Here is a 55,417-nt window from a genome sequence, read left to right as displayed (position 1 = left end):
GGGCGGGCCGGGCAGCGTGTCGAGCCGCTCCCGCCAGTAGTGCGCGGCGCGGTCGTCGCGCCGCCGTTCCAGGGCGGCCGCGCAGCCGGCCGGGTGCAGGTCCAGCGGCGGCAGCGGCGCGTCGGGGTCCTTGTAGAGGGTGTGCAGCTCCGACTCGATGATCCACCAGCTGGCTGCGTCGCAGATGAGCACATCGACGCCGATGAACAGCCTGATCACGTCACCGGGCAACCGAGCCGCCTGGATCTGCGCGAGCGGCCAGCGATCGGGCGGGCCGGGCTTGGTGGACAGCCGTTCCCGCAGCACGGCCAGCCGCTCCGTCCTGCGTTCCTCGCTCATGGAGGTCAGGTCGTGAACCCTGATTCGGTACCGGGGCAGGTCGTCCAGCACGCGCAGCCGTCCCTCGGACGTGGCCACGGCGCGCAGCATGGGATGGCGGGTCACGACCTGGTTCCACGCGTCCTCGTAGCGGTCGAGGTCCAGACCGTGGCAGTCGTATTCGAGGAAGAAGTGGCAGGGCAGGTCTCCCCAGCGGTACCCGCCGTCCCGTCCGATCCAGTAGGCGTGCTGCACGCGTGTCATGGCGAAGGTGCCGTCGTGATCGACGGCGTCCTCGTCGCGGGTGATCTCCAGGGTGGGGTACGGCTGCGAGCGTGCCGACTCGATCAGCTTGGCGATGCCCGCCACGGTGGGCGCGGCCAGCAAGTCCCGCATGCCGGGCTGGACCCCGAACCGTTCGCGCAGCGCGGCCAGCATCCGCACGCCCAGCAGGGAGTGGCCGCCGAGCGCGAAGAAGTCGGCGTCGGGATCGGTCACGGGCATGCCGAACAGCTCCGACCACACCTCGGCCACTACTCGCTCGGCCGGGCTCAGCCGGGCGACGTCGCCGGTGGTCACGGCCTGCCGAGGCCGTCCGGCCGCGGCGACGCGCACGTTGAGATCGGTCGCGGCGACCGCCACGATCGGGGGCACCGTGCCCGCTGCGCAGGCGGCCAGCAGCCGGTCCAGCGCCTCGGTGCCGGTGGCCGCGTCGAGCGCGTCGGCGAGGACGACGGTGGCCTCGCCGCCGTCGTCGGCCACCCGCCAGCCGTCCCAGACCGCGCTGACCCATTGGGTGGGGCCAGGCGCCGCGAGGCCGAGTGCGGCCATCGCGGCGTTGGCCGCCGCGTACGGGCCCATGCCGACGCCGCCGACGAGCGTGGTCACCGAGGACATGAGGAGCACCGTCCGGGGCCGGCGTTCCACCGGCAGCGCGGCGATCGCGTCGCTGAGCGCGGTCGCTCCCCCGGCCTTGGCCCGTACGTGCTCGGCGGCCTGCCCGGGATCGAGCGACCGCAGCGGGTCCAGTCGCGCGTCCGCGACCACGCCGGCCGCGTGCACGATGAGCTCGATCGGCTCTCCGGCGGAGAGCTCCTCGATCAGGGCCGAGGTGGCGACGGGATCGGCGGCGTCGCAGACCCGCACCTCCACAGCGGCCTCGTCGAGCCCGGTCCCGCGCCGGGCGGCCGTACGGGAGGTGACGACCACGCGATGTCCACGTGCGGCCAGGTGCCTGGCGAACAGTTGCCCCACTGCCCCCAGTCCACCCGTGATCAGTACGGTGCCGGGTGCCGCGGCGGTCGTTCCGGGATTCGCGGAGACCGCCGGCGTCCAGGGCGCCAGGCGGCGGCGCCACCGGGTCGCGCCGCGCACGGCGGTTTCCGCTCCGGTCTCCTCCCCGCCCGCCAGCGCGCCGAGCTCGCGGAGCACGGCACGCGTCTCGGTTTGGAGGCCCGCCGGCGTGCCCAGGTCGAGCGTCGCCCACCGCAACCCGGGCTGTTCCTGGCCCAGGACGCGGGGAAGCACGCGGACGGCCGCCTGGGCCGGGTCGGGCGGCGGGTCGCCGCCGACCTGCTCACCGTGCCGGGTCACCAGCAGCACGCAAGGCTGATCAGCCTGCGCGGCGGCCACGGCCGCGGCCCTGCCGAACGCGAGCACAGCGGCCGAGACGGCGTCACCGCCGGCCACCGCCTCCTCCGATGCCACGATGACCAGTCCGGTCGCAGGATCGCCCGAGGCGGTGGCCCCACTCAGCTCGGCACGGAGCGCGTCCGCCAGTGCGCCGGTCCCGATCACCGCCCAGCGCCCGTCCGGGATCGCGACGGGCTCGGCAGGCACGACCTGGCTCCAGACCGGAACCTGCAGCGGCTCGTCCGCGGCGACCTCCAGCGACGTGCCCGCCGCCGGTGGGTCGATCCACAGGCGGCGGCGCTGGAAGGCGTAGCCGGGCGCGTGCACCCGCCGCCGCCCGGGGGCGGACAGCGCGGCCACGTCCACGGAATGGCCGTGGGCCCACAGGGTGCCGGCCGCCTGCCGCAGGGTCACGGACTCGGGCTCGCCGGGCAGCAGCGTCGCCAGGACCGACCGCAGATGGGGCAGCGCGTTCCTGCGAGTCAAGGAGGACAGGGCGGCTCCTGGGCCGATCTCCACCACCAGGGTGTCCCCCTCAGGACCGACCGCCGCCCGCAGCGCCTGTGCGAACCGCACCGGCTCGCGCAGCTGCCGCGTCCAGTGACCGGCCTGTGCCAGCTCGGCGCCGATCGGTCCGCCGGTGACCGTGCTGAACACGGGCACAACCGGGGCCCCGCCGGTCAGATCGGCCAGCGCGGCAGCCAGCCCGGGCAGCTCCGGCTCCATCATCCGTGAGTGCATCGCGGCGTCCACCCGTAGCCTCGTGCCGGTGATGTGACGTTCGCGAAGCTCGTCCGCCAGCCGGTCCACGGCTGCGGCGGATCCGGACACCACGCAGGCGGCCGGGCCGTTGACGGCGGCGACGTCGAGGCCGGGATGGCGGGACAACAGCTCGCGTACACCGTTCTCGCCGAGCGGAACGGCGAGCATCGCACCGCCGCCGGCGGCTCTGGCCGCGGCGGCACACCGGGCGGCGACCAGCTTGGCGGCCTCGGCAAGAGGCAGCGCCTCACTCACCGCCGCGGCCGTGCATTCGCCCAGGCTGTGCCCGACGACGGCGTCGGGCCGCACGCCCCACGAGGCCAGCAGCCGCGCGACCCCGTACGACACGGCGAAGATCGCCGGCAACCCGAAGCCGGCGTCGCGGACGCGCTCCTCGGCGATCCCCGGGTCCATGGCATCGCGGACGTCAGCGCCCAGCAGCGGGCGCAGCAGCTCCGCGCACTCGTCGACGGCCCGGGCGAAGACCGGCTCGTCGCGGTAGAGCCCGTCGCCCATCCCCGGATAGGCGCTCCCCGCGCCGGGGAAGGCGAAGACCACGCGCGGGCCGTCCGCCTTGACGGGGGTCGCGGCGGCCAGCCCCGCCGTGCCGATGCCCGCCACCCGATAGGCCAGCTCGGAACGTCCCACCGCCAGCGTGTAGGCCAGATCGGCCTCGTCGGGCTCGGCTCGGGACGTCACGGCCCGGGCGGTGGCGGCCGCGGCCTCGGCGGTGGCGCCGGAGACGGCCAGCAGCTGGGGCCGCGGGTCGGCGGCGACGGGTGCACGCTGCGGGGCCGGTCCGAGCACGGCGTGACAGTTGGTGCCGCCGATGCCGAACGAGCTGACCCCGGCAAGCGAAGGCGTGTCCCAGTCCCGCGTCTCGGCCATTACCTCGAACGGCGACCCCTCCAGACCGAGCAGCGGGTTGAGCGGATGGGCGTGCAGCGACGCGGGCAGCACCCGGTGGTGCACGGCCAGGACCGCCTTGATGAACGAGGCGATGCCGGCCGCCGAGTTCGCGTGACCGATGTTGCCCTTGACCGAGCCGAGCCCGCACCATGCGGGACCGGTGTCCCCGAACACCCGCCGCAGCGCCGCCACCTCGATGGGGTCGCCCAGCGCGGTGGCGGTGCCGTGCGCCTCGATGAGCCCGATCTCGCGCGGCGACGCACCGGCCACCGCGAGCGCCTCGGCCACCGCCCGGGCCTGGCCGCGCAGCGACGGCGCGGTGAACCCTGCCTTGTCGGCCCCGTCGTTGTTGACGGCCGAGCCGTGCAACACGGCGAGCACGGGATCGCCGTCGGCCAGAGCATCGGCCAGCCGGCGCAGCACCACCACACCGACGCCCTGCGTGTAGACGATGCCGGTGCCGTTGGCACTGAACGGGCTGATCGTCCCGTCCGCCGCGTACACACCGCCGGGGACGTGCACGTATCCCTGGCCCTGGGGCACGATCAGCGACACCCCGCCCGCAAGGGCGGTGTCGCATTCGCCGGACAGCAGCGACTGCGCGGCCAGATGCACCGCGACCAGCGAGGTCGAGCAGCTGCTCGCCACCGCGACCGCCGGCCCGGTGAGATTGAGCCGGTAAGCCGTCTGCAGCGGCAGGTAGTCGGCCTGGGTCGAGATCGCGGTCTGCAGGCTGCCGAGCGGGTCGCGCCCCGCGCCGGTCGGATCCCACCGGCCGGCGAGGTTGCTCGCCAGGTACGCGCTCTGCATAGCGCCGGCGAAGACGCCGACCGCACCGGCCCCGCGTCCGCCGCCGTGGCCGGCGTGCTCCAACGCGTGCCAGGCACATTCGAGGAAGAGACGCTGCTGGGGGTCGAGCACGGCCGCCTCGGCGTCGCTGAACCCGAACGGCTCGGGGTCGAAGTCCGCCTGGCCCTCGATGACCCCGCCGACCGGGACGAACCCCGAGTGCGCCCGTAGCCTCTTCGGCACGCCGCGAGCGGTCAGCTCGTCGTCGGTGAACCTGGTCAGCCCTTCGCGGCCGTCGCGCAGCAGCTCCCAGTACGCTTCGGCGTCCGGTGCCCCGGGAAAGCGGCAGGCCAGGCCGACGACGGCGACCGGCCCGGACTCGCCTTGATCGGGTGCGGGCGGGTTCGGCACGGCGCTCATCCGGCCAGCTCCGCGGCACGCGCCCGGGCGGCCCGGCGAGCGGCGGCCCGCCCGGACGCGGGTTCCGGCTCCGCTGCGCCGTCCAGGGGCGGTGCCGGCCTGGCGCCGGACGCCTCCCTTCGGGCGGTGATGAACGTGGCCAGCTCCCGGACCGTCGGCCGGGCGAACATGTCCACCACCGTCAGCCCTTCGTCCAGCTCGGCTCGCAGCGTGCGGTGGGCGAGCACCATGGTCAGGGACGACGCGCCGAGCCGGAAGAAGGGCGTGGTGACATCGACCGGCGTCTTGAGCAGCTCACTGAACACCCGGGCCACGGCCCGCTCCACCTGTGGATCCGCCCCCGCGGCAGGAGCGGCGAGCGGCGGCGGCTCCTGATGGGGCGAGGCAGCGGCCGTGACGGGGGGCACCCTGGTGGCGGCCGTGGCCGAGAGCGGCCCGGCGGCGGGCACAGCGGACTGCGGCAAGGCGGACTGCCCAGCGGCGGACGCGGCGGAGCGCGGCCCGGCGGCGGTGCCTGGCTGCGAGGAGGCGACGAGCCTGGGCAGCCCGTCGCCCTCGGCGCTGCCCTCCACGACGAGCTCCATCACGCCGTCGGGCGACACGGTGAGGCTGAGACGCAGCCCGCGCGTCACCGTCGCCGTGATCGCCCCCGCACGTGGTGCGTCCTCTTCGGCGGCGGCCGTCCGCACGGAGATCGTCTCGGCGGGCGGCGTCTCCAAGTGGCGGTCGGCCTGGGAGGCTTCGGCCGGAGCGTCCGACCGCTGGTAGGGGTTCGCGAGCGCCTTGTAGTCGATTTTGCCGTTGTCCGTGATCGGCAGCGCGTCCATGGTCAGGAAGCGGTTGGGCACCATGAATCCGGGCAGGTTCGCCCGCAAGGTTTCGATCAGCTCGTCGTCCGACGCCGGTGCGGCAGGATCGGCGGGGACCACGTAGCAGACCAGCCGGGGACGGTCGTCGGGCCCGGGGACCGCGCGGGCCACCGCCTGCCGCACGGACGGCAGCCGGTCAAGGGTGGCCTCGATCTCGCCGAGCTCGATCCGGTGGCCGCGGATCTTGACCTGCCGGTCCAGCCGGCCGAGGAACTCGATCGTCCCGTCGTACCGCCAGCGTCCGAGGTCGCCCGTGCGGTAGAGGCGGCGGCGCAGGATCGGGTGCGTGATGAAACGCTCGGCCGTCTGCCCCGGGTCCCCGACGTAGCCGCGGGCCAGACCTTCCCCGCCGATGTGCAGCTCGCCGGGCTCGCCGACCGGGGACGGCCGACCGTGTTCGTCGAGGATGTGGAAGGACTGACCGCGGAGCGCCCTGCCGTACGGGATGCTCGGCCAGGACGGGTCGACCTCGCCGACGGGGTGGCAGATCGACCAGATGGACGCCTCGGTGGCGCCGCCCAGGCTCACCACCTCGGCGTGCGGGGCCAGCGCCCGCAGCCGGTCGGGCAGGGTCACCGGGATCCAGTCGGCCGACAGGAACACCAGCCGCAGCGTGGACAGCGCCCCGCGCACCGCCTCCGGCTCCAGCTCGGCGTATTCCACCAGCATCTCCAGCAAGGCGGGAGCGGTGTTCCACACGGTGACGTGGTGGCGGGCCATCAGCTCCAGCCAGTGGCCGGGGTCGCGCTGGCGACCGGCATCGGGCAGCACGACGGCGCCGCCGGAGCCGAGGACCGAGAAGATGTCGTAGACCGACAGGTCGAAGCTGAACGCCGACAGGGCGAGCACCCGGTCGCCGGGGCCGAGGGGGAAGCGCTCGGCGAGGTCGTCGAGAGTGGTACGGGCCGCGCGGTGCTCGATGGCCACGCCCTTGGGCCGCCCGGTCGAGCCCGACGTGAAGATCACGTAGGCGAGGTCGTCGGGCGCGGGCCGCCGCGGCTCGGCCTCGTCAGGATGCTGAAGGACGCCGCTGTCGTCCAGCCGGTGCACGGTGACCTGCTCCGGCCATGCGGCGTCGTCGGCCTCCGCCGCCAGCAGCGCCATCCGGATCGACGCCTGCTCGCACAGTGCGGCCACCCGGCTGGCGGGCCAGGAGGGTTCGACCGGCACATATCCCGCCCCGCTGGCCAGCACCCCCAGCAGCGCGGTGACCTGCGCGAGGCCCTTGTCCGCCGCCACCGCCACCAGGTCGCCGGGCCCGGCCCCGAGCGCGGCCAGTGCGCGGCCGGTGCGGGCGGCCCGCTCGGCGAGCTCCCGCGCCGTCACCTCGCGAGTCAGGTCGAGCAGGGCGGGCCCGGACGGGCGCCGCTCGGCGGCGGCGCGCAGCGGGTCGTCCAGGAGCGGACCGGCCCCGTCGAACGCCCCGCCCGGAAGGTCCTCGTCGGCCAGGAACGACGGATCCCAGCCGAGCGCGGGATCCGTCCACAACTCGGGCTCGGTGGCCAGCCGCCGCAGCAGGCTGACGTGCGCGGCCAGCATCCCGTCGACGAACCCGGCCGGCAGCGCCCCGTCCACCGCGTCCCACGCGATGCGGAGCCTGCCGTCCTCGTCCCAGACGATGTGGTCCAGCATCACCTGCGGCGTCTGCGAAACGCCGAAGACCTCCGTGCCGAGCCAGGCGGCGGGCGGCTCGCCCGGCCCCGCCAGGCCGACTCCGCTGGTGAAGACCACGGTGTGCGTGGGCACGGGCAAGCCGGTGGCCGGGTCGGTCACGCGCGGGCGCTCGCCCGACTCGATCGCGGCACGCAGTGCCTCCATCCCGGAGACGGCCCGGTGATCGAGGTCGGTCCAGAACTGCCGGTTGACGGCGGCGGCGTAGCCGGCGAAGCCGTACCAGCGTCCGGGGTCGGTCGTGGGGATCTCCACGAGGACCGTGCTGGTGAAGTCGCCGACGACGCTGTCCAGACCTGGAGTGTCGTCGCCGAGGGCGAGGTCGTCGCGGTCGAAGAGGGTGGTGTTGAGGCAGAAGGGCTCGCGGGCGCCCCAGCGCTGCAGCACCAGTCCGAAGGCCGCCAGCAGCAGGCCTGTGGGGCTCAGCCCGTGTGCCGCGCCCTGCTTGCGCAGCTGCGCCCAGTCCTCGGCGGACAGCTCGGCGGCGTGCCGGGTGATGCGGTGGCCGCGGAAGTCCGCTGGGCCGCGCGTCCAAGGCAAAGCGGGACCGTCCGGCAGCGCCGGAGCCCGCCGGGCCCAATAGGCGGAGTCCAGCTCGCGCCGCTGCTGTGCGGCCGGGTCCTCCAGCCGGCGCCGTACGAGATCGGCGAAGCCGAGCGGCGGCGCGGGCAGTTCCAGGGTGGGGTGGGCCACGAACTGCCCCCACTCGCGCATCAGGCGCATCCAGCTCATGAGGTCCAGCGCGAGCACGTCCACGCCGGCGAACAGCCGGGTGCGCCCGTCCGGCAGCAACGCCGCACGCAGGTCGAACAGCGGCCACCGGTCGGAAGGAAGCACCTGGTGGGAGCATTCATGGCGGAGGGCGTCCAGCGCCTGTTCGACGCGTTCCGGTGTCTCGGCACGCAGGTCGACACGGGCGATGGCGTAGTCGGGCACCTGGTCGAGCACCCGCTGCCGGGCGTCGGCGTCCACGACCATGCGCAGCATCGGGTGCCGCCGGACCAGCCGGTTCCAGGCGCTCTCCAGCCGATCGAGGTCGGCCTCGGGTGCTTCCTGCGGCACGCGGTCGTACTCGAAGTAGTAGAAGGTAGCCACCCCACCCAGGGGGAAGGCCGGGTCCCGGCCGACCAGGTAGGCGGTCTGGATGGGAGTCAGCGGGAACGGCTCGCCCGCCTGCGCGGACTCGTCCGGCACGGTCCCGGCGGCGATCGTGCGCGCGGTCGCGTCCCCGAGGAAGGCCGTCAGCGGCAGGTCGAGTCCGGACTCCTCCAGCAGGCGCCGCCGCAGGCGCACGGCAGTGAAGGACTCCAGCCCCAAGGAGGTGAGCGGAGCGTCGGGGTCCAGGTCCGAGGGCCGCAGTTCCAGTACGTCGGCCAGGCAGGCGAGCACTTCTTCGACGGTGGCGGAACCCAAGGGAGAACCCCTTCCACGGAGACGGCACAATGGAAACGGTTTTCATTGCTACACAACTTTGCCGCTTTGTCCAGATCTTGAAAATGATTACCGTTGTTTCGTACGATCTCGCCCTATGTCGCCCCTGAACGACCGTGCGGACCGCACCGGCCACGCCGCGATCGCCGGATCCGACACCGGCGGCGCGGCGGAAGCCGTCCACGACCTGGACCGCCTGATCCTTCTGGGCATCGCGGCCGACCTGCACCGGCGCACCCGGCTGCGTGACGGCGCGGCGCACGAGCCCGGCGCGGTCGCGGACGACCTCGGCGCCGCCCGGCGGCACCGCTGGATCGCCGGACACTGGCTCGACGCCCTCCGCGAGGCCGGCCTGGCGAGCCGGGATGCCACCGGCCGCTACCAGGACCTGCATGGTCCCCGGCGCGCGGAGCTGGCCGCCGCTCGCACCCGCATGGAGGCCGCGCGGATGGCGCTCGGCTACCCCGCCGAACTGGCCGAGCTGATGCTGCGCTCGCTGCGGTTGCTGCCCGCCCTGCTCCGCGACGAGATCGGCGTGCAGGCGCTGCTCTACCCCGACGGCGAGCCCGCCACGGCCGAGGCCGTCTACCGCGACAACCTGATCAACCGCTACCTCAACGCCGCCGCGGCCGAGGTGCTCAGGGACCAGGCCGAGCGCGCCACCCGCCCGCTGCGGATCCTCGAGCTGGGCGCGGGCATCGGCGCCACCACCGCGGACCTGCTGCCCGTCCTGGCCGCCCGGCCCGTCGAGTTCTACCTCTTCACCGATCTGTCGCCGTTCTTCCTCGACACCGCGCGACGCCGCTTCGACTCCGGCTTCCTGCGGTACGCGCTGCTCGACATCGCCCGCGACCTGCCGCACCAGCCGAAGGAGCTGGACCTGGTCGTCGCGGCCACCATGGCGCACAACGCACCGCACGTCGGCCGCCTGCTCGACCAGGCCGCCGCGCTGCTCGCCCCCGGCGGGCGGGTGCTGCTCATCGAGACCGTCCGCGAACATCCCCAGTCGCTCACCTCCATGCCGTTCGCCCTGTCCACGGAGGACGGCCCTCCGTGCCGGCTCGACGGCCGCGCCAGCACCACGCGCACGTACCTGAGCCGCGAGGAATGGCTGTGCGCGCTCGAAGCCGCCGGGCTGCGCGTCGAGGTGGACCTCCCCCGCCACGAGGACCCGCTGGCCGCGCTGTCGCAGCGCCTGTTCGTCGCCACCCGCTGATCACCTGACGATGGGAGTGCCCATGAAGGAACTGGTCGAGATCTGGTCGGCGCTGCTCGGCCTGCCGCCCGACGAGATCCCGCACGATGTCGGCTTCCTGCGCCTGGGCGGCGACTCGGTGCTCGCGGTCCGCATGTCGGCGCTGGTCCGCAAACGGCTCGGCGTCACGCTCGCCCTGTCGGACGTGCGGGTCGAGACCACGCTGGGCGAGCTGGCCGAGCTCGTACGGCGGCGCGCGTCCGGCGAGCCCACGCCCCGCGCCCTGCCGATCACCGTCACGCCACGCCCCGACCCCCACGCCGAATTCCCCCTGCTCCCCCTCCAGCAGGGCTACTTCGTCGGGCAGCAGGACGGGTGGGAGCTGTCCTACGACTCCGCCCACTACTACCTCGACTACGCCCTGACCGGCGTCGACGGCGACGAAGCCGCCGACGCTCTGGCGGACGCGCTGGAACGGCTCGCCGTGCACCAGCCCACGCTGCGGGCCCGCGTGACCTCCGACGGCCGCCAGCACGTCCTGCCGATGGCCGCGCCGGGCGCGGTGCCCCAGGTCCGCGTGTACGACCTGCGCGAGGCCGGCGCCGAGGAGATCACGGCGGTCCTGCGGGACGTACGCCAGGAGATGAGCACCCGCGGCCCTGACCCCACCAGCGGTCCCGGCCTGGACCTTCGCCTCACCCTCCTGCCCGGCGGTGCGGGCCGGCTTCACCAGGGCCTGAGCCTGCTCGTCTTCGACGGGTGGTCCTCCAGCGTGCTCAGCCGCGACCTGCTCACCTTCGTCGCCGACTGGAACGCCGCCCTGCCACCCTTGGAGATCCACTTCGGCGACTACGTCACCTCGCTCGCGGACCTGCCCGCGACCGAGGCCTGGCAGGCCGACCGTGACTGGTGGTGGTCTCGGCTCGACGCGCTGCCGGGGCCGCCGGCGTTGCCGCTGGCCGCCGACCCGCAGGAGGTGCGGCCGGTCACCATGGGCAACCGGGAGCATCGCTGGAGCGCCGAGAGCTGGGCGGCGCTGCGGCAGCGGTGCACCGGCCGAGGCGTGACCCCGTCGACCGCCATGCTGACCGCCTTCGGCGTGGTGCTGGCGCGATGGGCCGGGCATCGCCGGATGTTGCTGAACTCGCTGCAGCTCAACCGGCTGCCGCTGCACCCGGACGTGCAGCGGGTCGTGGGCGCGTTCGCCGCGACCATGCTGCTCCCCCTCGACCTCGATCCGCGCGCCACGTTCGCCGAGCTCGCCACCGCTGCGCAGGCGGCATCCGGTGAGCACGCCGCGCACAACCTGATCACCGGTGTCGAGGTCGGGCGCGAGCTGGCCCGCCGCCGTGGAAGCTGGCGGCCGGTCGGGCCGGTGGTGTTCCAGAGCGTGCTCGGCGTGGACGCGGCCATGGGCGGCGGGCCACCGCAGGACGCCGGACCGCTCGGCCAGGTGGTCGCCTCCGACTACTTCCACCAGTTGCGCACCCCACAGGTCGCGCTCGAGGTCCGCTGCTTCGAGCTGGGGCCGGAGATGGTGGCGGTCTTCTCACTGGTGGACGAACTGTTCGAGACCGATCAGGTGGCCGCGGCGTTCGCCGAGTTCGTGGCCCTGGTCGACGGCCTCGCCGACGGCACCGGCTGGGATCGGGTGCCCGGTCTGCCCGAGACCGCCGATCCGGGCTCCGGCGATGGTGGCCTGCGGCTCGGGCTGCTGCCCGAGCCGGTCGTCCGCCACCGGGAAGGGCCGCCGGCCGACGATCTCGAGCAGGCGGTCGCCGACGTCTTCGAGGAACTCCTGGAGGTGCCCGTGCTCGACCGCGCCGCCGACTTCTTCGGCCTGGGCGGGGACTCCCTTCTTGCGGTACGGGCGGTCGTGCGGCTCGCCAAGGAGGTCGGCACGTCCGTGCCGGTGCGCGAGTTCCTGGCCGACTCGACGGTGGCCGGGGTGGCGCTCGCCGTCCGCTCCCGCCTCGGTGACCAGCGGTGATCGGGCTGCTGGGCGGCACCGGCGCGGTCGGCCGCACGGCCGCGCAGCGCATCGCGGCCTACGGCCTCGGTCCGCTCCGCGTGGGCGGCAGGAACCTGACCGGCGCCGCCGACCTCGCGGGCTCGCTCACCGCTCCCGCGCACGCGGTCCGGGTGGACTTGAACGACCCCGCCGAGTTGGCCGCCTTCTGCGACGGGTGCCGGATCGTGGTCAACTGCGCCGGACCCACGTACCAGATCCTGGACACCGTGGCCCGCGCCGCCTTCGCAGCCGGCGCCGACTATGTGGACATCGGCGGCGAACTGGCCGCCAAGGACGCGCTCACCAGCCGCGACGTGGCCACCGGCAGGACCGCGATGTTCTCCGCCGGCGTCATGCCCGGGCTTTCCGGCCTGCTGCCCCGGCTCCTGGCCAAGGGACGGCCGCTGCGCCGCCTCGACGTGTACGTCGGCGGCGCGGCCGTCTTCACTCCTCTGTCCGCGGTGGACGCGCTGCTGACCCGCGGGCCGAAGTTCGGGGTGCCGATGGCGGCCTGGCGGGACGGCCGGGTGGCACCCAACACGCTGTCGCCGTTGCACCAGGTGCGGTTGCCCGGCTTCCCTGTGCCGGTGCACGCGTGGCCGTACCTCACCACCGAGGCGCAGACCCTGGCCGCGGACACCGGCGCCGACGAGGTGCGCTCCTACAACGTGTTCGTCTCCAACCGCCTGCCCGAGGCCCTCGCAGCCGTCTGGGCCGATGCGGACGACACCCGCCCCGCCACCTTTGCGCCGCACGCGGAGACCGTGGTGCGTGCCTCCCAGCAGGACAACGCCGACTTCGGCGCCTTTTACGTCATGTTGTTCACCGCCCGCCCGCATCCAGGTGCGCCGCCCGGCCCGGCGAGGGTGCTGCTCAAGGCCGTGGACTCCTATGCGGTGAGCGGGGTGGTGATGGCGCTGGCGACCCGCGCGGTGCTGGCCGGCTCCGTGCCGCCCGGCGTGCACCTGGCGGCCGAGGCGCTCGACCCCGACGCCACCGTAGCCGCGCTGCGCGACGACCCGCTGGTGGACGAGCTCATCGTCGAATGACGACCTTCCGCTAGCGCGTTGCGTCCAGGACCGGTTTCACGTCAACGATCGGGGTGCCGTCGATGGCCTCGAGATCGGTTACCCGCACCCGAAGCCCGTCGATCGCGAGCACCCGAACTCGGTGCAGACCGATGGGATTGGGCCGGTCGGCGGAACGGGTACTGAAGACACCGGTCAGCGGGTTGCGCAGATCATCGCGCGGATGCACGGCCAGCACGGACCGGTCGGCGAGGTGCAGCCACGTGAGGACGAACACCTCATCGCCGACCGTAAGATCACGAATCCCATCGGCCATTGCGGGTTCGAACGCCAGCCAAGCCTCGGGACCGCCCTCCACCCCCTGCTTCGGAGCGCTCGCGCGATCCACCAACGGCGACTCGACGACTCCGATGGGACGAAGCTCGTACGTCATGACTCCTCGATACCGTGGGTCCACCCGATGTGCCAGCCGAGGACCGCGGCCTCACGCCCGGAACGTGCGACGGTAGGCGTCCGGCGGTACGCCGATCGTGCGGTGGAAGTGGCGGCGCAGTGTCGTCGCGGTGCCCATGCCCGCGGCCGAGGCGATGGTGTCGACGCTGTCGTCCGTGGTCTCCAGCAGCTCCTGCGCGCGGCGGATCCGCTGCGTCAGCAGCCACTGCAGCGGGGTGGTGCCGGTTGCCGAGCGGAAGTGGCGGGCCAGGTGGCGCGAGCTCATGTTCGCCTGGCGGGCCAGGTCCTCCACGGTGAGCGGCTGATCCAGCCGCCGCATCACCCAGGTGAGCAGCTCGGCCAGGGGATGGCCGTCCTGGGCGGGCACCGGTGTGGAGACGAACTGGGCCTGGCCGCCGGCCCGGTGGGGCGGCACGACCAGGCGGCGGGCGACCACGTTGGCGATCGCCGAGCCGTGGTCGCGGCGGACCAGATGCAGGCACAGGTCCATGGCCGCGGCCTTGCCCGCGGAGGTGAGCACGCGGCCGTTGTCGACGTAGAGCACGTCCGGGTCGACCTCCACCCGGGGGTAGCGCGCGGCCAGCTCCTCGGTGTGGGCCCAGTGCGTGGTCGCGCGCAGCCCGTCCAGCAGGCCGGCGGCGGCGAGGACGAACGCGCCCGTGCACAGGGAGACCACCCGCGCGCCCGACTCGTGGGCCGCGCGCACCGCCTCGACCAGGTCGGCCGGCGGGTCCTCGTCGACGTCCGCCAGGGCGGGAACGATCACGGTGTCGGCGTGCGCCAGCCAGTCGAGCCCGCAGTCCGGCTCCAGCAGGAACCGCCCGACCCGGACGGCGTGTGTGCCGCACACCCTGACGTCGTACCAGGGGCCTGGCACGGCGTCCGGGGCGGAGCCGAATACTTCGGCGGCCAGGGCCAGCTCGAAGTGCAGCATCCCGTCGGTGGCGGCAACCGCGACGGAGCGCGGGAAAGAACTCATGTCGGAAATTGTACGGGTCATGTCGTTCCGGACGCTGGGCACCGATGGGCCAACGGGACAGGATTGACGCACTGAATCACTTCAAGCACGCGGGAGCAGGCATGGGATCGGGTCAGAACGTGGCGGTGTTCGGCGCTTACGGGCACACCGGGCGGTTCGTGGTCGCGGAGTTGCGCGAGCGCGGATACGTCCCGCTGCTCCTCGGCCGTGACCAGGACAAGCTGCTGGCGCTGGCGCAGGCCCAACCAGGGCTCGAGGCGCGGCAGGTTTCGGTCGACGACCCGGCCTCGCTCGACCGCGCGCTGAACGGCGCGGCCGCCGTGATCAACTGCGCCGGGCCCTTCGCCACGACCGCCGCCCCGCTGGTCGAGGCGGCGCTGCGCGCCGGCATCCCGTATGTCGACGTGGCGGCCGAGATCGAGGCGAACGTTGACACGTTCGCGCACTTCGCGGAGCGCGCCCGCGCCGCGGGCACCGTGGTGCTCCCGGCGATGGCCTTCTACGGCGGCCTCGGCGACCTGTTGGTCACCACCGCGATGGGCGACTGGACGGCGGCGGACGAGGCGCACATCGCCTACGGCCTGAGCAGCTGGCACCCCACCACCGGAACGCTCGCTTCGGGCGTGGTCTCGGGGCAGCGACGGGGTGGCCGCCGGGTCCGCTACACCGGCGGACGGCTGGAGTACCACGACGACGCTCTGCCGACCCTGGAGTGGTCCTTCCCCGCTCCGCTCGGTCCCCAGAGCGTCATCGGCGAGTTCACCATGGCCGACGTCGTCACCGTTCCCAGCCACCTGGCCGTCCCGGAGGTGCGCACCTACATGACCGCCAAGGCGGCCGCGGACCTGTCCTCTCCTGACCCCCTGGCACCGGCCGCCGTCGACGAGCGCGGCCGCTCCGCGCAGACGTTCGTCGTCGACGTCATCGTCCGCTCGGGTGGCGCGGAACGCCGCGTGTCCGCCGCCGGTCAGGACATCTACGCCATCAGCGCACCGCTCGCCGTGGAGGCCGTCGACCGCATCCTCACCGGCCGGACCAGGACCACCGGCGTCGTCTCCGCGGGCGCGGTCTTCGACGCCCCGGACTTCCTCCGCGCCCTGTCCTCGCACCTCTCGCTCCACGTCCCGGTCGACACACGCGGCTGACCGGCGACCCGTGGCGCGCCGGCTCATCGGCGTACGAGAATGGACGCATGCCCGTCGAGGTGAGCCCGCACGTCGTGGTGCGGCGGACGCGAGCCGAGGTGGCCGCGTACATGTTCGACCCGGCCCACGATCTGGAGTGGACCGGCGGCATCACCGCCAGCCGCCCTGCCCAGCCCGGTCCGCTGCGGACGGGCGCTCAGGTGGAGCGGACCGCCAGGTTCCTGGGCCGGAGCTTCACCTACGGCTATGTCGTCACCGCGCTCGACCCCGATCGCATGGTGGAACTGGCGGTGGAGCGGCCTTTCCCGATGACGATCCGCTACGAGCTGGCCGACCACCCGGACGGCACTCTGGTCACGATCCACGCCTCGGGCGAGCCGGGGCGGTTCTTCCGCTGGGCCACGCCGCTGCTGGCCCGCCAGGTCCACGCGAGCATCGCGGCCGATCTGGGGCGCCTGCGCGCTCGCCTGGAAAGCTGACGAGCCACCGTTCGCGAGTTCGACCAGCAGCATCGATCGTCAGCGCCACAAGAGCACCAGCGCGGTGAGGGCGAGGCTCAGCGCCACGAAAGCCGGCGTCCTGGGCTGACGGGCGGCCTCCCGGTGCGAAGAGATCACCAGCGTGGCGGCCAGGGCCAGCGCGGTCAGCACGTGGAGGCCGTACAAGATGACGATGGGGAGCTTGCCCAGGACGGTGCCGGACAGCAGGTCGTCGGCGGAGCCGTAGCCGGCCAGGCCGCTGACCAGGACCAGGCCCAGACCTAGCAGCGCGGGCGCGTACCGGAAACGGCCGAGCAGAGCCCACGCGACGGAGCCCAGCACGAGCATTCCGCCACAGAACATGCCCTGGCCATACGTGTCCGCCTGGCTTACCGTCCGGTCAGAGGGGGCGGTGTCTTCAACGTGCCCGAGCGCGTCACGGGCGAGGCGCCCGGCGGTCTCGCCGCTCTTCGAGTTCTTCCGCGCTCACCGGGATGAGCATCGGCTGCCCAGCCACACCGAACATCGTGACGACGAATTCGGTTTCGGCGTCTGCGAGGTTATTGGCGTCCTGGTAGTGGATGAGGTCGCCGCCGGGCTCCCAGAACGTCTCTCCGGGCTTGACCACCCGTTCCGGTTCACCTTCCAGCTCAAAGATCATCTCGCCTCTGATCATGTATCCGTACGCGGGACCGGTGTGGCGGTGCGGCGGGTTGCCCTCACTGCCGGGCGGCAGGATGACCCGGATTGTCATCGCCTCAGCGTTGTCGGGCATTGGTGGCGGCGATGGCACCGACGAGATGAGTTCGATCTTCGGCGGCGGCGTGGTCGCGTTGGGATTCTCGAGGTGGTGCGAATGATCGGTGCTCATGGGTTCCTTAGTCCTTTGCGGTTGTTATCTTGGCCGATCGTCGACTTTGATCTCGTCTCCTGTGTTGGAGATGAAGACGACCAGCAGTTTCGCCGGTTTTGTCCGGCTGGTGTTTTCCGTGAGCACATGATGGGCGCCCGGCGGCTCGACCCAGTTCTCGCCTTGGCGGTAAGTGCGGACTGGCTCGCCACTGATCTGGCTGCGCAGGGTGCCCTCGAGCACGTAGGCGTACACGAAAGCCTTGCCGTGCCGATGCGGCACCGCGCGTGCACCGGGCGGGAAGTCGGCGATCGCCGAGGTGAACGTCTTGCCCTCGACATTCGGAAGCGCCTGTTCCAACAGAGGCGACAGCGTCTCGGACGGTGGCTGCGAAACCGTGACAGCGACCGGCACCATGCCCGTCGCATGCTCTGCCGAGGGAGCGCAGGCAGCGGCCACAGCCACCAAACCGGCAGCCAGAAAACCACCCGCACACCGTACTCGGATCATGATGACTCTCCCATCCTGCTTGGACCCTTGAGCCGTACGGGCGCCACAAGGCGTCCCGGCTTCCGCCCCAAGGGCGCGCTACTCCGACTCGCGACTCACCTTGGCGTGGCGTCCCGGTCAGGCGGAGTGCAGTTGCTCGAGTACGCTGCCCCGGCAGGTAGAAGACCTGCCATGGGCGCATTCAAGCCTTGGTGATGGTCTGCTCAGACTCAGGTCGACCCCACCCAAACACCGAGAACAAAGCTCTCATCGCCTTGTCGACCCGCTCCTGGTCGAGCTGGTGAAGATCCGCACGTCCCAGATCAACGGTTGCGCGTTCTGTCTGCGCATGCACACCCGCGACGCGCTCAAGAAGGGCGAGAGCACGGACCGCCTCGCGGTGCTCCCCGCGTGGGCGGAGACCGGCTACTTCTCCGAGTTCGAGCGCGCGGCCCTGCGCCTGGCTGAGGCGGTCGCCGACAGCTGAGCCGTCCGCCGCACGTAACAGGCTAATCGCCTTCCGCGACCCGGATGATCGTCTTGCCGAAAGTGCGCTGGGCGAACGCGGAGGGCGCCTCGGCGAGCGTCCGCACGTCCCCGACGATCACGCGGAGCCGTCCGTCCCGCAGCCGCCGGGCCAGATCCGCGAGCCGGTCGCGATCAGGTTCGACGACGAAGAAGATCGCCTGCCCGTCTCGAGGCCGGACCATGGGCGGCGAGACGATGGTGACGAGCGTGCCGCCGGGGCGCACCAACGCAGCCGAGCGGTCCAGGATGTCGCCGCCGATCGCGTCGAACACCACGTCGACCTGGCCGGCATCTTCCAGGCAATCCGCCTGCAGGTCCACGAAGGCGTCCACGCCGAGCCCGAGTGCCGTGTCTCTGGCGGCGCCCCTGCCGGTGCCGATCACCCTGGCTCCTGCCTCGTGCGCGAGCTGCACAGCGATGGAACCGACAGCGCCCGCGGCGCCGTGGATCAGGACGGTCTGGCCGGCAGCGAGGCGGCCGTGGTCGAACAGGCCCTGCCATGCCGTCAGCCCTGAGATCGGCAGCGCAGCGGCCACGGTGTGTTCGACGCCGGCCGGCAGGGGGGCGAGGTTGCGGGCCTCGACCGCCACGTACTCAGCCAGCGATCCGTTGCGGGCCCAGTCGGTCAGCCCGAACACCCGCTGGCCGATGGACAGACCGGTGGTTCCGTACCCCAGCTCGGCGACGACACCCGACACCTCATGCCCGAGCACACTTGGCGTCCGGTCGCGGCCTGCGCGATCAGTCCATGTTGCCGGCCAGTCTGGCTCTCCGCGGGTGAACCCGGCAGCGTGCACCCGTACGATGACGTCGTTCTCGGCGGCGTGGGGGTATGGCTCCTCCGTCAGGGAAAGCCCTGCCAGGCCGGTGGAGCGGTCTCGGACGGTGATGGCTTGCATGACAGGTCCTCGCCGGTGGTGAAGATATCGAGCAGGACGAACGTACCCGCCCGTTGGGGGATTTGGTCCGTTCCACGTCGCTGCGGCGAGTCCTTCGGTCCCACCACCATCAGCCGGTCCCACCGAGTCCGCTCGCCCGGCATGATTGCGCGGACCCGTCAGGCGGAGTCGGGCACCACCACACCGTCCGGGCGGCGTACCGTGGCCGATGAGCAGGCATTTTTTGACAGACAGAACCTGGATAACTAATGTCCAGGTTATGCGAACGGGCAAGGGCGTCGAGTGGGCGATGCATACGCTGCTCAATCTGGCATGGTCGGGGGGCGGCGAGCCGGTGGCCACCGCGCAGCTGGCCGCCGGTCACGACCTGTCGGTGTCCTACCTGAACAAGCTGCTGCAGCAGCTGGTCAAAGCCGGCCTGCTCGAGTCCGTCCCGGGTGCGCGGGGTGGCTTTCGCCTGGCCCGCCCTCTTGCGTCGGTGTCGGTGCTGGACGTGGTCCTTGCCATTGAGGGGGATGCGCCGCTCTTCCGCTGTACCGAGATCCGTCAGTGCGGCACCATCGGGGAGCGATGCCCCGATTCCAGCTTCTCCGAGCCGTGCGCGGTCAAGATCGCCATGGGACGGGCCGAAGCGGCCTGGCGACAGGCGCTGGCCGAGCAGAGCCTGGCTGACGTGCAGGCCGCGGCCGACGCACATGCTCCCACCGTGGCCGCGCGTGTTCGCCAGGCACTCGGGCGCGACTGATCCTTTTCCCCGCGCGGCATGACCGCGCGATCTTTCCGGAGGAGAACCTGGATAAAAAATATCCATGTTATTGATTGTCGACCGGCGGAGCGGCAGCCGAGTGGCCGCCGTGACGCAGACAGCCGTGCACACGGTACGGCTGTAGATCAAGAGAGAAACCTGCTCGGCGGGGCGGCATGTGCCGCGCCGCCGGCGGAAACCAACCGCTGAACCGGTGACGCACGGCGTGCGATTCACCGACGTCAAGAAAGATGAACCCAGATGGATCTGAAACTCGAACTCATCGCGCTGCCCGTGTCCGACGTCGACCGGGCCAAGGCCTTCTACGAGGCGGCGGGATTCCGTCTGGATCTCGACAAAGCCGTCAGTGAGGATTGGCGCGCGGTGCACTTCACGCCGCCCGGCTCCGAGTGCTCGATCATATTCGGCAAGGGGATCACCTCCGCTGTGCCTGGCTCGGTCCAGGGCCTCTACCTCGTCGTCTCCGACCTCGAGGAGGCCCGCGTGGAGCTCGTCGGCCGCGGCATCGAGGTGAGCGAGATCTTCCACGACGCAGGAGGGCTCTTCTACCACGGCCACGATGCCGGAGAGATCACCCACCAGACCGGCGGCCAGGGGCGGGCGGCCGGCCCGCACCCCGCCCGCGCCGACTACGGCTCCTACGCCACCTTCAGCGACCCGGACGGCAATGGCTGGGTGCTCCAGGAGGTCAAGAAGCGGGCCCCCGGCCGCTGACCTTCGCGTTGCTACGCATAGATGGGCGATACGTTTCGTCTATGCGTAGCGAGTCTCCTCCTCTGTTGCCGATCTTCCGATCCGATCAACGGTGTGCCGGATCTCGTCGCGGAACTCCTCATCTCCATGAACGGCCCGCCATCCTGACTCATGGCTGAGACGGCGATCGGTAGCGAGGGCTCGATGCAGGATGGGTACGACGGACGCGGCGCGAGGACCGGTCTTCCCGAGGTAGCGCACGGCGGCCCGCCTCACCGGCAGCATCCGGCCCTCACCCAACGGCAGGACGATCTCCTGCAGAAGGGCACAACCAGATCTAGCTCGCCACTGATCGCCCACACGGCATGTGCGGCCGTAGTTGTGCTCCAGCGACTCCCACTCGATCTCGTACAGCCCGTCCAGCATGTCGAGAACCTACCGTCGATCCCGCGTGCATAGCGATCTACGGCCGGGTCGGGAGGGCGGACTCGAACTCGGCGTGGTCGGAGGTGACACGAGCACCTGATCGCAGCAGGTCGTTGGCTCCCAACTCCGACAGGGCACGAATGCGCCACACCGTCAGCCCCTGCCGGTCGGTGCGGCGTGGGTGGCTCTGTCGCATGCAATAGGCGCGACAAGAAGATCGCCCGGCAACCTGCCGACGGCAAGTGAGCGAGTCATGCGGAGCTGAACGGCCCGTTATGTGGCTCTTTGCGTGTCCTGATACCTTCTTGACAGGTGTGCCGGGAAGCCTGGTCGGCAAGTGAGCGACCCGACCCCTCCCCTAGAGCGGAGTTTCATGCCCGGCACCACCGCCACACGCACTCCCCGCCTGTTCAACCGGAGTACGTGGCCCGAAGCGCGACGCATCGCCGACATCCTGCGCAAGGAGACCATCGGCGGGGCGCTGCTGCTGGCCGCCGCGCTCGCCGCACTCATCTGGGCCAACTCGCCGTGGGCGCAGACCTACCAGGACCTTCGGACGCTCGAGGCCGGGCCCGCCGCGCTGCATCTGAACCTCGACCTGGCCACCTGGGCCGCGGACGGGCTGCTGGCCATCTTCTTCTTCGTGGCCGGCCTGGAGCTCAAACGGGAGTTCGTCGCCGGCGACCTGCGTGACCTGCGCCGGGCCGCGGTGCCGGTGGCCGCGGCGGTCGGCGGTGTGGTGGTGCCCGCACTGGTGTACCTGACGGTCGCCAGCGGAGCGGGAGCCAGAGGCTGGGCGATCCCGACAGCCACCGACATCGCCTTCGCCCTGGCGGTGCTCGCGGTGATCGGCCGCTCCCTGCCGGACGCGCTGCGCACCTTCCTGCTGACCCTGGCGGTGGTGGACGACCTGATCGCCATCGTCATCATCGCCACCTTCTACACCTCGCACCTGTCGATGCTCCCGCTGCTGGCAGCGATGGTGCCGCTGGCGGTCTTCGCTGTACTGGTGCGGCGTGGAGTGCGGGCGTGGTGGCTGCTGTTGCCGCTGGCGTTCGCCTGCTGGGCGCTGGTGCACGCCTCGGGGGTGCACGCCACTGTGGCCGGGGGGCTGCTGGCGCTGACCGTCCCCGTACTATCCCGGACACCACCGGCCGGCACCCGCAATGGCACCCCGGATGGTCCGGGGCTGGCCGAGCACTTCGAGCACCGGTTCCGGCCGATCTCCGCCGGTGTGGCCGTGCCCGTCTTCGCGTTCTTCTCCGCCGGAGTCGGCCTCGGCGGCCTCGACGGTCTGGCCGGCACGCTGAGTGACCCCGTGGCGATGGGGATCGTCGCAGGGCTGCTGGTCGGCAAGCCGGTCGGCATCCTCGCCGCCACCTGGCTGGTGGCCCGCTTCACCCGCGCCACCCTGGACGAAGGGCTTGCCTGGATCGACATGGCCGGGCTGGCCGTTCTGGCCGGCATCGGGTTCACCGTGTCGTTGCTGATCGGAGAGCTGGCATTCGGTACGGGCGAGACCGACGCGCGGGTCAAGATCGCGGTCTTGGCCGGCTCACTGGCCGCGGCCTTGCTGGCCACAGTGATCCTTCGGCTGCGTGCCCGCCTCTACCGGAGGATCCATCAGACCGAGACCGCCGACTCCGACCACGACGGGATCCCCGACCTCTACCAGCAGCCCTAGTCTCCCTCCAGTCGTCGCCCGCCACGCCGCGTCCGGGGCCGGCTGCTGATCGAGGCGGGGTACTCGTTGCAGGGCAACGCCGAGGTGCTGGAGGGCATGGAAACCCTTAGCGGACGCGCGTCAAAGCCCCTCGTTGGGTCCTCATCGCCTGGGCCATCAGCGGCCGACCAATGTCCCTTCCGGATGAAGTTGTCGGGAGGGACACGTGCTCACCCCTGCGGCACGTCATCTTGATCTGGCGGTTTCAGGCGGAGTCGTTCAGGTCGTATGGTCGGTAGACCATCGAGACCCGATCCGGGGGCGCGGCGGCAGCGAAATGACCGGGCGGGCCATGGTGAACCGTCAGGCTCGTCACTGGGGTCTGATCCGCTGCAGGATCTCCCCTCTCGCGCCGATGACGACGAGCTTCCGCACGTCGGCTCCCGAGGGATACTCCACGGCCCATAGCCCGAGCCCCGCTCCGACACTTCGTGTGAGGTTCCCTGGAAGCTTCCCCCCATCCTTTGTGACAGCCGTCACCCCGTGAACGTCGTCCTTGGCCACACCGAACCAGACGTCTATACCGCGAAGCTTGCCCTGCGTGCGGGCGAACTCGTTGGCGGCGAGTGGAGGAAATCCGGAGCAGGAGCTACCGTTCGGTCCGCTCTCGCAAAGGAAGAGCTCGTTCTTGCGGGGTGCGTCGCTCAGCCACATGACAAGCGGTGGCACGGAGGCGATCTTTCCCTTGGGGGGATACTTCTTCTTCAGTTCTGCGAATCCCTTGTAGGTGGGCCGTGGCGTGGCTGTGGCGGACGGCGCGGCGGGCACAGCGACGGCGACGCCGTCCCGCTGCCCCGGCCACGGGCGAACCGCCCAGGCCGCAACGACGGCGGCGACCGTCACCGTCGCCGTGATCCCGGCGACGGCCGCACGATGACGTCTGCGCATGGCGCGTCCTGCCCCAATGGCATGGTTCACGTCCACCGCGGTAGGCGGCTGCTCCTCGCGCGCCAGCGAGTCGAACACCTGCTTGACATCCATCAGCATTCCTCCGCACGTGCTAGACGGGATTCCGGCTCGCCGAGCATCGCGCGCAGAGTGGCGAGGCCGCGGGCGGTCTGGCTCTTGACGGTTCCGGTGGAGCAGCCCAGCACGTGGGCGGTCTGCTCCACGCTCAGATCGCAATGAAAGCGCAGTACGAGGGTGGCGCGCTGGCGCGGAGGGACGGCAGTGAGGGCCCGGTGGATGTCCATGGCCATGTCCCGGTCGCCGCTTTCGAGCGGCTGGTGGGATATCGCGGACGTCAGCCGTACCCGCGAAAACCAGCCCCTTCGCTGTTCGGCGAGGAAGACCCGGATCAGCATCACCCGTACGTAGGCGTCGAGGTCGTCGGCCGCCCGCGCCTGGCGCCATTTGACGTAGAGCCGTGTTATCGCTGTCTGTACCAGGTCGTCCGCGCGGTGCCAGTCCTGACACAAGGGGTAAGCGATCTTCCGCAACCAGGACAGCCGGCCCCTCACATAGGCGGTGTACTCCTCATCAAGACTCATCGGGCTCCCAGATAGATGGCTTCACACCAGAGGAGATGCCGCCAGCCCGGACGCGGGTTGCATGGAACGGGGCCGGCTACGGAGTTTCCTCTCCAGATGATTCCGTACCACCAAGATCGGCATCGAAGGCGTGGGCACCCCGGCACGAGCTCGACACATACGGCATGCACCGCTCCATGCGGCTGAGGATCAGCCACTACCTCCACGGAGGCAGCCCTCACATCGGCTGAACCAGCGACAACAACAGTGTGAGCTCTGTGAACTCGTTCGTTCGCGAGTCGGACGAGCCGGGCCCTGACTAGAACCGGTAGCGCGAGGTTGCCGGCGTCGAAGAACGCGACATGCCCTTGGCATCCTGAAGCGTCGCGAGCCGAATGAGCGATCGGTCGCGCTCCATCTCAGCGTTGTCGCAGGTAGTGCCACAGATTCATGGCCCTGTCTAGCCATCAAACACGAAACGTACGTGGCGCTCCGATGAGGGAGAGCCCGTCGACTGGCGAGGGATGGCGATCTCCGGCCTGGAGTCCGCGACACTCCGCTCGGCCGTGGAGCGTGGGGCGGTGGCTTGCAGGATGACCTGCGCGACCAGCTGGGGCGCGTCGTTCATCGGCATATGGCTGCATCCGGGCAGCCACACCATCCGCATCAGGGGGATCATGGCTGCCGCACGCGCAGCCTGGCGCGTCGGCAGGACCCGGTCGGCTGTGCCCCAGGCAATGGTCACCGGGAGGTCGGGGATGTCCCCGACGAACAGGTCCCGTGCACGCCCAGCGCGCATGGTGGCCTGGAACGCGATCGCCTGGCGTAGCGCACGCAGCGCCGCCGCCACTGCCTCCGGCGCGGACTGGTCAGCGCGCATGTACAGGGTGCCGGTCAAGGCCGCCTGCCCCAGGATCGTCTGCGAGAGCCAAGCCGTGATCGGCTCCGGCAGGCGCGCGATCTGACGGGCCGCGTTCAGTACGGCAAAGGCGTACCACCGCTCGGGCTGGCTCCAGAACCCAGCCGGGGCCACCGCCGTCACGCTGCGGGCGAGACCGGCCTGGCCCAGCCGCAACGCGATCAATCCGCCCAGGGAATGCCCGACCACGTGCGGCCGCTCCAGCCCAAGCGCGCTGAACACCGCACCCATCTCAGCCACCACGGTGGTCAGGTCGCGGGGCTGTCCGTCGGGCAAATCGGGGGACTCACCAAAGCCCGGCAGATCTACCGTGATCACGTCACGCTCGGCCGTCAGCAACGGCACCACCGCGTCCCACGCCTGCCGGTTCGACCCGAGGCCGTGCAGCAAGACCACCGGCTCACCGGTTCCGCGCCGCTCGTACGCCACGGTCATCGGGGCCACACCCGGCGGTCGTACTTCCACACGAGACCCCGTAGCGGAGAGAACCGCAGGCGGAATGGTCCTGCCACGGTTGACCAGCGGTGCGGGCATCGCCAGCACCGCAGCCGGCAGCCCGCCCGCCCAGTCGCAGACCTTCCCGACGACCTGCGTCCCTGTCCGGAGCACATCGGCACCAAGACGGGTGATGGGGGTGAAAGCAGATGTCACTGAGGACAACGACAGGACGTTCAACATCGTGACAGGGCGTTCGCCCATCCCTCCCCACTTCGGTCATAGGGGAACCAAAGTTTCGGTAACGTTAACGGCCCATATGGGTCATGGCATAGCGACAGACCGAAATTTTTACCTTTGGGTCGATGGTCGTCGGTCAAAATTCAGCCACGCCCGACCCTGGAGGCGCGCCCGTGTCGCCGTCAGGGGCGGGGGCACAGGACCGAGGGCGACGCATCTTTGCATGCTGTTACGCAGCAGCCCGCATCGCATGGGCGCCGCCGAGCGGATAGGGGCACAGCGCAGCGTCGGCTCCTGGCGCATGCATCGGCCGGCAGCAGCACAGCAAACGACCATAGACGGGCTCAACAGCCCGAGTGACCGCTCTGGCTCGGTAGTTTCATCGCGGCACGTGACGAACGAGCCGGAACGGTGCCGACGGTTGGTGGATCAGCGGCGTCCCGCTCGGTTCAGTGCGTCCTCGGCCTGGGTGGCCATCGCGGTGACCAGGTCCTCCGCCGAGGGCAGGTCGGTGATGAGGTCGACGGCCTCGCCCGCCCAAACCGGCAGCGGGGGGATCGCGCCGCGTGCCACGTCCTCCTGGTAGTCCTGAAGGGCTTGAGGATCGGCCGCGAGCTCGGCCTCCCGGCCGCGCCAGCGGTCAAGGTAGGGGTGGCCGAGTGTGCGGGCAGGGTACTTCGACGGCCACTTGGAGCCTCGTGCGATGTCCAGCACGGTGCTCCGCTCGGTGTCCTGACCCCGCCCCTCGAGGATCGCCTTGGTGATCGAGGGATGGACAAGGGCCTCGGTGGTGGCCTGGAAGCGGGTGCCGATGAGTGCTCCGGCAGCACCCAGCACGAGAGCCGCCGCCACACCGCGCCCATCGGCGATCCCGCCCGCTGCCAGTACCGGCACCGGAGCTACGAGATCCACCACCGCGGGCACGAACGGCAAGGTGGACCGCCCGCGCGCGGCTCCGTGCCCGCCGCTCTCGGTTCCCTGAGCCACGATCACATCGGCGCCCAGGTCCACGGCCCGCTTGGCCTCCTCCAGATCGGTGACCTGGAGGATCAATAGAGCCTCTGCCCGGCGGACATGCTCCGCGTATGGGCTCGGATCGCCGAAGGACAGCATCACAGCGCTGGGGCCGTAGCTCAGCGCCAGCTCCACCGCAGCGAGATCGATGCCCCAGGTCAGGAATCCGACACCCCACGGCCCTTCGGTGCCCGCGACGATCGGGACCTCACGTGCCAGCCACTCCGGGTCCCCGTACGCGCCGCCCAGAATCCCGAACCCGCCACCGCGAGAGACGGCTGCGGCCAGCGCGCCACCGGCTGACCCACCCATCGGCGCCAGCGCGATCGGATGCCGCACGCCGAGCATCTCCGTGAACACCGTCGACAACGTCATGCCCACATCGTGCCGTCCCTTCCGGCAGACGGGATCACATGCGCTTCCGCTCTCCGCCAACCACGATCGCCACTTGGATGCGGCTCTGCAGCGTGGCGAGATGCGTCCTGTCGTCGGTTCCGCCGGATAGGCGCGGCGGCGTTCAGCGCGGAATCACCCAGCCCGGCGCCCAGGCCCCGGCGGCCTCGCGGCCGGGGGATGTGGCGGCGAGGTGGGCGCGGAGGGTGGCCAGCGCTGGGTGGGGGTTGTCGCGGTGCCACAAGAGCGAGTGCGGGTAGACGGGCGTGGGGTCGGTGACCGGGATGCGGCGCAGGCCGTGGCCGGCGGGCCAGACGAGGCGGGTCTGCTCGCCCATGAAAGTGGCCAGGGCCGGGGTGTCGGCGATGGTGTCGAGGAGCGCGTCGGAGCCGAAGTTGGGGCCGGTCGCCTCGATGGTGAGGCCGAACTCGGCGACGAGATCGTCGTAGTAGGCGGCCCACTCGGTACCGGGGACGATGCCGGGCATCCAGATCCGGTGCCCGGCGAGCTGGGTCAGGGTCACCGACCGGGCGGACGCCAGCGCATGGGCGGGGCCGGTGAGGAGCTGGAGCGGCTCGTCGAGCACCCGTACGGACTCGATGTCGTCGGGAAGGGGCCGGCCGGGCACGGCGACGGCGCGGAAGGACGCGTCGATCACACCGGACCGAATGGCGGCGACGGCCTTCTCGATATCGAACAGCATCACCACGTCGAGCTCGATCTCGGGGGGTACGCGCGGTGGAAGCCGCGCATCAGGCCCGAAGCCGCGCTGCGCGAGGCGATCACGTCGACGCGCAGCGGACGGCTGCCGGCGCGCACGGACGCGACCGCACGCTCGGCGACGCGCAGCAGCTCGCGCGCGTGGGGCAGGAACGCCTGCCCATCGATGGTGAGCTCCGCGCCGCGCGCGGTGCGGGTGAACAGCCGCACGCCGAGGTTGCGCTCCAGCACGGCGATGCGCTTGGAGACGGCCTGCTGGGTGATCGCCAGCTCGGCGGCGGCCTCCTGAAACTGCCCCGCGTCGGCGGCGGCGACGAACGTCCGGACGGTGTCGAGGTCCATGCCCATACCTTATGAACACAACCGTTCGTTGTGGCGAAGGGCCTTGCAGTTGTTTGATCCCTGGGTATGGCGCGCGCTTTGATGCTTCCGATCGCGGATCGGTTGTGCGGGTGGATAGTGAGGGGCGTCGGGCATGAGGAGCGGGCACCGGCTGGGGCGGCAGTTCGGGTGGCTCTGGGGGGCGTACGGGACCAGCGCGCTCGGTACGTGGCTGGCCTTCGGCGCGTTCCCGCTGATCGCCATCCAGGTGTTGCACGCCGGACCGGCCGAGGTCTCCGCGCTCTTCCTGCGTGGGGGCTGTGGTGGGCGCGGCCGTGGCGGTGCCGCTCGGCCCGTGGGTGGAGTTCCGCCGCAAGCGGCCGGTGCTGATCGCGATGGACCTGGTGCGGTTCGCGGCGCTGCTGACGATCCCCATCGCGTTCGCGCTCGGCGTGCTCACCTTCCTTCAGCTCCTGCTGGTCTCGGTCGTCGTCGCGGCGGCCGACATCACCTTCCGCGCCGCCTCCGGCGCATACCTGAAGACGTTGCTGCAGGCCGAGGACCTGCTGGTCGCCAACGCCCGATTCGAGTCCACGGCCTGGACGACCACGATCATCGGACCGCCGCTGGGCGGCGCGGCGATCGGGCTCCTCGGTCCGGTGGCGACGGTGGTGGCCGACGCGGTCAGCTACCTGCTCTCGGCCTTGGGCATCGGCGCGATGGGCGGGCACGAGCCGCGGCACCAGCGCCGGGAGGCCGCGCGCATGCGGGCCGGGGACCTTGCTCGACGGTTGGCGGTACATCCTCGCCGACGCGACGCTGCGCCGGCTGTTGTTCAACACCGCCCTTTTCAACGGCCTGGTGATGGCCACCGGGCCGCTGCTGGCCGTCCTGATGCTCGGCCAACTTGGGTTCGCACCGTGGCAGTACGGCCTCGCCTTCGCCGCGCCCGCGATCGGTGGGCTGATCGGTGCGCGGCTGGCCCGGCCGCTCGTCACTTGGTTCGGGCAGCACCAGGTCCTGGTCGTGGCCGGGGCGCTGCGCGCGCTCTGGTCCGTCGGCCTGGCCTTCCTGGGGCCGGGCACCGGAGGGCTGTTGCTGGTGATGGGCGTCGAGCTTGGGCTCATCTTCTGCTGCGGGGTCTTCAACCCCATCTGCGCGACTTACCGCCTCGAGCGCACCGCGACCGACCGGGTCGCCCGCATGCTGTCCGCCTGGGCGGTGACGACCAAGGCCTCGACCGCCCTCCTGACGGCCGTCTGGGGCGTGCTCGGCGGCCTGCTCGGCCCGCGTACGGCCATCGGCCTGGCCGGCGTGCTCCTGCTGGCGACCCCGCTGCTGCTCCCCCGCCGCGCAGCGCCGCCCCTCGCCGAACCGGAGCCGGCACCGAGCCGCGCCTGACGGGGATGCGACGACATCCTGTCGGCTTCAGCAGCCGATGGCCGACACGCCTGCGGCAGAAGTGGCAAATGTGGTGATTTGTTAGGTATTCGAGATCAACTCCGAGAGACGGCGTTGCCTGGCGGGAGTCCAAGGAAGTGGGGGTCCAAGCAACACAAACGGGGTGAATTCTCATGGTCGAAAGACTGCTCAACGTCAGGGAGGCCGGCTGGCCTCGGATCTTCGTTCCCATCGGGGTGTTCCTCGCGGCGTTCGGCGTGTGCAACTTCGCCGAACTGCCGCTCGGCTGGAAAGACCGCGTTCCCCAGATCACCCGCTACCTGGAAGCCACCGTCGGCCTGGGGGCCGAATGGGTGCCCGCGGCCCTGTGGACGGCCAAGACCGTCGAGCTCGCGCTCGGCGTCATCGCCGTCATCGCGCTGACCAGACGGCACGTCGGTCTGCTGGCTACCTCGGTCCTCGGTTGGATGGGCTGGTTCATAGCCTTCGCGGTCCTCGATGTCTGGGCCGCGGACAGGGCCGAGCTTCAGGAACACACGGTGTACTTCGTGATGTTCACGGTCCTGCTGGTGAGCATCCTCGTGGTCAGTGCGGCCCGGCAGGCATTACAGCGGCTGGAGGGCTACGCGTCCACGCGGGCTGACGCGTAGGTGGCAGGGTGCGGTACGGCCTGCGCCCGATGGGGGCAGGCCGTCCGCGCCGTGCTCGGCCGGGCCAGACCGCAAATTTGGGCCCGTGAGCGCGGACACGCCTCAGGGGAGAGCCGGCACGGCAGGCTGGGAGTTGGTCCAGCCGACCTCGACCAGCGTCTCGTTGAACGACTTCTGCGCGAACGCCTTGCCGTTGAGCATGACCGTCTGGTCCTGTGACAGCAACACCATCCTGCCGGTGTCGACGATCAGCCTCAGCTGGACGGAGGTCGCCTTCTCTCCCGTCCCGTTCGATCTGTCGATCACGACGACGGCGCCAGATCTGCCCAGGTTGTCCTTCGCATTGCCGTCGGCGCGGACGCCCGGCATTGTCAGCAGAGCCTGGAAGGCCGCCGCGCGGACCTCCTTCGGAGCGGGAAGGGCGTGCAGGAGCTGAGGCAGGGTCGACGTGAGCCACCCGGGGATGGAAATGTCCTGGAGCCGGCTCACCTGGCCCGCCTTCGTGAGCCAGTCCTTCAGACGGTTCGGGTCGGCGGGCAGGCGCTGAACCTCGTCGTACGTCAGCCACTGCCCGGCGAGCAGGAACTGGTTCCGTTCCCGCACGGGGACCATGCGACCTTTGGAGGGCTCGGTGGACAACTTCACGGTCTTGCCGTCGATCGATTCGCTCCACTTGGAGGGGGAGCCGTCACGCTGCCACGCCTTCTTGTCCGCCGCGGTCGCCGGCTGCGTCCCCAGTTCCCGGTATCCGAACCACCTCCTGCCGTCGGGGGCGCTCCACGATTCCGAGATCCGCTGCTGGACCAGCGAATAGGGGTCCGACTTGGTGCCGAACCGCCAGGGGTGGGTGGAGGTCATCAGTGCCCTGGTGTGCCAGTAGGCGCCCTCCGGGGGAGCGGCAGCCGCGGGTGCGCTCAGGACGGTGGCGCCCACGGCCAGGCCGACGCCGAGAGCGATCAGCCGCCGAGCCGGCGCGGTCGCGAACCTCATCAGTTTGCTCCATGGATTCGAAGTCACGACTATCCATACGCCTGGGGCTGCCCTGACGGTTGCCCGCGAAAGGGTTCGCGTCAGCGGGCAACCGTCGCGGAAGGCCGAAGCGTATTAGGAGGCGTGACATCGGACAGACAGCCGTGAGCGGCGCGGAGCATGACTTCGGCGCCTTTGTGGCCGCACGTGCCACGAGCCTGCTGCGGGTCGCCTATCTCGCCTGTGGCGACGAGACGGAGGCCGAGGACCTGCTGCAGACGGCGCTCGAGCGTACCTACAAGAACTGGGACCGGGTCCGCCACGACAGCCCGGAGCCCTACGTGCGCCGCGTCATCATCAACGCTGCCATCAGCCGCGCCCGCCGCCGGGCGATCCTCAGCATCATTCCCATGCACAGCCCGCCAGAGACGTCGGCCCGCGCCGGCGACCCCGACCTGGTCCATGTGCTCATGGACGCGCTGCGCGCCCTGCCGCCCCGGCAGCGCGCGGTGATCGTCCTGCGGTACTGGGAGGACCTGAGCGAGACGCAGACCGCCGAGGTGCTCGGATGCGCGCTCGGCACGGTCAAGAGCCAGGCGTCGAAGGCCCTGGCCAAGCTCCGCTCGGCGCTCGGCAGGGAAACAGTGGAAGGAGTGATCAAGAATGCCCACGCTTGAGGACGAGATCCGCCGGCTCATGGCGGACGAGACCGCGAGGCTGCAGGCCGCGCCCGACCTGCTGACGCGGGTGGTGCACTCCCACCGGAACCGGAGGAGGAGGGCCAAGGCCGCGGCGGTGGCCGCGTCCGTGGCCGTCGTCGTCGCGCCCGTCGCCTACCTGACCGCCGGTTCAGTCGCCACGACCGGCGAGCAGGCCACGATCTCCGCAGTACCGGAACCGCCTGCCATCGACGACACTCCGCCTCTGCGGTCCGAACCGCCGGACCTCGGGAACCTGGGCGACGGGAGGGAGTTCGGGCACGTCAAGGTGGGATATCTGCCTGAGCGGCTGCAGTGGTCCGAATGGTCGGTGGACTTCGGCGACAGGTACTCGACCGCGTACAACTACGAGGGCGACGACAGAGGCTCCTATCGAGTCCAGATCTACATGTACGAGGGGGAGGCCGTCCAGGAGGTCGACGACCGGATCCAGGGATATCGCGAGGAGGGGGAGGGCGAGGAGGTGGCCATCGGCGACCGGGGCGGCTACCTGGTCGTGCAGGACGTCGGTGAGGACGGCATGAAGGGCACCCCGACTCTCTTCCTCAGAATGGGCGACAGGCAGTGGGCCGAGATCATGGTCAGCCCCATGTATGTCAAGGAGTTCTCTGGCGTCGAGGCCGTCACGGCCGAGCTGAAGAAGATCGCGGAAGGGCTGACGTCCACCCTGTGATGCCGAGTGGCCGCTCTCGTGACGGATGCCTCGCGCAGGCGAACATCGGCGTACCGTCAGCGGGCCGGGGTTCGGGGGCGGTTCCACCAGAGGGAGAGCGACAGGGCTCCGGTGATGAGGATGGCGCCGCCGGCGGCGAAGGCGGCGGCTGTGTCGACCCGTTGACGGATGACGGTGAAGCTGCCGGGGAGGGCGTCGAGGGCGCTTTGGAGCTGGCCGGCGTTTTCAGCGCGGTGGTAGGAGCCGCCGGTGGTCTGGGCGATCTGCTTGAGCGCGGGCTCGTCGATCATGCGGATATTGCGGCTGCCCCTGTCGAATCCGCCGCGGCCGCCGCCCCAGCCGCCGAAGCCGCCGTCGAACTGGGAGTTGCCGCAGACCATCGGGGCCGGGCTCGTGGTGCCGAAGCCGATGGGAAAGACGCGCACGCGGCGCAGGGCCGCCTCCAGGGCGGCGGTCTGGGGGGCGACGCCCTGGGTGTTGGCGCCGTCGGTGAGCACGACGATCGCGGCACCGGCGTACCCTTCGCCACTGCTGGTGGGTTTCGCGCCGGTGGGGGCGACCGACGGGTCGACGTCCGCGATCGCGTCGATCGAGGTGAGTATGGCCTGCCCGATCGCGGTACCGCGGTACGTGGTGAGGTTGTCCAGCGCCGCGATCAACGCGTCGGTGTCGTCGGTGGGAGGGACGAGCAGGCCTGCGTTGCCCGCGAAGGTGACCAGGCCGATGCGCGGCCCGCCGCGCTGCGACTCGATGAAGTCCGTGGCGGCCTTCGTCGCGGCGGTGATGCGGTTGGGGTCGACGTCCGTGGAGCACATGGAGCCGGAGGTGTCGAGCGCGAGCAGGATCGTCGCCGACGTCTGCGGCACCGGTACTGACGCCTGTGGCCGCGCGGCGCCGACCGCGAGCAGCGCGAGCCCGGCTACGAACAGCGCCGCGGGGATCTTCCGCGTCCAGCGCGTACGGCCGGGCAGGGCGCTGCGTACGAGCGCGATCGAGGTGACGCGCACGGCGGCCCGCCGGCGGCGGCGTCGCGCCCACCAGCGGATGGCGAAGATCAGCGGGATGATCAGGACGGTCAGCAGCGCCCACGGCCATGAGAACGACATTCAGATCACCCGTCCAGACCGAAGCACGGTGAGCGCCGCTCCCCCGGTGAGCAGCGCGAGGGCGAGCCAGATCAGCCCGCCGGCGAGGGGCAGCGGCTCGTCGGAGACGGTGAGCCGCAGGTCGATCGTGTCGGCGATCCCGTTGAGCCGCGCGGCGTCGGAAGCTGGGTGGTAGGCGCCGCCGGTGGTCTCCGCGATCACGGTGAGGGCGTCCTCCTCGAGCGACGTCTGCAGGTGGAAGCCGTCGACCTGCACCGTCGCCCCGGCCGTGGTGCCGACGCCGACGGTGTGGATATGGACGCCTGCCTGCTGGGCCACGGTGGCGGCACGTTCGACGTCGGGGCCCCGGTTCTGCCCGTCGGAGAACATCACGACCGTCGCCGACGGCCAGTAGCCGATGTCGGGCGCGGTGCCGTCGCGGCCGATGGCCACCTGCTTGCCGATGATCGCCGACAGCGACCCCGTGATGGCCGTTTCCAGCGAGGTGCCGCCGGCGATCTTCAGCCGGTCGATGGCCTTGAGCGCGATGGAGTGGTCGGCGTCGGGCCGTGCGGTGGTGAGCGCGCCGCGTTCGAACGCAACGACTCCGATGTCGACGCTGTCAGGCTGCGCCGCCACGAACGCGCGGGCCGCCCGCTGTGCGGCCGCCAGCCGGGTGGGCGCTACGTCGTCGGCGCCCATGCTGTTGGAGACGTCGATGGCGAGGATGACCGTGCCCTCCGTCCGCGGGACCGGCACCATGGCCGTCGGTCCGGCGGTGGCGATCCCGAGTATCCCGACGCCGGCGATCGTCAGGCCGACTCCGAGGTACACCCGGCGCCCGCCCGGCACCATGACGCCGGCCGCGGCGAGCGCTGCCGTCCGCCGGCGTGCCGAGACGACGGCGGCCCAGGCGAGCGCCGCCGTGACGAGCAGTCCGACGGCCAGCAGCAGCGGGGAGGACAGGGTCATGAGGCCTCCCATGAGATGAGCTCGCTCACGGCGACCGGTCCCGGGTTCGGGCGACGACCTCGACGAGCGCCTCGGCCAGGTCGCGGTCGGTGTCGATGCGGTGGACGGGCACCCCGGCCCGGCGCATGCCCGCCGTGAGCCGGGCGTCGCGGGCGTCGACGGCCTCGCGGAAGCGGACCCGCAACAACGGGTCGGCGGAGTCGACGACGAGCTGCTCGCCGGTCTCGGCATCCTCGACCACGATCAGCCCGGCTTCGGGCAGCACGTCGTCGGCGGTGTCCACGATCCGCAGGACGACGACCTCGTGCCGCCGGGCCAGGCGCTGAAGCGAGCGCTCCCAGTCGCCGTCGCCGATGAAGTCCGACAGCACGACGATGAGCGCGCGGCGGCGCGCCAGCCGTCCGGCCGCATCGAGCATCTCCGCCAGGTCGGTGGTCGCGCCGCCGTCTGCCGCGGACGTGCGTTCCAGCTCGGCGCCGATCCGCAGCGCGTGCCGCCGGGAGGTGCCGGGCGGCACGACGCGCAGCATCCCGGTGTCGAACAGCAGGGCGCCGACGCGGTTGCCGCCCCGGCCGAACAGCCGGGCGAGGACGAGCGCGAGTTCAGCGAGCACGTCGTGCTTGCCGCGCCCGGGCTGGCCGGCCGCCATCGACGCCGACCGGTCGAGCACGAGCCACACCGTCAGCTCGCGGTCCTCGGTGAACACACGCAGGTGCGGCTCGTCCAGCCGTGCGGTCACGTTCCAGTCGATGTGCCGGGCGTCGTCGCCGTCGGCGTAGGCGCGCAACCCGGTGAAGTCGATCCCTGAGCCGCGGTGCGCGGTGCGGTGGGCGCCCTGGAGCCGGCCGTCGAGCCTGCGGACGACCTTCCACTCCAGGCGGAGCAGGAGCCTCTCGGGGGCGGTGGCCATGGGCTCAGCGGTTCTGCAGGACGACGTCGGGCGCCCGGACAGCGCCGAGCACCCTGGTGATGATCGTGTCGGCGTCGATGTCGTCCGCGAGGGCCTCGTACGACAGCACGAGGCGGTGGCGCAGCACGTCGAGCGCGAGCTCGGACAGGTCGTGCGGCAGGACGTAGTCGCGGCCGCGCAGGAACGCCAGCGCCCGGGCGCCCGTGACGAGCGCGATGGACGCCCGCGGGCTCGCCCCGTAGGTGACGTACCGTTCCAGCTCGCCGAGCCCGGCCGTCGCGGGGGAACGCGTCACGGCGACCAGCCGCACCGCGTAGTCGACGATGGCCGGATCGACGTACACCTCCTGAGCGCGGGCCCGCATCGCGATCAGCTCCGCGGCCGTCACCATCGGCTGCGGCGACTCCGGCGGACGCAGCGCCCGGTCGACGATCGCCTGCTCTTCGGCCTGCGTCGGATAGTCGACGACCACCTTCATCATGAATCGGTCGACCTGCGCTTCCGGCAGCGGGTAGGTGCCCTCCGACTCGATCGGGTTCTCCGTCGCCATGACGAGGAACGGCTCGGGCACCCGGAACGTCTCACGGCCGATCGTCACCTGATGCTCCTGCATCACTTCCAGCAGGGCGCTCTGCACCTTGGCGGGGGCGCGGTTGATCTCGTCGGCCAGCAGCAGGTTCGCGAACACCGGGCCGAGCTCGGTTTTGAACTCGCCGGAGTGCTGGTGGTAGACCCGCGTGCCCACGAGGTCGGCGGGCACCAGGTCGGGGGTGAATTGGACGCGCTGGAAACTCCCGGCGATCGCGGCGGCCAGTGACCGCACCGCGAGCGTCTTGGCCAGGCCCGGCACGCCCTCGACGAGCAGGTGGCCGTCGGCGATCAGCGCGACGGCCATGCGCTCCAGCAGGACGTCCTGCCCGACGATCGTACGTTTGACCTCGAACAGCACATGTTCGAGCGGATGAGCCGACTCGGGGGACTTGGTCGAGGTCATATGGTGTTCCTTCTCGTCGGTCAAATCAGGGGCCCGTCGCCCGGCGGGCCGTCGCCTTCGCCACCACCCAGGGCCACGCCGATCGGCACGGCGAACGCGATGCCGGCGAACGCCTCGTCGCCTCCCGGGTCGGCGATCGAGACGACGATGCCGATGACCAGGCCGCGAGCGTCCAGGAGGGGCCCGCCGGAGCTGCCCGGGTTGACGGAGGCGTCGAACTGGATGAGCCCGCTCAGGTCGCCGTCCTCGGCCCTCCGGTTCAGGCCCGACACAACACCGGTGGAGACGCTGTAGGTCAGGCCCAGCGGATTGCCGATCGCCACCACGGGCGCACCCACGGCCACCCCGCCGCCGAGCGTCGCCGGGACGATGATCTCCGGCAGCTCCGCGGGCTTGAGGGTCGCGACGTCACGCTTGGGATTCGCCGACATGACAACGGCCTTCGTCTTGGTGCCGTCAGCGAACGTCACGGTGACGTCCTTGGTTCCTTTGACGACGTGGTGCGCCGTCAGAATCGTCCCGTCCTCAGCCGCGATCACCCCGGTGCCGAGCGACTTCCCGGCCTGGATGACCGCCACCGACGGCCCGACCCTCTTGAAGACCTCGGACACCGCGAGCGTCGCACTGGGCGTCGGCGTCGCGCTCGGACGGGGCGCGGCCGCTTCGCCGTTCCCACCGCTGCTTCCCAGCCAGTACGCCAGCACCGCCACAACGACAAGTGCGCCACCCCCGACGACGAACCGCCGAGCCCTCCCGGCCACGGCTCCCTGAGCCTCGGCCGCACCAGCCTCCTGCGGCACGCGCTCCATCGCCCCATCGTCATAAACCTCAGCGAAAACTGCCATAAAGTCCGTCTAAGAACTCCATGAGAACGGGTCTTACCGTCCAACGCGCGCAGCATGGGGACGAGGACGGCGACGCCCTCGGCTGGTGGAGCAGCCCATCCCCGGCGCGCCGCGTTCGATCAGGGACGCGGCAGTTGTCGCTGGTGCCAGCGCTGCAGCAGCGACGGCAGCTCGCCCAGCAGGAACTGGTAGAAGTCCCGCATCCGCGCCAGCCGCTGATGGGCCGGATCGCCCGGCTCGGTGGTCGCGATACCGGTGTCTGCGGCTTGCAACATGACCTGGACGACGGTGTTCTGCGTGGAAAACAGCCGAGGCCAGGCGTCGTCGCGCAGCCGATAGTGCTCACGCCGGCTGCCGGGAGCGGGCAGGCGTTCGATCAGCCCGACCGACAGCAGCGTCTTGACCGCGCCGGAGACCGAGCCCGCGCTCGCGCCGAGCCGCTCGGCGATCTGGCCCATAGTGACCGTCTCGGTGTCGGTGAACAGGAACACCGCGAGCGTCCGCGCGGACATGCGCTGCATCCCGCCCTCGGTCAGCGCCAAGGCCAGCCGTTCGGCCGCCAGCCACTGCTCCTGCTTGTCGCTCACACGCCACCTCCATGCAGCAGGATAGCGAACCGCTGTGAGTCTTCAGAAATTTCCGAAATTTCGCTATGTTGGAGGGAATCGGCCTGTGGCGGGTCGACGGTGTGCCGGGAAGCCTGGTCGGCGAGCAAGATCCACGAATGTCGATGAGCAGGTGCGGCCGCCGGCCCGCCTGCAGACAGGAAACGCCGATGAAGGTCCTCATCCTCACCCACGGCACCCGCGGCGACGTGCAACCCTACGCCGCGCTTGCCCACGCCCTGCGTCAGGCCGGACATGAGGCGGTGCTGGGTGCCCCGGCCGCTCCCGCGTCCCTGGCCGAACCGTACGGCCAGCCGTTCGCGGCGCTGGACGACGGCCCGAACCGGCTCATCAACAACCCGGACATTCGGGAGGCGGTCGAGACCAACTACCGGGGCCTGCGCGGCAAGAAGGCCGCGCTCACCGTCATCAAACGCACCAAGCCGCTGATGGTCCAGGTGATGGCCGACATGGCCGCCGCAGCCGACGGCGGCGCGGATGTGATCGTGCACCCGCCCGGCTTTCCCTGCCACCACATCGCCGAGCGCCTGGGCGTGCCCGCCGTGCCGGCCGCGATGCAGCCGGTGTGGGTGCCGACCGGCACGTTCCCCAACCCGATGCTGGCCGGCGTCACCGTACCCCGGGCGCTGAACCGGGCCTCGTACCTGCCCACCAGGCTGCTGTTGCGGACCTCCGTCGCCGGCGTCGCCGACCGGTTCCGGCGCGAGACCTTGCACCTGCCCCGGCGGCGGGGACGGCACGACGTGCTGCGCACCCCTGACGGCAGCCCGGTCACCGTGCTGCAGGCCTTCAGTACGCACGTGCTGCCGCCACGGCTCGACTATCCGTCCTGGGTGCACACCACCGGGTTCTGGTACCTGCCCGCCGCCCCGGGGTGGACGCCGCCGGCGGAGTTGAGCGCCTTCCTTCGGGCCGGAGAGCCGCCGGTCTACATCGGCTTCGGCAGCATGGCGGGCACCGACCCGCGCCGCGTCGGCCGGATCGTCGCCGAGGCCGTCAAGCTGGCCGGGGTCCGCGCGGTCCTGGTCTCCGGCTGGGGCGGTATCCACCTCGACGACCTGCCCGACACCATGCTCCTGCTGGACCAGGCGCCCCATGACTGGCTGTTCCCGCGCATGGCCGCGATCGTGCACCACGGCGGCAGCGGCACCACCGGCGCCGCCCTGGCCTCCGGACGCCCGCAGGTGATCTGCCTGTTCGTCGCCGACCAGCCGTTCTGGGCCTCGCGGATGCACGCGGCGGGCGTCGCCCCGGCACCCCAGTCGCAACGCGGGCTCACCCCGCACAGCCTGGCCGCCGCCATCACGGCCGCCGCCACCGACCAGGGCATGGCCGAACGCGCCGACAACCTCGGCGCACGGATCCGCGCCGAGAACGGCGTCCACACCGCAGTCAGAATCCTGGAGACCCTCGCATGACCACCGACCACGTGAACGCCGACCTCGCCGAACTGTTCGCCGCCCCCGACCGCGACGCCTTCCTGGCCGGCCTCGCCGAGCACGGCCCCGTCACCCGGGGCCGCTACCTGGACGGCACGCCGATCTGGCTGGTCACCGGATACGACGAGAGCCTCGCCGTGCTGACCGACCCCCGGCTCAGCAGCGACATGGCCCGCCAGACCAAGCTGAACGTGGCGGCCGTCGCCGGGATACCCGAGGACGTGCGGCCGTACCTGACGCGCACCATGGGCGCCTACGACCCGCCGGACCACACGCGGCTGCGCAGGCTCGTCTCGCGCGAGTTCACCGCCCGCCGGGTGGAGCGGCTCCGCCCGCGCATCCAGCAGATCGTCGACGAGCTCATCGACGGCTTCACCAGGCACGACTTCACCGGGTACGACTTCAGCGGGCACGACGAGATCGACCTGATCGAACGTTTCGCCTACCCGCTGCCCGTCCAGGTCATCTGCGAGCTTCTCGGCGTGCCCCAGGCCGACCGCGGCACCTGGCGTGCCTGGGGCGAGGCCATGACCGCCGGCGATCTGGAGGCGATGGCGGCAGGCGCCAGGGCCCTGGTGGCGTACATGTCCGAGCTGATCGAGGCCAAGCGCGGCGACGGCGGCGACGACCTGCTGTCCGCGCTGGTCCGCACGCAGGAAAACGACGGCGACCGGCTCAGCAAACAAGAGCTGACCTCGGTCGCGATCAGCATCCTCATGGCCGGGCACGAGACCACCGTCAGCCTGATCAGCCATGGTGTTCTTCTCCTGCTCACCCATCCCGACCAGGCCGACCGGCTGCGCGGCGACGCGGACGCGATGGCCGTCGCGGTCGAGGAACTGCTGCGCCACAGCGGCCCGGCCGAGATCGCCCCGCTACGCTTCACCCTCGAACCCACCCGCATCGGTGACGTCACCATCCCCGCCGGGGAAGCCGTTCAGGTGGTCAACGCCCTGGCCAACCGCGACCCGCGTCGCTTCGGCGACCCCGGTAACCTGCGGCTCGACCGCGGCGACAACGCCCATCTGGGCTTCGGGCACGGCATCCACTACTGTCTGGGCGCCGCACTCGCCCGCGCCGAGGCCCAGATCGCTGTGCATACGTTGCTCCTGCGGCTGCCCGGGCTGCGGCTGGCGGTGCCCGCCGAGCAGATCGTCTGGAAGCCCGGCCTGATGCGCGCCCTGACCGCTCTGCCTGTGCGTCCATGAACACCGCCAGGGCGCTCCTCGACCCGGCCAAGAAACGGCCGATGCCGCTGTCGAATGACAGCATCGCCTCAGTTCTTGCCGATGCGGCTCAGCCATTCGCCGAGCAACGTGCGTTCCCCGTCCGTGAGGATGGTGGCCTCGTCGAGGTGAGCTTGGAGCGAGACCGCGGCGTTGAGCAGACCGGTGGAGGTGGCCGCGGTGACGGGGTCGGTGGTGATGGTGGCCAGGATCGACTCGCGGGCCATCGTCGACAACGTCATGTCGCGCTTCTCCGGTGGTGTGGCGATGAGCGTGAGCGTCACACCTTTGCCGGTGGAGTGGATGAGCTGAGCGGCGCGTTCTTCGGTGACGCGAAGCCGGCCGGCCTGGGCGACGCGGTTGACCTTGTGCGCGAGGATGGCGGCGGATTGTTCCGCTGCCGGGGATTCGTGGCCGGGGCGTACGTCGCCGAAGATGAGGGTGTAGAAGGCCGGCTGCGCGAGGCCGAACTCGACGTGGAGATCCCATCCGACGCGGAGATCCTCGACGGGATCGTCGGTGTCCTCGAGCGCGGCCTTTTGGGCCAGGTAAGTGGCGAGGCCGAAACTGCCGGCGGCGTCGAGCAGGCCTTGCATGTCACCGAACAGCCGGTAGATCGCTGGTGCTTGCACTCGGGCTGCTGCGCAGACGGTGCGCGTGGAGACGGCATCGCGGCCGCCTTCGGAGAGGAGCGTCGCCGTGGCCTCGATGATGCGTTCGCGGGGGGCCTTGGCGGGCATAGCCGTAATGTACATCGGCCGCGTCCTCCTCATGTCGGCGAACCACGGACCGTCGCCGAGATTCGTGGCGTGTCGTACGGGTGAGGATGATTCGTCACCGGCTGGCACCACTAGCTGTGCGCGCGCTCAACGGGGTTGCACGTCGACGCGCAGGATGCGGTCGTCACCGGGACGCGCGTCGGTTCCGCCCCAGGTGGCGATCGGAAATCGTCGGCGATGCGCAGGGCGACGATGGCGTTTTCCTGCGCCCCGGACACATAGGCGTAGACCGTGCGATCGGTGGCGAAGTCGCGTGAGGCGACGATGCCGAGCAGGCCGCCCTCGGAGCTGGCCACCACACCGGGCACCGCGCCGACTGTCTGCGGCGTGCCGCCGCCGGCCGGGACTCGGACGAGGTCACCGGTGATCCGCTGCGACACCAGCGCGGACCCGTCAGGGAGGAACGTCAGCCCCCACGGTGCCTTGAGGCCGCTGACGATCTCGGTGGGTACGCCGAGCGTCGCGACTTGGCCGCCATTGCGCGTGGCGCCCGGCTGCACGTTGCCGGCGTTGGTGATCGGCTCTTGAAAGGTCGAGCAGGCTGTCAGGGCGAGCGCGGCGATCAGGCTCACGCCCGTCGCGGCGCGTCGAAAGGGTCGAGGTGACATGGCTTCGCCTCCTTCGACCAGGTCCTTGTCGCCCGACCTGCGGTTCGTCACGCGGCGCCGCCGTTGACGAAGATGGTCTGCCCGTTGATCCACCGGCCGTCGCCGGCGAGCAGGGACACCACTTGGGCGATGTCGTCCGGGTGGCCGAGCCGTTCCATCGGGTTCTGCTTGGCGATGCTCTGGATGAGGTCGTCGCTCTTGCCCTCGAGGAACAACGCGGTCGCCGTGGGCCCAGGCGCTACGGCGTTGACGGTGATGTCCCGGCCGCGCAGTTCCTTGGCCAGGATCGGGCCGAGGGCCTCCACGGCCGCCTTGCTCGCGGCGTACGCGGCGTAGCTGGGCAGATTGAGCCGGGTGATCGAGGTGGAAAAGTTGATGATCGCGCCGCCTTCACGCAGCCGGCCGACCGCTTCGCGGGCGACGACGAAGGTGCCGCGGACGTTGGTGCGGTGCATGCGGTCGAACTCGTCGAGGTCCAGCTGGGCGACCGGCTTGAGGATCATGATGCCGGCGGCGTTCACGACAACGTCCACGCCGCCGAACGACTGCTCGGCGGTGTCGAACAGGGTCGTGACCGCGTTCTCGTCGGCCACGTCCGCCTGGACGGCTACGGCCCGGCCGCCTGTCTCCTCGATCGCCGCGACCGTGGATTTCGCCTCGGTCTCGTTACCGGCGTAGGCGACGACCACGTCCTGGCCGTCGGCGGCGAGCCTCAGCGCGACGGCGCGGCCGATCCCGCGGGATCCTCCGGTCACGACGGCAACCCGGTTCTGGTTGGAGGGCACCGTGTTCTCCTTCTCTGGTTTCAGTAGGTCAGAAACGCGCCGGGGTGAGCAGCTCGGCGCACGGTGGCGGCTCCGGTCATGAGGACGACAGACATCAGTGCTGCTCCTTCACATCACGGTAGCGCCGATACCAATGTATTGGATAAAGGCGATGTGTCAAGCTGCTATCAGAGCAGTGTTACTTGCGCTACCGCGATCAGGGCATCAGGGGCAGCCGGCCCACGATCTTGTCGACGCGGTTGCGGGGCCCGACGATGCTGACGGCGTAGTAGTCGATGTCCTCGGCTCGGGTCTCTTTCACGGTGGCGAGATAGTCGGCGTAGACGCGGGTGTGTTGCGCCGCGGCGGGCATGTCGGCCACGAAACAGCCGTCGGCGGCGGCCGCCTTGGCCCGGATCGTACGCAACGCGGCCGCATCGGCGACCAGGATCGAGCAGCCCGCCCAGGGCAGCCCCGGGTGTGCGTGCCTGTCGGCGTCGATCGCGTCGTCCCCCAGGAGTCCGGCGACCGCGTCGGAGGTCGCGGCCGCCACACAGACGGCCGCGTTGACGGCACGGCCCGCGGGCAGGCCGTCGTTGACGATGACCACCCACTTCAGGCGTGCTGCCCGGGTCGGGGCGGTGGGGTCGATCTCCCCGGGCGCGAAACCGACAACTCCCGCGGCGCTGTCCGCATCGGACATGATGACCATCCTCTAATCGTTCATACGGAATCGATGCGATAGAGTATTCATCCATGCGATCGACAGGCAAGTGATCCGTATATGTATCGGAGAGAGTGGGGTTTTAGCGGTCATGGACGAACTTGATAAGGCGATCCTGCGGGAACTGCAGTCAGATGCACGGAAGACCAACCGCGACCTCGCCGCGGCCGTGGGCGTCTCCCCGACCACAGCGCTCGACCGCACCCGCGCCCTGCGCCAGCGACAGATCATCCGCGGCACGATCCTGGATGTCGACCTGGCCGCGATCGGACGCCCGGTCCAGGCCCTCATCGCCATCCGGGTGCGCCCGCCGTCGCGACGCAACATCGAAGGCTTCCGCAACTGGGTCAGCCGGCTGCCCGACACACTCGGCCTCTACGTGACCACCGGGTCCGAGGACTTCATCGTGCACGTCGCCGTCCCCGACAACGCCAGCCTGTACGCCTTCGTCATCGACAAGCTCACCGAACGCCCCGAAGTCGCCGACGTCCGCACCTCCATCGTCTACGAACACATCCGCAACAACCAGATCGCCCCCGCCACCCCCTGATAGAGCCCCGTCAGCCGGCGATCGGTCGCTTGCGCATGACGAACCCGGCGTGATGAAGCACTCCGTCGAGCAGTTCCCCGAAGGCCCAGAACCCGGTGTCGTCGAGGTAGGTGATGCGGTCGTCGTGGACCCAGAATCTGCCTGTGTAAGCATCAGCCCGGCCGTTGCGCGTCTCGGTGTACCGGCCGTCGGGGAGCAGGTGCTGCTCGAGCGCCCTTGACTCGTCAACCCAGACACCGTGCCATCTCTGGAGCTCATCACCGGGGACGGCGGTCCCGGCCGGACGGGTGGGTTCGCCCCGCCACGCCTCGAGGTGTCCTGACACGACGACGGCGAGCAGGTCGGGCGGCCGGATGACCAGCAGCTGCCCGATCCGGGACTCGCTCACGCGCTCTCGGGTGACGGCGAAGGTCGCCGGGTTGCCCGGCGTCAGGTCGTAGACGCCGCGCCGGCCCTCGGGACGGGCGTGCACCGCGCTGTCCACGAGCAGCGGAACGACGAACGCGCCGGCCGCCTGGATCACGCGGGCCTCGGACGGAGGGGACTCCGTCCCGCGCGGACCGACGTGCGTGATCCTTCCGTCCTCGGCCCACAGGTCTCCGCGTACGGTCTGTGACGGTGTGACATGGATGGTGGCGTCGAGGACCACCAGGGCATCGGAGGCATCGCTTCCTGGCATCGGCTGTGCTCCTCGTGAGACCGTGCCGACCGCGGGATCGCCGGTCGGGGCCGGGTGCGGACGTACCGCATGGATCGCGTGCCGCACCCAGGCTCGCGTCGATCGGCCCCGCGCTCCCTGGCCCAGGAGTGCGGGGGCCGAGTGGCCCCCGCTGATCAGAGCAACTTGTCCTGGGTGAAGGGAACGTCTCGGAGGCGGCGGCGCGGGCAGTCGGCCGCCCACGTCCGAGATGCTCTCGCGGGCAGGCGCCGGCACCATCTGACACGTCAGACCATCTGGGCGATTCATGCCACACGCAGCGGCTGCTCCCACGTCCGGACCAGATCCACGATGGAGTCGTGGATCCTGTGCTGGTACGGCCTACGCGAGCCGTACCCGATGGAGGCCGCGACGTTGCCGCCCGCCAACCGGCCTTGGCGCAGGGCATGCTGCCCGCTCATCGGGGTGATCTTGCCGGGCCTGGCGAGGTCGGGGACGGCGGCCACGTCGCCGCAGACGTGGATCTCGGGATGGCCGGGCACGGCGAGGTGCTCGTCCACCCTGATCCTGCCCTGCTCGGCCGCCAGTCCGAGGTTGGTCACGAGCGGATCCGGGCGTACCCCGAAGGTCCACACGATCGTGCGGGTGGGGATGAACTCGCCGTCGGTGAGCCGCAACCCCCGGGAGGTGACCTGGCCGAGCGAGGTTTGCGTACGGACCTCCACACCCCGCGACCGCAGCATCCGTGCCGTGGTCCTGGACAGGCGGTGCCGCATGTCAGGCAGCAGCCACTCGGCCGGATCGGCCAGGATCCAGCGGATCGGCTGCTCGCGCAGCCGCGGGTCGCGGCAGGCGATCGCCTGGGACAGCGACTGCCCGGCCGAGGCCGCCGCCGTGCCCGCGTATCCCGCGCCGAGCACGACGAACGTGCAGTGCGCCGCGCGTTCGAAGGGATCGGCGCTCGCGGCGGCCAGGGAAAGCTGCCGGTGGATGTGATCGCGCAGCTGGAGGGCCTGGCCGACGTTGTGGAAGCCGACGCTGTGCGCCGAGACCGCGGAGACCTGGGCGACTTCGCTCACGCCTCCCGCCGCGACGATCAGCCGGTCGTAGTCCAGCACGCCGCCGTCGTAAAGCACGCGGCGGGCGTGGGCGTCGATGTGGGTGACCGTGCCGAGCACCACCCGCACACCCGGCAGCGTCTCGGCCAGCGGCACGCTCACGCGATCCGGACTGAGGACGCCCGTCATCACCTGCGGGAGCAGCTCCGGATACAGCGCGACGCCGGTCGGGTTGACCAGCACGATCTCCGCGCCGTCTCCCACCTTGCGCGACAGGGTGCGCGCCGCCTGGTATCCGGCGACCCCGGCTCCGACGATCACCACCTGTGGCCTGATCGATGCCACGGTCATCTCCCCGAGGTGATCGCCGGCTCGCGGCGCTCTTGCTGCGCCGGCGCCAGCCGCTCGTGGAAGCCGCCGTCCGGGGACCGCGTGATGATCCCGGTCTCCACACCGTGCTCGGCCACGTGGTGATCCGTCTGCCGAAGTGCGAGGCAGATCGACCGGGTGATGACGAAGGCGATGACAGGGCCGATGACCACAGCGAACCTGAAGAAGATCGTCACTGCGTCGACGGTGAGGTGGAACTGGTGGGCGATCTGGTCGTTGGCCGCGGCCGCCCACAGCAGGCCGTAGAACGTGACGCCCGCGGCCGCGATGGCCGTCTTCACCGGCGTCTCGCGCGGCCGATCGAGCAGGTCATGCGCGGGCCTCTCGCGGGCCATGCGGCTCGTGGTCTTGGGCCGGCCCAGCGCGTCGCGGCGGCCGCGTCGCGAGCGGAGGAAGCGCTCGGCCATCGGGTAGGCGGCCAGGGCGGTGAAGAAGACCCCGGGGATGACCAGGGTGGGGACGAGGACAGCGAGGCTGAGCGTGTAGTCCCCGAGGGTGAGTTCCCACGCGGGCATGATCCGGAGGGCGCCGTCGAGGAACCCCATGTACCAGTCGGGCACCGAGCCGGCCGAGATCTGCGTCGGCTTGGCGGGACCGTACAGCCAGATCGGGGCGATCTGGAACCCGAACCCGAGGATGATCAGCATGCCGATCGTCGCGAGCGCCATCATCGGGCGTGCGCTGCGCCGCGCCGGCAGCGAAGCGACGAACCGGGAGTGGCCGTGCCGCCGCACCAGCAGCTCACGGCCGATCAGCAGCGCGGCCATGACGACCGCGACCAGCAGGTGCCCCCCGTACATGACCGGAATGACCCTGTCGCCGGGAAAGTCCGGGCCGAACAGCAGCGACATCGCCCAGGTTCCCACCACGGGGATGGACTGCACCACCGACATGATCAGCCACAGGCTCCCGCCCGACAGCATGTCGTCAGGCAGGGCGTTGCCGGTCTCGCCCGCGGCCATGCCCAGCGCCAGCAGCGTCACCCAGATCAGCCACTGCCCGGTGCGCGGGCGGCGGAACGCGCCGGTGAGGAACATCCGCAGCAACTGCAGCACGACGGCCGCCACGAAGATGAGCGCCGCCCAGTGGTGGGCCTGGCGGATGAGCAGGCCGCCGCGCACCTCCAGGCTCAGATGCATGGTCGAGTCGAAGGCCTCGCTGACGAAGAGACCGCGCAGCGGGCCGTACGAGCCGTCATAGGTCACCTGGGACATGCTGGGCTCGTAGAACACCATCAGCACCGCCCCGGTCACCGCCAGAACGACGAACGACCAGACGGCGATTTCCGCGAACATGAACGACCAGTGGGAGAACTGAAACGAGCGGCGCTTGGCCAACAACGAAAGCATTGGAACCCCCTAACCTTGCCTACTCACAAGACGTAATCGGGCCGGGGGTTTGTGACAGCGATGAGGCGCCGGTGACGGTGATTCGCGTCACTGCGCGCGTTTGAGTAGGGGGCTACTCAAGACGACCCGGCGATCGGGATCACACGCTTGATCCCATGAATCGTCGCTTCGCCGTCAGCGGGCTGTTGATCGCGATCCTGTCCCTCAGCTTCCTCACCGGGTGCGAGCACCAGGGCGATCAGGCCGGCGCCGATCAGCCGCCCCAGGCGCAGCCCAAGAACCCACCGCCGGCCAAGAAGGGCTTCTGCCCCAAGGCCGGGCCGATCACCCGCTCGCTGCTGCCCTCGCTCGAGGGCGTCGAGCGGATCGCCACGAACCCCTGCCTCGGGGTGAACGGCTTCCTCGGCCTCGTGCTCGACGCCATCCCGCAAGAGGAGATGGATGCAAAGAGGGAATTGCGCAGGTTCCGCACGGGGCTGACGAGCTTCGCCAAGCAGGTCGTCCTGGTGGCGGATGCCGTGGACTGCGCGTACGAGAACGACCATCTGGCGATCTCGGTCTACCAGGATCCCGAGTACGCCTGGTCGCTGGGCGTCGTGGCCGTGGTGCGAGGCGACGTGGAGGCGTTGGCGGAGGATGCGGTCTGCCTGCTGGCCAAGCAGGTGGAATTCATTCCTGGCTTTGGCGTGCGGGCGGAGGGTCCCCCGACAGCCACGTTCTGCGCCGACACCGTGCTCCGGGAGGCCCAGGGCTACCAGTTCAGGGTCATCTGGCTGGCCAGCTCCGACAAGATGTGCCGCAGTCTCTCGGGCAGCATCAAGGATGCCTAGTGCGGCTGGCTCACCGACAGGTGCAGCGAGCCACCGGCGAGCGCCACCATCCGCCCCCGACGCGGGGCTCCTCGAACGTGTCGCCGAGCATGAACAGCGCCCGTCCGGCGTGCCCCTTCCCTGCGGCGCCGTAATCGCCTATACCCGTGATTACGGATGATCGGAGGTCCCCCATGCGGCTGCTCGGCCGTCTCTTCCTGGTGTGCAGCGCCGCCGCGGCCTGGTTGCCGGCAGCCGGGGCGGCGTCGGCCGGACCCGCGGGGGCCGCCGTGGCCCCGACGGCCGTCATCCGCGCCGACTTCCCCGATCCGGACGTCATCCAGGTCGGCTCCACCTTCTACGCCTACTCCACCAGCAGCTCGGCCGGGCGCATACAGGTCGCGAGCGCGCCGTCCGCCACCGGCCCGTGGACCGTACGCGGCGACGCACTGCCCACCAAGCCGTCCTGGGCGGGCAACGGCGGCTTCTGGGCGCCCGACGTCTCACGCCTCCCCGACGGCCGCTACCTGATGTACTTCACCGCCCCCAGCACCGCGACCGGGCGCATGTGCATCGGCGCCGCGACCTCGGCGAACCCACTCGGCCCCTTCCAGCCCGCCGGCAACGGACCGCTCGTCTGCAACGCGAGCGAGGGCGGCGACATCGACCCGTCGAGCTTCGTCGACACCGATGGCAAGAGATACCTGGTCTACAAGAACGACGGCAACGCCGTCGGCCGGCCCACCATCCTGTGGCTGCAACAGGTCGGCGCGGACGGCGTCACCTTCGTCGGCGGCCGCACCGAGCTCATCCGCAACGACCGGCCCGAGGAGGCCGGGGTGATCGAGGCCCCCGTGCTCGTCAAGCGGCCCTCCCACTACGTGCTCTTCTACTCGGCCGGCTCCTACACAGGCAACGGCTACTTCACCAGCTACGCCGTGTCCCCGTCGCTCACCGGTCCCTACACCAAGGCGTACCGGCCGCTGATGACGACCGCCACCTTCGACGGGGCCGTCCAAGGCCCCGGTGGGACCGACGTGCTCGGCAACCGCGTCTTCTTCCACGGCTGGGTGAGCAACGCACGCCACATGTACACCGCGGAGCTGGGCTGGGCCGACGACTACCCGGTGGTCCGCGGCAGCCGGGTCCGCTACGAGGCCGAGCGGGGCACGCTCAACCATGCCGAGGTCCGCACCGGCGCGGCGGGCGCGTCCCAGGGTGCCGTGGTCGCCAAGATCGACTACGCGGACAGCTGGGTCGACGTCCGGGTGTTCGCGCCGGTCGCCGGGGCCTACACCGCGTACGTGGCCTACGCCGCCGGGTACGGCGACGCGCAGCACCTGGTGACGGTGAACGGGTCGACGCAGTTCGCGCTGAGCTACCCCAACCGCGGCTGGGACAACTGGACACAGGTGCCCGCCCAGCTCACGCTGACCGCCGGCTGGAACACCCTGCGATTCCAACACCAGACGCGCTGGGCCGAGCTGGACTACATCGAGATCAGCTGACCGGGCGCTGTCCTCAGCAGGAGAGCCAGGGCCCAGTCCTGGTCGTTGGCGAGCGGGTCAGGCCGATGGGCCGGACGGCCGTCGACACAGCTCGGCATGACAAAGGCGCAGGTCGCACCACCGTCAGTGCCAAAGTCGACGAGATTGGCCGCGAAGATCGCGTCCGCGGCCCGCCGGCTCTCGTCGGTTCTCAGGGGTGCGGGGAGTTGGCGCAGCGCCACTGCGGTGAGGACACTCCAGTAGTGCGGGAAGGTGTCGCCCCATTGCCGGTCGATGCCGAACCAGTAGCCGTCCCAGTGGCGGATGCCGATGTCGCGGGTCCTGACGTGCGGCTGCGGCCCGCCGAAGGCGCGCAGCCACGGAACCGCGGTGCGCAGCGCGGTCAGGAGACGGTCATCGGGCTGGAGGGCGTACGCCGTCGCGAGCAAGCTCACCAGCGGCGCGACCATGGACTGTTCGTACGTGACCTCGTGCGCCGGCAGGTCCGTTCCCAGGTCCGCGAAGCGACCGGCGTGGTCGACCAAGGCCTTGCGCAGGGAGTTGGCCCGCTCCGCGTCGCCATGGCTGTCCAGGCTTCGCGCGACCGAGTCGACGGCTTCGGCGTGGCCGATCGAGAGGTGGTCGGACACCCCGAGGGCATAGCTGGCCTCCAGCAGCGATGCGGCGCGGTCCAATTCGGTGGCGTCGCCATACAGCTCGAACTGGCCGAGGAAGAAGTGCGCCAGCCAGGGCGTGTTGTAGAGCCGCAACTGCTCAGGGCCGGGACGGCTGCTCCGGTGGACGGATCCGTCCGGCTGGACGAGCCGATCCCGGGCGAAGCGCGCGAATCCAAGCAGTGCGTCATCGATCGCCTCCTGATCTCCCCAACCGCGCAGCCGCGCCTGCTGGAGCAGCGCGGCCATGCCTACGCGCTCGGCGCCGTCGGTCCAGTCGGACCAGCCGTTCTCCGTCTGGCGGAGCCCGGTGCGGGTGTCGACGGGCACGAACGCGTACCGATAGGGATCCGGGCGTTCAGTTGGACGGTGCTCGCCGAGAATGCGTTCTATCCGCGCCTCGACGAGCTGCCGGATCGGAGCCAGGAAGGCGACTGCCGTACGACTCCGCCGGCCGTTGCGCTCGAACTCGACATGCCTGACCCCGTGGCCGCCACCGATCACGGCGTTGTCCTCGCCGGGAAGGATCCTCGTTCCGGCTGCGAGGTCGATGTGCAGGGCGGTGCCAACGGGTGCGGTCAGCGCGGCTAACGTCGCAGGCGCGTCGGTGGCGTCGAGGAACGCCTCACGGCTGTCGTACCATCCGAGCTCCCACGACAACGAGTGACTCTCTCCTGGGGCCAGAGCCAGAATCGGCTGCCCACCGAACGCGTCCGGATTGCGGGCATGATCGGTGGGATGAACCAACAGATGTCCCCGATTATCCGATGACGTATGTCTGTTGCGGCTTTCCACCGAGTACGCCCACAGGCTCCCCTCCCGCACGATCACGCCGAGCAGCGGCGGCGTCCCGGACATCGGCTCGGCGAGGATCCACGACCACGCGCCCCCGGTAAAGAGGTGCGCGTGACAGCTCCGCGCCAACGCCGTCGCTGCCCCGTCATAGACGTCACGAACCGGGACATTGACCGCCAACCCGGTGAGCTGGATGGCATGTTCGCCGGTGTTGGTCCAGGTATAGGACTCGATGAAATGATCGCCGGCGACCCGCCGGCCGACCTCCAGCGCGACGTCCGGGCGTGGCCGATGCCACGCGGTCATGCCATCAGCGTGCCAGTCGACGCCGACCGGCTCCTGCCAGCGTCCGGACCCTTTGGGCGTGATGACGAAACCGGTGCCCCAATGGTGATCCGCCCCGTGCCAGGCATCCAGCGCCTCGTCGAGGAGATAGACACGGCCGGGGTCCCGAGGATGTTCGAACGACACCGGTCCGCCGTCGCGCCCCAGCCGGACACTGCCGCCACCGAACTCAAACCTCTTCGTCACTTCCACTCCCGTCCGGCCTTCGCAACGCCGCTTTCGATCCGTAGCGATTCGAGCTAGTGTCCCGCGAATTCGTCGATGACTACGCGAGCGCACTGGCGTCCGGCCCGTTCACCAAATTCCCGCCGACGTCGACGTCGACGTCACGGAGCGAATCAACGCGAATGGCCGAAACCTCGTCCTGCCCCTCCCGATCACATGGCACTATGACCGCGTGCCCATGAGCCGGCCCTCCTTGCGCGCACTGCGTGCCGCGGTCTTCGCGGCGGCCTGCGTGCTGGTCTCAGCCGCCTTGCACGGGCTGGCCGGCGGTGGACCGGTGCGCCTCGAGGTGATGCTCGCTGCGCTCGCCCTGGCCTGGACGGGCGCCTATCTGCTCGGGCGCCACCAGCGCGGCATGGAGGTCCTGCTCGCGGCCTGCTTCGCCACGCAGTACGGCATGCACCACCTGTTCAGCACAGGTGCGGTCACGCCGGTTCCGCCCTCGCACGAGCACGGCAGCCCGGTGGGCATGCTCCTGGTCCACGCCATGACGGCGCTCCTGTCGGCCTGGTGGCTGGAGCGAGGGGAATCGGCCCTGGCCGCCCTGCTGCATCTGGCCGTGACCACCGTCCACCGCTGGTGGCGGATCCTGTCGGTCCTGGCCGGCACGCTGGTCGAGCTGGCCCCCCAGGCCCTCCACCCGTCCCATGACGAGCGCGTCGACTGCCCGCAGTCCTGGGGCGCCGCGGCCATCCCCCGGCGCGGCCCGCCCCTGCGTTTCTCCCTTCTCTGATTCCGCCTTCCGGGTCGCGGCCTGTCACGCCGACGGCCCGCGTACCGCCGCGCGCCGTGACGAGCCTGCGGCGGACCTCGAACCCTGTCGGAAGCACGCGCGCCCATCCGCGTGCGCGCGTCGCCTTGCACGTGGAGAAACGCCTGATGACCTCAACCACCGACGTCGGCAACGCCGCCGAGCACGACCACCCGCCCTCCCCCGAACGCCCGTCGTCCTGGACCGCATTGCGTCCCCTGGTATTGCGGCTGCACTTCTACGCGGGCATCCTCATCGCCCCCTTCCTGCTCGTGGCCGCCGGCACGGGCCTGCTGTACGCCACCTCCTTCCAGATCGAGCAGGTCGTCTACCAGCACGAGCTGACCGCCCCCGTCGGCCAGACGCGCCTGGCCCTCAGCGAGCAGATCGCAGTCGCCCGCGCCACCCAACCGGAAGGCACCGTCACAGCCGTGCGGCCGGCCGCCGAGCCGGGACAGACGACGCGAGTGCTGCTGGACCGCCCGGGGCTGGCGGAAAGCACGCAGCTGGCGGTCTTCGTCGATCCGCACACCGGGCAGGTGCGCGGCACGCTGGAAAGCTACGGCAGCTCCGGAGCGCTGCCCGTCCGCGCCTGGATCTCGATGTTCCACCGTCATCTGCACCTGGGCGAGCCAGGGCGGATCTACAGCGAGCTGGCCGCGAGCTGGCTGTGGGTCGTCGCACTCGGCGGCCTGGTGCTGTGGACCACCCGGCGCCGCCGCAGCCGGCGCCATCTCATCGTCCCCGACCGGGCCGCACGCGGAGCACGATGCACGCTGTCCTGGCACGGCTCCGTCGGCCTGTGGGCCGTTCTCGGCCTGCTGTTCCTGTCCGCCACGGGTCTGACCTGGTCCAAGTACGCCGGCGCCAACGTCGACGAGCTGCGCGCGACCTTCAACTGGACTACGCCGTCGATCAGCGCCTCCGGCAGTGACCACGGCGGCCACGCCTCCCCCGCAGGACATCACGGCGCCGCGACGGACGTCGGCGTGGACCACGTCGCTCAGGTAGCCGCCGGCAAGGGGCTGTCCGGCCCTCTGGAGATCACCTGGCCTGCCGAACCCGGCGACCCCTACCTCGTCAAGGAGATCGACAAGACCGCGCCCACCCGCCTGGACCAGGTCGCCGTTGACGCGGCCACGGGCCAGGTGCGGGCCGAGCTGCGCTTCGCCGACTATCCGCTGGCGGCCAAGCTGGCCCGGTGGGGCATCGACGGTCACATGGGGCTGCTGTTCGGCCTGGCCAACCAGATCCTCCTCGCTCTGCTGGCCATCGGGTTGATCTCCCTGATCGTGCTCGGCTACCGGATGTGGTGGCAACGGCGGCCCACCCGCGGCTTCGGCAAGCCGTACACCCGGGGCGGCTGGCGGAACGTACCGTGGGTCGTACTGGTGCCGCTCGGCCTGCTCGCCGCCGCCGTCGGAGTGTTCCTGCCGCTCATGGGCATCTCGCTGGCCGCGTTCCTGGTGATCGACGTCCTGCTCGGGCTGCGCTCCCGCGCCCAGGCGATCCCGCCGCGGACCAGGTAGGAGATCGCGTCCAGGCGCCGTCGACGAAGGCCTGTCAGTGGTGGTGGCCGCGCCGGCCGAGGGTCTCCACGGGGGTCGCGCCGGGGCGGGTCCACTGCGGCACGGGGCGGCCGGTCGGGCCCCAGGTGGCGTTCCCGTCCGCGTCCGAGCGCCAGGACCAGGACGGGCTGCGCCCCTCGGGCCAGCCCTCGGGGTTGTCCTCCCATGTCTCGCCGCGGCCGTAGGGCGTCATGTCGAGCAGGCCGAGGGACCCGTTGACCCGCTCGTTCCCACGGCCCGTCGTGGAGTAGGTGAGGAACACGCGGTCGCCGTCGCGCAGGAAGCAGGTGAGGTAACCCATTTCTCCGCCGACCGGCGCCTCCACGTCGCGCACCGAGTACCAGGGCTGGGTGTAGCCCATGAACTCGACGAAGGAGGCCACCTCGTCCCACGGGCCCGTGGTCAGGATGGCGAACGAGACGCCGCGGGCGTTGAGGTAGACGGCGTCCTTCAGGTGCCAGGCCGTGGTGGTGCAGCCCTCGCACTGCCCCTGGTGCGGCGCGCCGTCGTACCACATGTGCTTGTAGACCACGAGCTCGTCGCGGCCCTGGAACAGGTCCAGGAACGGGACCGGGCCGTCGGCTCCGACGACCTCGACCGTCCCGTCGAGCTCCACCATCGGCAACCGGCGGCGGGCCGCGGCGATCGCGTCGCCCTCGCGGGTGTGGGCCTTCTCGCGGACCAGAAGCTCATCACGGGCGGCCTGCCAGGTGGCCAGGTCGACGATGGGCGGCCGGCCGGGCAGCGCGGTGGTCGGGTCATTCGGCGTGGTCGTCATGGTGTCCTCCCGTGGTGTCTGGTGCCGGGCAGCGTAGTGCGACGCCCTACGACGGTCACCAGAACAGACCCGCGACCCGGCCGGAACTCATCGCGCCAGGCGGCGCCTTCGGCCGGCTGGCATCGGCCACGTCGGGCTGACAAGTTCACAGACGCGCACTCAGTCTCAATGGAACGACAACCCACGGTCGTTCGTATGGAAGTAGACATCCGAGGAGATCCTCGAGGGTCAGCGCGCCTGCGGGGCGCCGTACCAGCGCCGCAGATACGAGCCTGCGCTGGCAAACTGGGCCAAAGCCCGGACCCGACGATATCGGTCGCATCGCGCGTCCGAATGTACCGGTCCGGTGTTCCGCGGAAAAACAAAACACCACCCTCGGTCCTCTGCAGACACGTTTTCGTACAGAGCCAGCGAAAGCTGTTGAAAAGCTAGCGAGGTATCGTTCGGCGAGCCTTCTGGCTTGCTCAATGTCCATGTCCACGCTCCCACCTAGGTATCCATTCAGGCTCGTCGTTGATCGTGTCGGGTTTGGGGTAGACGCGCCGGTTTCTGGATGAGTCGGGGTGTTGCGGGGCTGTGTTCGTAGTTTGAGGGGGTGTCCTCCTCTGGTGACTCCGATG

Annotated in this window: 52 protein-coding genes and 1 pseudogene (1 of these 53 cut by a window edge); 21 read left to right on the top strand and 32 right to left on the bottom strand. The window is 70.7% G+C overall.

Features of this window, described 5'->3' with window-relative positions; all coding sequences use genetic code 11:
* Together ACTWQA_RS43035 and ACTWQA_RS43030 are read right to left on the bottom strand one after the other, a co-directional pair.
* Positions 1 to 4,830: the 5' portion of an SDR family NAD(P)-dependent oxidoreductase gene (locus ACTWQA_RS43035; RefSeq protein ID WP_443164648.1), read on the bottom strand. Its footprint begins 1,644 nt before the window's first position; only the first 4,830 of its 6,474 coding nucleotides appear in the window; it begins with the start codon at positions 4,828 to 4,830; the stop codon falls past the left edge of the window.
* Complete coding sequence (locus tag ACTWQA_RS43030; protein ID WP_443164647.1) at positions 4,827 to 8,783, bottom strand: non-ribosomal peptide synthetase; 3,957 nt, start codon at positions 8,781 to 8,783, stop codon at positions 4,827 to 4,829. The genes ACTWQA_RS43035 and ACTWQA_RS43030 overlap by 4 nt, the downstream gene beginning before the upstream one ends.
* Positions 8,784 to 8,898: 115 nt before the next feature.
* On the opposite strand from ACTWQA_RS43030, the gene ACTWQA_RS43025 reads away from it, so the two are divergent.
* The 3 genes from ACTWQA_RS43025 to ACTWQA_RS43015 are packed head-to-tail and all read left to right on the top strand — an operon-like array spanning position 8,899 to position 13,056.
* Positions 8,899 to 10,017 (top strand): class I SAM-dependent methyltransferase, encoded by a 1,119-nt coding sequence (locus ACTWQA_RS43025; protein WP_443164646.1) that lies wholly within the window; start codon positions 8,899 to 8,901, stop codon positions 10,015 to 10,017.
* Positions 10,018 to 10,039: 22 nt separating this feature from the next.
* Positions 10,040 to 11,986 carry a phosphopantetheine-binding protein gene (locus ACTWQA_RS43020; RefSeq protein ID WP_443164645.1) on the top strand — a complete coding sequence of 649 codons (1,947 nt, stop codon included), beginning with the start codon at positions 10,040 to 10,042 and terminating at the stop codon, positions 11,984 to 11,986.
* Positions 11,983 to 13,056, top strand: a complete 1,074-nt coding sequence (locus ACTWQA_RS43015) for a saccharopine dehydrogenase NADP-binding domain-containing protein (protein WP_443164644.1) — start codon at positions 11,983 to 11,985, stop codon at positions 13,054 to 13,056. The genes ACTWQA_RS43020 and ACTWQA_RS43015 overlap by 4 nt, the downstream gene beginning before the upstream one ends.
* 10 nt (positions 13,057 to 13,066) lie before the next feature.
* Here the strand turns inward: ACTWQA_RS43015 and tsaA are convergent, their stop codons facing one another.
* Together tsaA and ACTWQA_RS43005 are read right to left on the bottom strand one after the other, a co-directional pair.
* A complete protein-coding gene (gene tsaA, locus ACTWQA_RS43010) occupies positions 13,067 to 13,468 on the bottom strand; it encodes a tRNA (N6-threonylcarbamoyladenosine(37)-N6)-methyltransferase TrmO (protein WP_443164643.1) in 402 nt (133 codons plus the stop codon).
* A 51-nt stretch (positions 13,469 to 13,519) separates the two neighbouring features.
* Positions 13,520 to 14,467, bottom strand: coding sequence for a helix-turn-helix domain-containing protein (locus tag ACTWQA_RS43005; RefSeq protein WP_443164642.1), 948 nt, complete (start codon positions 14,465 to 14,467; stop codon positions 13,520 to 13,522).
* Between the two features lie 101 nt (positions 14,468 to 14,568).
* Between ACTWQA_RS43005 and ACTWQA_RS43000 the strand changes: the two genes are divergently transcribed.
* Both ACTWQA_RS43000 and ACTWQA_RS42995 read left to right on the top strand, forming a co-directional pair.
* Positions 14,569 to 15,612 carry a saccharopine dehydrogenase family protein gene (locus ACTWQA_RS43000; RefSeq protein WP_443164641.1) on the top strand — a complete coding sequence of 348 codons (1,044 nt, stop codon included), beginning with the start codon at positions 14,569 to 14,571 and terminating at the stop codon, positions 15,610 to 15,612.
* A gap of 47 nt (positions 15,613 to 15,659) precedes the next feature.
* Positions 15,660 to 16,091, top strand: coding sequence for an SRPBCC family protein (locus tag ACTWQA_RS42995; RefSeq protein ID WP_443164640.1), 432 nt, complete (start codon positions 15,660 to 15,662; stop codon positions 16,089 to 16,091).
* Between the two features lie 39 nt (positions 16,092 to 16,130).
* Here the strand turns inward: ACTWQA_RS42995 and ACTWQA_RS42990 are convergent, their stop codons facing one another.
* The 3 genes from ACTWQA_RS42990 to ACTWQA_RS42980 all read right to left on the bottom strand — a co-directional run bounded on the left by ACTWQA_RS42990 (position 16,131) and on the right by ACTWQA_RS42980 (position 17,451).
* Entirely contained in the window at positions 16,131 to 16,454 is a 324-nt protein-coding gene (locus ACTWQA_RS42990) for a hypothetical protein (RefSeq protein ID WP_443164639.1), read from the bottom strand.
* 73 nt (positions 16,455 to 16,527) lie between these two features.
* Positions 16,528 to 16,962 (bottom strand): cupin domain-containing protein, encoded by a 435-nt coding sequence (locus ACTWQA_RS42985; protein ID WP_443164638.1) that lies wholly within the window; start codon positions 16,960 to 16,962, stop codon positions 16,528 to 16,530.
* Between the two features lie 24 nt (positions 16,963 to 16,986).
* Entirely contained in the window at positions 16,987 to 17,451 is a 465-nt protein-coding gene (locus tag ACTWQA_RS42980; protein WP_443164637.1) for a cupin domain-containing protein, read from the bottom strand.
* A gap of 100 nt (positions 17,452 to 17,551) precedes the next feature.
* Between ACTWQA_RS42980 and ACTWQA_RS42975 the strand changes: the two genes are divergently transcribed.
* Positions 17,552 to 17,917: a carboxymuconolactone decarboxylase family protein gene (locus ACTWQA_RS42975; protein WP_443164636.1), complete on the top strand. Its 366-nt coding sequence runs from the start codon at positions 17,552 to 17,554 to the stop codon at positions 17,915 to 17,917.
* 22 nt (positions 17,918 to 17,939) lie between these two features.
* On the opposite strand, the gene ACTWQA_RS42970 is transcribed toward ACTWQA_RS42975, so the two are convergent.
* Positions 17,940 to 18,857, bottom strand: coding sequence for an NADP-dependent oxidoreductase (locus ACTWQA_RS42970; protein ID WP_443164635.1), 918 nt, complete (start codon positions 18,855 to 18,857; stop codon positions 17,940 to 17,942).
* A 259-nt stretch (positions 18,858 to 19,116) separates the two neighbouring features.
* On the opposite strand from ACTWQA_RS42970, the gene ACTWQA_RS42965 reads away from it, so the two are divergent.
* Positions 19,117 to 19,602 (top strand): RrF2 family transcriptional regulator, encoded by a 486-nt coding sequence (locus ACTWQA_RS42965; RefSeq protein ID WP_443164634.1) that lies wholly within the window; start codon positions 19,117 to 19,119, stop codon positions 19,600 to 19,602.
* A 261-nt stretch (positions 19,603 to 19,863) separates the two neighbouring features.
* Positions 19,864 to 20,337: a VOC family protein gene (locus tag ACTWQA_RS42960; RefSeq protein ID WP_327588323.1), complete on the top strand. Its 474-nt coding sequence runs from the start codon at positions 19,864 to 19,866 to the stop codon at positions 20,335 to 20,337.
* 39 nt (positions 20,338 to 20,376) lie between these two features.
* Here the strand turns inward: ACTWQA_RS42960 and ACTWQA_RS42955 are convergent, their stop codons facing one another.
* Entirely contained in the window at positions 20,377 to 20,742 is a 366-nt protein-coding gene (locus ACTWQA_RS42955) for a hypothetical protein (RefSeq protein ID WP_443164633.1), read from the bottom strand.
* A gap of 37 nt (positions 20,743 to 20,779) precedes the next feature.
* Positions 20,780 to 20,938: a hypothetical protein gene (locus ACTWQA_RS42950; RefSeq protein WP_443164632.1), complete on the bottom strand. Its 159-nt coding sequence runs from the start codon at positions 20,936 to 20,938 to the stop codon at positions 20,780 to 20,782.
* A gap of 177 nt (positions 20,939 to 21,115) precedes the next feature.
* Here ACTWQA_RS42950 and nhaA point away from each other — a divergent pair, with 177 nt between their 5' ends.
* Positions 21,116 to 22,426: a Na+/H+ antiporter NhaA gene (gene nhaA, locus ACTWQA_RS42945; protein ID WP_443164631.1), complete on the top strand. Its 1,311-nt coding sequence runs from the start codon at positions 21,116 to 21,118 to the stop codon at positions 22,424 to 22,426.
* 351 nt (positions 22,427 to 22,777) lie between these two features.
* Here the strand turns inward: nhaA and ACTWQA_RS42940 are convergent, their stop codons facing one another.
* From ACTWQA_RS42940 to ACTWQA_RS42915, 6 genes are all read right to left on the bottom strand, one after another.
* Positions 22,778 to 23,446: a hypothetical protein gene (locus tag ACTWQA_RS42940; protein WP_443164630.1), complete on the bottom strand. Its 669-nt coding sequence runs from the start codon at positions 23,444 to 23,446 to the stop codon at positions 22,778 to 22,780.
* The gene (locus tag ACTWQA_RS42935; protein ID WP_305924833.1) at positions 23,446 to 23,955 is read right to left on the bottom strand and encodes a SigE family RNA polymerase sigma factor; all 510 of its coding nucleotides are present in this window, start codon (positions 23,953 to 23,955) and stop codon (positions 23,446 to 23,448) included. Before ACTWQA_RS42935 ends, ACTWQA_RS42940 begins: the two co-directional genes overlap by 1 nt.
* Positions 23,956 to 24,394: 439 nt before the next feature.
* Entirely contained in the window at positions 24,395 to 25,288 is an 894-nt protein-coding gene (locus ACTWQA_RS42930; protein WP_443164629.1) for an alpha/beta fold hydrolase, read from the bottom strand.
* Between the two features lie 669 nt (positions 25,289 to 25,957).
* Positions 25,958 to 26,917 (bottom strand): NAD(P)H-dependent flavin oxidoreductase, encoded by a 960-nt coding sequence (locus tag ACTWQA_RS42925; RefSeq protein ID WP_443164628.1) that lies wholly within the window; start codon positions 26,915 to 26,917, stop codon positions 25,958 to 25,960.
* A 142-nt stretch (positions 26,918 to 27,059) separates the two neighbouring features.
* Positions 27,060 to 27,638 carry a LysR substrate-binding domain-containing protein gene (locus tag ACTWQA_RS42920; RefSeq protein ID WP_443164672.1) on the bottom strand — a complete coding sequence of 193 codons (579 nt, stop codon included), beginning with the start codon at positions 27,636 to 27,638 and terminating at the stop codon, positions 27,060 to 27,062.
* Positions 27,638 to 27,997 carry a LysR family transcriptional regulator gene (locus ACTWQA_RS42915; protein ID WP_443164627.1) on the bottom strand — a complete coding sequence of 120 codons (360 nt, stop codon included), beginning with the start codon at positions 27,995 to 27,997 and terminating at the stop codon, positions 27,638 to 27,640. Before ACTWQA_RS42915 ends, ACTWQA_RS42920 begins: the two co-directional genes overlap by 1 nt.
* Positions 27,998 to 28,287: 290 nt before the next feature.
* Here ACTWQA_RS42915 and ACTWQA_RS42910 point away from each other — a divergent pair.
* The 3 genes and pseudogenes from ACTWQA_RS42910 to ACTWQA_RS42900 form a co-directional block, all read left to right on the top strand.
* Positions 28,288 to 28,689 (top strand): annotated as a pseudogene (locus ACTWQA_RS42910) (MFS transporter); the annotation flags it as partial.
* Positions 28,690 to 28,756: 67 nt separating this feature from the next.
* Entirely contained in the window at positions 28,757 to 29,377 is a 621-nt protein-coding gene (locus ACTWQA_RS42905; protein WP_443164626.1) for an MFS transporter, read from the top strand.
* Between the two features lie 173 nt (positions 29,378 to 29,550).
* Positions 29,551 to 30,027 carry a hypothetical protein gene (locus ACTWQA_RS42900; RefSeq protein ID WP_443164625.1) on the top strand — a complete coding sequence of 159 codons (477 nt, stop codon included), beginning with the start codon at positions 29,551 to 29,553 and terminating at the stop codon, positions 30,025 to 30,027.
* A gap of 102 nt (positions 30,028 to 30,129) precedes the next feature.
* Here ACTWQA_RS42900 and ACTWQA_RS42895 read toward each other — a convergent pair whose 3' ends face one another.
* The gene (locus tag ACTWQA_RS42895) at positions 30,130 to 31,017 is read right to left on the bottom strand and encodes a hypothetical protein (protein ID WP_443164624.1); all 888 of its coding nucleotides are present in this window, start codon (positions 31,015 to 31,017) and stop codon (positions 30,130 to 30,132) included.
* A gap of 143 nt (positions 31,018 to 31,160) precedes the next feature.
* Here ACTWQA_RS42895 and ACTWQA_RS42890 point away from each other — a divergent pair, with 143 nt between their 5' ends.
* Both ACTWQA_RS42890 and ACTWQA_RS42885 read left to right on the top strand, forming a co-directional pair.
* Entirely contained in the window at positions 31,161 to 31,673 is a 513-nt protein-coding gene (locus ACTWQA_RS42890) for a SigE family RNA polymerase sigma factor (RefSeq protein ID WP_443164623.1), read from the top strand.
* A complete protein-coding gene (locus tag ACTWQA_RS42885; RefSeq protein ID WP_443164622.1) occupies positions 31,660 to 32,388 on the top strand; it encodes a hypothetical protein in 729 nt (242 codons plus the stop codon). The genes ACTWQA_RS42890 and ACTWQA_RS42885 overlap by 14 nt, the downstream gene beginning before the upstream one ends.
* Positions 32,389 to 32,444: 56 nt before the next feature.
* Here ACTWQA_RS42885 and ACTWQA_RS42880 read toward each other — a convergent pair whose 3' ends face one another.
* The 6 genes from ACTWQA_RS42880 to ACTWQA_RS42855 all read right to left on the bottom strand — a co-directional run bounded on the left by ACTWQA_RS42880 (position 32,445) and on the right by ACTWQA_RS42855 (position 37,781).
* Positions 32,445 to 33,494, bottom strand: coding sequence for a VWA domain-containing protein (locus tag ACTWQA_RS42880; protein WP_443164621.1), 1,050 nt, complete (start codon positions 33,492 to 33,494; stop codon positions 32,445 to 32,447).
* Positions 33,495 to 34,445, bottom strand: a complete 951-nt coding sequence (locus tag ACTWQA_RS42875; RefSeq protein WP_443164620.1) for a VWA domain-containing protein — start codon at positions 34,443 to 34,445, stop codon at positions 33,495 to 33,497.
* Between the two features lie 25 nt (positions 34,446 to 34,470).
* The gene (locus ACTWQA_RS42870) at positions 34,471 to 35,355 is read right to left on the bottom strand and encodes a DUF58 domain-containing protein (RefSeq protein ID WP_443164619.1); all 885 of its coding nucleotides are present in this window, start codon (positions 35,353 to 35,355) and stop codon (positions 34,471 to 34,473) included.
* 4 nt (positions 35,356 to 35,359) lie between these two features.
* Complete coding sequence (locus tag ACTWQA_RS42865) at positions 35,360 to 36,349, bottom strand: AAA family ATPase (RefSeq protein WP_443164618.1); 990 nt, start codon at positions 36,347 to 36,349, stop codon at positions 35,360 to 35,362.
* A gap of 20 nt (positions 36,350 to 36,369) precedes the next feature.
* On the bottom strand, positions 36,370 to 37,158 hold the full coding sequence (locus tag ACTWQA_RS42860) for a S1C family serine protease (protein WP_443164617.1): 789 nt from the start codon (positions 37,156 to 37,158) through the stop codon (positions 36,370 to 36,372).
* A 155-nt stretch (positions 37,159 to 37,313) separates the two neighbouring features.
* Complete coding sequence (locus ACTWQA_RS42855; protein WP_443164616.1) at positions 37,314 to 37,781, bottom strand: GbsR/MarR family transcriptional regulator; 468 nt, start codon at positions 37,779 to 37,781, stop codon at positions 37,314 to 37,316.
* Between the two features lie 188 nt (positions 37,782 to 37,969).
* On the opposite strand from ACTWQA_RS42855, the gene ACTWQA_RS42850 reads away from it, so the two are divergent.
* On the top strand, positions 37,970 to 39,238 hold the full coding sequence (locus tag ACTWQA_RS42850) for a glycosyltransferase (protein ID WP_443164615.1): 1,269 nt from the start codon (positions 37,970 to 37,972) through the stop codon (positions 39,236 to 39,238).
* On the top strand, positions 39,235 to 40,467 hold the full coding sequence (locus ACTWQA_RS42845; RefSeq protein ID WP_443164614.1) for a cytochrome P450 family protein: 1,233 nt from the start codon (positions 39,235 to 39,237) through the stop codon (positions 40,465 to 40,467). The genes ACTWQA_RS42850 and ACTWQA_RS42845 overlap by 4 nt, the downstream gene beginning before the upstream one ends.
* A 68-nt stretch (positions 40,468 to 40,535) precedes the next feature.
* Here ACTWQA_RS42845 and ACTWQA_RS42840 read toward each other — a convergent pair whose 3' ends face one another.
* The 4 genes from ACTWQA_RS42840 to ACTWQA_RS42825 all read right to left on the bottom strand — a co-directional run bounded on the left by ACTWQA_RS42840 (position 40,536) and on the right by ACTWQA_RS42825 (position 43,339).
* Positions 40,536 to 41,225 (bottom strand): TetR/AcrR family transcriptional regulator, encoded by a 690-nt coding sequence (locus tag ACTWQA_RS42840; protein WP_327588303.1) that lies wholly within the window; start codon positions 41,223 to 41,225, stop codon positions 40,536 to 40,538.
* A gap of 110 nt (positions 41,226 to 41,335) precedes the next feature.
* Positions 41,336 to 41,923 carry a PQQ-dependent sugar dehydrogenase gene (locus tag ACTWQA_RS42835; protein ID WP_443164613.1) on the bottom strand — a complete coding sequence of 196 codons (588 nt, stop codon included), beginning with the start codon at positions 41,921 to 41,923 and terminating at the stop codon, positions 41,336 to 41,338.
* The gene (locus ACTWQA_RS42830) at positions 41,920 to 42,657 is read right to left on the bottom strand and encodes an SDR family oxidoreductase (RefSeq protein ID WP_443164612.1); all 738 of its coding nucleotides are present in this window, start codon (positions 42,655 to 42,657) and stop codon (positions 41,920 to 41,922) included. Before ACTWQA_RS42830 ends, ACTWQA_RS42835 begins: the two co-directional genes overlap by 4 nt.
* Positions 42,658 to 42,853: 196 nt before the next feature.
* Positions 42,854 to 43,339 (bottom strand): DUF2000 domain-containing protein, encoded by a 486-nt coding sequence (locus tag ACTWQA_RS42825; RefSeq protein ID WP_443164611.1) that lies wholly within the window; start codon positions 43,337 to 43,339, stop codon positions 42,854 to 42,856.
* A gap of 112 nt (positions 43,340 to 43,451) precedes the next feature.
* Here ACTWQA_RS42825 and ACTWQA_RS42820 point away from each other — a divergent pair, with 112 nt between their 5' ends.
* Positions 43,452 to 43,910 carry an Lrp/AsnC family transcriptional regulator gene (locus tag ACTWQA_RS42820; RefSeq protein ID WP_443164610.1) on the top strand — a complete coding sequence of 153 codons (459 nt, stop codon included), beginning with the start codon at positions 43,452 to 43,454 and terminating at the stop codon, positions 43,908 to 43,910.
* A gap of 10 nt (positions 43,911 to 43,920) precedes the next feature.
* On the opposite strand, the gene ACTWQA_RS42815 is transcribed toward ACTWQA_RS42820, so the two are convergent.
* From ACTWQA_RS42815 to ACTWQA_RS42805, 3 genes are all read right to left on the bottom strand, one after another.
* Positions 43,921 to 44,589: an Atu4866 domain-containing protein gene (locus ACTWQA_RS42815; RefSeq protein WP_443164609.1), complete on the bottom strand. Its 669-nt coding sequence runs from the start codon at positions 44,587 to 44,589 to the stop codon at positions 43,921 to 43,923.
* A gap of 284 nt (positions 44,590 to 44,873) precedes the next feature.
* The gene (locus ACTWQA_RS42810) at positions 44,874 to 45,971 is read right to left on the bottom strand and encodes an NAD(P)/FAD-dependent oxidoreductase (RefSeq protein ID WP_443164608.1); all 1,098 of its coding nucleotides are present in this window, start codon (positions 45,969 to 45,971) and stop codon (positions 44,874 to 44,876) included.
* A 2-nt stretch (positions 45,972 to 45,973) separates the two neighbouring features.
* Positions 45,974 to 47,365 (bottom strand): cytochrome b, encoded by a 1,392-nt coding sequence (locus ACTWQA_RS42805; protein WP_443164607.1) that lies wholly within the window; start codon positions 47,363 to 47,365, stop codon positions 45,974 to 45,976.
* A 155-nt stretch (positions 47,366 to 47,520) separates the two neighbouring features.
* Between ACTWQA_RS42805 and ACTWQA_RS42800 the strand changes: the two genes are divergently transcribed.
* Positions 47,521 to 48,195 (top strand): hypothetical protein, encoded by a 675-nt coding sequence (locus ACTWQA_RS42800; protein WP_443164606.1) that lies wholly within the window; start codon positions 47,521 to 47,523, stop codon positions 48,193 to 48,195.
* A 173-nt stretch (positions 48,196 to 48,368) separates the two neighbouring features.
* On the top strand, positions 48,369 to 49,682 hold the full coding sequence (locus ACTWQA_RS42795) for a family 43 glycosylhydrolase (RefSeq protein ID WP_443164605.1): 1,314 nt from the start codon (positions 48,369 to 48,371) through the stop codon (positions 49,680 to 49,682).
* Here ACTWQA_RS42795 and ACTWQA_RS42790 read toward each other — a convergent pair.
* On the bottom strand, positions 49,664 to 51,667 hold the full coding sequence (locus tag ACTWQA_RS42790) for a hypothetical protein (protein ID WP_443164604.1): 2,004 nt from the start codon (positions 51,665 to 51,667) through the stop codon (positions 49,664 to 49,666). The genes ACTWQA_RS42795 and ACTWQA_RS42790 overlap by 19 nt on opposite strands.
* Positions 51,668 to 51,878: 211 nt before the next feature.
* On the opposite strand from ACTWQA_RS42790, the gene ACTWQA_RS42785 reads away from it, so the two are divergent.
* Entirely contained in the window at positions 51,879 to 52,433 is a 555-nt protein-coding gene (locus ACTWQA_RS42785) for a hypothetical protein (protein WP_443164603.1), read from the top strand.
* 146 nt (positions 52,434 to 52,579) lie between these two features.
* Positions 52,580 to 53,980, top strand: a complete 1,401-nt coding sequence (locus ACTWQA_RS42780) for a PepSY-associated TM helix domain-containing protein (RefSeq protein ID WP_443164602.1) — start codon at positions 52,580 to 52,582, stop codon at positions 53,978 to 53,980.
* 34 nt (positions 53,981 to 54,014) lie between these two features.
* On the opposite strand, the gene ACTWQA_RS42775 is transcribed toward ACTWQA_RS42780, so the two are convergent.
* Positions 54,015 to 54,797 (bottom strand): DUF899 domain-containing protein, encoded by a 783-nt coding sequence (locus ACTWQA_RS42775; protein ID WP_443164601.1) that lies wholly within the window; start codon positions 54,795 to 54,797, stop codon positions 54,015 to 54,017.
* Between the last annotated feature and the right edge of the window lie 620 nt (positions 54,798 to 55,417).

It is taken from the genome of Nonomuraea sp. 10N515B (assembly GCF_052245915.1).
Classification (GTDB): Bacteria; Actinomycetota; Actinomycetes; order Streptosporangiales; family Streptosporangiaceae; genus Nonomuraea.
The sequence above is the reverse complement of the archived record's forward strand: the minus strand, read 5'-3'. Positions and strand labels throughout refer to the sequence as shown.

Coding starts and splice junctions, on each gene's coding strand:
- ACTWQA_RS43025 (WP_443164646.1), top strand. CDS start 8,899: ATGTCGCCCCTGAACGACCGTGCGGACCGCACCGGCCACGCCGCGATC.
- ACTWQA_RS43020 (WP_443164645.1), top strand. CDS start 10,040: ATGAAGGAACTGGTCGAGATCTGGTCGGCGCTGCTCGGCCTGCCGCCC.
- tsaA (WP_443164643.1), bottom strand. CDS start 13,468: ATGACGTACGAGCTTCGTCCCATCGGAGTCGTCGAGTCGCCGTTGGTG.
- ACTWQA_RS43005 (WP_443164642.1), bottom strand. CDS start 14,467: ATGAGTTCTTTCCCGCGCTCCGTCGCGGTTGCCGCCACCGACGGGATG.
- ACTWQA_RS43000 (WP_443164641.1), top strand. CDS start 14,569: ATGGGATCGGGTCAGAACGTGGCGGTGTTCGGCGCTTACGGGCACACC.
- ACTWQA_RS42995 (WP_443164640.1), top strand. CDS start 15,660: ATGCCCGTCGAGGTGAGCCCGCACGTCGTGGTGCGGCGGACGCGAGCC.
- ACTWQA_RS42990 (WP_443164639.1), bottom strand. CDS start 16,454: ATGTTCTGTGGCGGAATGCTCGTGCTGGGCTCCGTCGCGTGGGCTCTG.
- ACTWQA_RS42985 (WP_443164638.1), bottom strand. CDS start 16,962: ATGAGCACCGATCATTCGCACCACCTCGAGAATCCCAACGCGACCACG.
- ACTWQA_RS42980 (WP_443164637.1), bottom strand. CDS start 17,451: ATGATCCGAGTACGGTGTGCGGGTGGTTTTCTGGCTGCCGGTTTGGTG.
- ACTWQA_RS42970 (WP_443164635.1), bottom strand. CDS start 18,857: ATGCAAGCCATCACCGTCCGAGACCGCTCCACCGGCCTGGCAGGGCTT.
- ACTWQA_RS42965 (WP_443164634.1), top strand. CDS start 19,117: ATGCGAACGGGCAAGGGCGTCGAGTGGGCGATGCATACGCTGCTCAAT.
- ACTWQA_RS42960 (WP_327588323.1), top strand. CDS start 19,864: ATGGATCTGAAACTCGAACTCATCGCGCTGCCCGTGTCCGACGTCGAC.
- ACTWQA_RS42955 (WP_443164633.1), bottom strand. CDS start 20,742: ATGCTGGACGGGCTGTACGAGATCGAGTGGGAGTCGCTGGAGCACAAC.
- ACTWQA_RS42950 (WP_443164632.1), bottom strand. CDS start 20,938: ATGCGACAGAGCCACCCACGCCGCACCGACCGGCAGGGGCTGACGGTG.
- nhaA (WP_443164631.1), top strand. CDS start 21,116: ATGCCCGGCACCACCGCCACACGCACTCCCCGCCTGTTCAACCGGAGT.
- ACTWQA_RS42940 (WP_443164630.1), bottom strand. CDS start 23,446: ATGGATGTCAAGCAGGTGTTCGACTCGCTGGCGCGCGAGGAGCAGCCG.
- ACTWQA_RS42935 (WP_305924833.1), bottom strand. CDS start 23,955: ATGAGTCTTGATGAGGAGTACACCGCCTATGTGAGGGGCCGGCTGTCC.
- ACTWQA_RS42930 (WP_443164629.1), bottom strand. CDS start 25,288: ATGACCGTGGCGTACGAGCGGCGCGGAACCGGTGAGCCGGTGGTCTTG.
- ACTWQA_RS42925 (WP_443164628.1), bottom strand. CDS start 26,917: ATGACGTTGTCGACGGTGTTCACGGAGATGCTCGGCGTGCGGCATCCG.
- ACTWQA_RS42920 (WP_443164672.1), bottom strand. CDS start 27,638: ATGCTGTTCGATATCGAGAAGGCCGTCGCCGCCATTCGGTCCGGTGTG.
- ACTWQA_RS42915 (WP_443164627.1), bottom strand. CDS start 27,997: ATGGACCTCGACACCGTCCGGACGTTCGTCGCCGCCGCCGACGCGGGG.
- ACTWQA_RS42900 (WP_443164625.1), top strand. CDS start 29,551: ATGGTCGAAAGACTGCTCAACGTCAGGGAGGCCGGCTGGCCTCGGATC.
- ACTWQA_RS42895 (WP_443164624.1), bottom strand. CDS start 31,017: ATGAGGTTCGCGACCGCGCCGGCTCGGCGGCTGATCGCTCTCGGCGTC.
- ACTWQA_RS42885 (WP_443164622.1), top strand. CDS start 31,660: ATGCCCACGCTTGAGGACGAGATCCGCCGGCTCATGGCGGACGAGACC.
- ACTWQA_RS42880 (WP_443164621.1), bottom strand. CDS start 33,494: ATGTCGTTCTCATGGCCGTGGGCGCTGCTGACCGTCCTGATCATCCCG.
- ACTWQA_RS42875 (WP_443164620.1), bottom strand. CDS start 34,445: ATGACCCTGTCCTCCCCGCTGCTGCTGGCCGTCGGACTGCTCGTCACG.
- ACTWQA_RS42870 (WP_443164619.1), bottom strand. CDS start 35,355: ATGGCCACCGCCCCCGAGAGGCTCCTGCTCCGCCTGGAGTGGAAGGTC.
- ACTWQA_RS42865 (WP_443164618.1), bottom strand. CDS start 36,349: ATGACCTCGACCAAGTCCCCCGAGTCGGCTCATCCGCTCGAACATGTG.
- ACTWQA_RS42860 (WP_443164617.1), bottom strand. CDS start 37,158: ATGGAGCGCGTGCCGCAGGAGGCTGGTGCGGCCGAGGCTCAGGGAGCC.
- ACTWQA_RS42850 (WP_443164615.1), top strand. CDS start 37,970: ATGAAGGTCCTCATCCTCACCCACGGCACCCGCGGCGACGTGCAACCC.
- ACTWQA_RS42845 (WP_443164614.1), top strand. CDS start 39,235: ATGACCACCGACCACGTGAACGCCGACCTCGCCGAACTGTTCGCCGCC.
- ACTWQA_RS42840 (WP_327588303.1), bottom strand. CDS start 41,225: ATGCCCGCCAAGGCCCCCCGCGAACGCATCATCGAGGCCACGGCGACG.
- ACTWQA_RS42825 (WP_443164611.1), bottom strand. CDS start 43,339: ATGTCCGATGCGGACAGCGCCGCGGGAGTTGTCGGTTTCGCGCCCGGG.
- ACTWQA_RS42820 (WP_443164610.1), top strand. CDS start 43,452: ATGGACGAACTTGATAAGGCGATCCTGCGGGAACTGCAGTCAGATGCA.
- ACTWQA_RS42815 (WP_443164609.1), bottom strand. CDS start 44,589: ATGCCAGGAAGCGATGCCTCCGATGCCCTGGTGGTCCTCGACGCCACC.
- ACTWQA_RS42805 (WP_443164607.1), bottom strand. CDS start 47,365: ATGCTTTCGTTGTTGGCCAAGCGCCGCTCGTTTCAGTTCTCCCACTGG.
- ACTWQA_RS42800 (WP_443164606.1), top strand. CDS start 47,521: ATGAATCGTCGCTTCGCCGTCAGCGGGCTGTTGATCGCGATCCTGTCC.
- ACTWQA_RS42795 (WP_443164605.1), top strand. CDS start 48,369: ATGCGGCTGCTCGGCCGTCTCTTCCTGGTGTGCAGCGCCGCCGCGGCC.
- ACTWQA_RS42785 (WP_443164603.1), top strand. CDS start 51,879: ATGAGCCGGCCCTCCTTGCGCGCACTGCGTGCCGCGGTCTTCGCGGCG.
- ACTWQA_RS42780 (WP_443164602.1), top strand. CDS start 52,580: ATGACCTCAACCACCGACGTCGGCAACGCCGCCGAGCACGACCACCCG.
- ACTWQA_RS42775 (WP_443164601.1), bottom strand. CDS start 54,797: ATGACGACCACGCCGAATGACCCGACCACCGCGCTGCCCGGCCGGCCG.